Below are 42,271 nucleotides of genomic sequence, written 5' to 3'. Positions count from 1 at the left end.
CTGGGCCCCGCCCCCGCCCGAACCCGGGGGGGTGGGCGGGCCACAGCCGTCACCCCTTACCGGCGGGGGCGACTTACCCGAAGGAGGTCAACCCGTCGTGGAAAGCACGGAGGTGAAGCACGGCACCGCCGCCTGCCCCTCCCGCTGCGGCGTCCCCGACATCAGCCGCAGCTCCGCGACCGCCATGTCCTGCCCCTGGGTGTGCATCTGCGCGACAAGGCGGATCAGCTCGGGGATGCGGTAGACCGTCACGGCACCCGGCGCCGATTCGGCGATCTCCACCACATGGTGGTCCAGGAGCCGTCCCACCAGCAGTTCGGCGGCCCAGGTGTCCAACGCCAGGGTCCGCGCCGCGCGCGGGATGTCGAACGGTACGGCCCCGGCGCGGGCCAGACACGCCAGCGCCCGGCTGTCCGGCTCGGCGAGCCGCGCGCACGCGCCCGCCAGCCGGCCCAGGACATCGAGGGAGCCACTGCCCAGCTCGGCCAGCCGGCGGTGTTCCGGCGCCAGCCGGGCCGCCAGCTCGGTGACCGACCACATGCGGCGCGCCGCCAGCTTCTCGCCGGCCGCCCGTACGCCCAGCGCGCGGTTGCCGGTCAGGCGCACCGTCTGCCGGGCGGCGGCGATGTCCGCGCCGATCCGGTCGGCCCCGGCGAGCGAGGCGAGCAGTTCGACGGCGTCGTCCGTCTCCATCGGCGACAGCTCGACGTTGGCCGCGCCGGGCAGACCGGGCAGCCGTACGCGCGAGGTGACCAGGACCGCGCTCAGCGAACCGCCGGGCAGCAGCGGCAGCACCTGTTCGGGTCCGCAGGCATCGTCCAGGACCAGGAGCAGACTCCGGTCCGCGCTCCAGCTGCGGAAGATCCGGGCCAACTCGTCCACCTGGTCGGGCAGTTCGTCCACCCGCATACCGATGTCCCGCAGCAGGGAGCGCAGCGCCGCCGCCGGGTCGGTCGGCCGGTCGGTCTCGTCGTGGAGCCGTACGTAGAACTGTCCGTCCGCGAAGTGCTCACGCAGCAGATGCGCGGCGCGGACGGTGACGGTGCTCTTGCCCGAGCCGGCTCCGCCGAGGACGGTGACCACCTGAGGGGCCGTCAGAGAGGTGTCGCCGCCCGACTTGGCGTACGTGACGATACGGGCCAGCTCGGCGCGCCGCCCCACGAAGTCCGGTGCGTCCGAGGGGAGTTGGGCGATCACCGCGACAGGTGCGAGGGGTGCGACCGGAACGCCAGGTGCGGCGGCGGGCGAAACGGGTGGGCCCGTCAGGGGCGACGACCCGGCCGGCCCCGCGGATCCCGCCGGCCCCGTGGGCCGCCCCGGCGACAGATCCAGCGACGGCGCTTCGTTGAGTACGTCGTGCTGGAGCCGCTGCAGCCGGTGCGAGGGCTCGATACCCAGCTCGTCGACCAGGTCCCGGCGCAGCTGCCCGAAGGTCTCCAGCGCGGTGCCGCGCTGGCCCGACCGGTAGGCCGCGAGCATGAGCTGGGCGGCGAACTCCTCGTTCAGCGGGTGGTCGGCGGTGAGCTGCCGCAGCTCCCCCATCAGCCGATGGTGCCGGCCGAGCCGCAGATCGGCCTCGACCCGCAGCTCCAGGGCGCCCAGCCGGGCATCCGAGAGCTGCGCGACGCGGGCGGCCAGCGCCGGTCCCGTCTCGATGTCGGCGAACGCGTCGCCGCGCCAGAGCGCGAGCCCGACGCGCAGCGTGCGGGCGGCGCTCTCGGGGTCGCCGTCGCCCAGATCGGCGCGCGCCCGCGCGAGATGCCGCTCGAACTGCCAGAGGTCCAACTCGTCGGGCGCGAGCCTGATCCGGTACCCGTTGGGACAGGTCTCGACCCGCTCCCCGGGACCACCCGCGCCCGCCACGCCGGAGTGCGGGGGCTTGCGGAGCTGGTACACGTAGGTCTGGATCGTCTTACGGGCCAGCCGGGGCGGCTCCCCGTCCCAGAGTTCGTCGATGAGGGTGGACGTCCGTACCTGCTCGTTGGCGTGGAGCAACAGCGCGGCGAGCAGCCGCCGGGCCATCGGGGCGGACGGCGTACGGTCCTCCCCCTGCCCGCTGATCTCCATGGGCCCGAGGATCCGGACGCGCAACGGACGGGCGTCGCGCGGGTTCGCATTGTCCGGGTTCGCGCTGTCCCGGTGGGTGGCGGAATGGTGAGTGCTTTCGGTCGCCGAGTGCGTCAAGACCTGTCGTGTCCTTTCGGATCGTCTCTCCGGGACCGTGAAGCGCTCAGCCGGAAACGACCGCCCACCTGATGGTGGTGGCGGCTGCCACGCTCGTCTTGCTTCCCCGTGCCCCGTTGATCTCTGCCTCCGCTGAACCCTCCACGCCGACACCGAGTGGGGGCCACGCCCGATCGGGGGCGCGGCTCGCGTGCCAGGTGCGTGAAGGTGAAGTGCTTTCTGCTGTAAGGTTGTTGATGATCTCTGCTGCCAAACGGAGTGTCAATAACCTTGTGCGGCAGACGATTTGACTCCGGCGACGCCCTACGGGCCGAAGCTGTAGAGAGCGACCCCTACGCATAGGCCGAGCATGCCGGCCGCGTTGAGGAACAGGTTTCTGCCGAAGTCCTGTGCCCGTACGTGCATGAGGACGGCCACGAGAAAATAGGCCACGAGCGCCCACACGGTGACACCCCCCAGCACGGGCACCCACACCCCGAGGACCAGCCCCACGGCGGCGGCGAACTTCACGACGGGGGCGAGCCACCACCACTCACGCGGAAACCCCACGCCCTCGAAACACTCCCGCACGAACCGAACGGGCTTGAGGCAGAGCATCCCGTCGCCGACCTGAATCAACGCCAGGACAAGCACGGGCCACACGGGATCGGGCAGGGCTCTCATCGACCACCTTCCATCACCGACCCAAACGCCCTGGCCACCAGGCGAGTTGTGCCCGATCCCCCGACTCCCCCTGATCGAGCGAACGCCGGTCAGTGCACCCACTGTTCGATGGGACGGACAGACGGAGAAGAGACCATGCAGCTGCACCTGAACCGACACAACTCCACTACGCGTCGGCGTCGGCTCGCCGTCACCGTCGCGGCGTGCCTGGTGGTAGCCGGATGCGGGACGTCCGGCGACGACGACTCGAAGGACGCGAAGCCGCGTCCACCGTCCGCCACACCCGTTCATTCGTCGACGAAGAATCTGGGCACCTGCGAGGACGGGGAGTGCACGGTCGAGGTCCGGGAGGGCGACGCCATCCCGTTCGGTGAGAACGTCCGGGCACCGGACCTGAACATCGACAGGATCGGCCCGTCAGGCGTCGACCTCCGATTCTCCGAGCCCGGCACCATGACGTCGACGCTCGCGGGCCAGACCCCCGCCCAGGCCGGCGCCTCAACGTTCAACAAGACCGACTTCCGCGTCCTGAAGATCCACGGGAATACGGCAGTGCTCCGCATCCTGCCAACCCGCCGAGCCCGGTGACCAACGGCAGCCCGGCCGCCGCCGAGGCGTCCTCACTCACCACGCCCGCACGGCCCCGACGACGAGGAGAAGGCATCGTGCGCCTGCTCCCACTTCCCCTCCTGCATCCGCACGAGCCACCCCCCGCCCTCCACCCGCCTCCCCCGAAGCCCCGATCCGGTACCCTGTGGACCGAGCGCCCCGGCGGGCGCTGTGGCACCGGTCGCGACCAACCCGCCTCCCACCCACGGCAACCGCCCGAGGTCGCTCACGTCTCGCACAAGCCCCGCCTCCGTAGCTCAGGGGATAGAGCACCGCTCTCCTAAAGCGGGTGTCGCAGGTTCGAATCCTGCCGGGGGCACAGCAAAACAGCAGGTCAGGAGCCCTTCCGCCCGTGAGGGTGGAAGGGCTTCCGGCTTGCGGCACACGTACGCCGCACATCCAGGTGTGGCCTCGGTCTGGCCGGAGTCTTCATCTTGGGCTTGCCGTCAGTGGGCGTTTCACCCCGTCGTTACATCTCATCGTTTCATCCCGTATTACCGGGTTCCACATGGTGTGAACCCTGGCCCCTTCACCCGGGGGCGCTCCCTCAGTCCGTCTTGTCCAGCATCTCCATGATCTCGTCGCAGTAGAGCTGAAAGGTCCGCTGCTCAACCGGGGTCACCACCGACATCCGGTTGTGCACCATGGGATTGCGGACCTTCGCCAGGAGGGAGAACCGCTCGTTCCAGTAGCCCTTGTCCTTCTTCAAGAGCCGGCCGAACAGGTCCCAGTGCGACGCCATCAGGTCGTAGAGATCCCGCGGGTAGGTGAAGTCCAGGATGCGGGTGGAGCCCCGGGCGCCGAAGGACCGCAGTTCTCGGGCCCTCAGCTCCTCGCAGTGGTCAAGCATCGGGACCAGCTTGGGGCGAACCCTCCGCAACTCGGTCGGCCAGTCGGTGCCGTACTTGTCCTCGAAGACGGACTCCACCAGTTCGCGAATGCGCCGCTCCACAGTCATCCAGCTGTTCCAGTGGCCCAACTCCCGCCCGATCAGCATGAGGTAGTGCTGGAAGTCGTCGGAGAAGGCCCGATAGGCGCCCTCCTGCACCCTGACCAGCCCTTGCTGCAGCAGGACCTGGGCGTCGTCAGGGGTGACGACGAGTTGCGGGCCGAGGACCACCTCCAGCAGCGCGCGAAGTCGGCCGTCCGCCCGCAGCAGTGCTTCGAGATCGCGGTAGTAGTACTGGAACTCCGCCGGCAGGGCATGCGCCAGCACTTCGACCTCGTCCAGGAGGCGTACGGGGCCGCCTCGGGCGGCGCTGCAGACACGGTCCAGGAGCACACTCGCCAGATAGGGGTGGCCACCGGTCAGCTCGCCCAGTCTGGCCACCGCCGCGTCCGGGCCGTCGCCCGGTGGGAAGCCCGGTGAGAAGCCCGGCACCCGGGAGGCGAGCGCGCCGAGTTCGTCAGCGTCGAAGCAGGTCAGGAACAGGGAGCGGAAGATCCCGGCAAAGGTGGACTCGTCAGGATCGGCCATGTCGACGATTTCGCGGAGTTCCCGTCGGGACGTGGTGACCAGGCCGATGTTCCAGTCCAGGTTGTAGGCGATCTCCCGGAGGGCCTGGAAGGTGCCCGGCTCGGCCTTGAACACGTCACGGGCCGCGTCGAACTCGTCCAGGATCAGTACGACCCGCCATCCGCGCCGCCGTATCAGCCGGAGGAACTCCTGAGTCTCGCTCTGCGCCTGGGGCCAGGGAAGATCGGGCTCCACGGCCCGCCGGTACGCCTCCGCGGTTCGCCGGTCGATCTCGGCCGACCGATCGGTCAGCACGTCCCAGACGTCGTCGGACAGCCTGCGGAACACCTGCTGTATGCCGGCCTGAGTCCGTACGTTCATCCATACCGGCAGCAGCTGAGGATATGCCTCCCGGGCCTCGGGGCGCATGAAGACGTGGTAGGCCAGGCTGGACTTGCCGATCCGTGGCGGGCCGATGATGGCGGTGGCGCCGGCGGTCGACTGGGACAGAACCCGCTCCCGCAGGACGTCCATGGGGCTGGTCCGGCCCACGTGTGCGTCGCCGTGGACGGGGTGCCCGACAGTGGCGAAGGGGTTACCGGAAGTCCACGCTGTCATGTCCGCCATGGCCCCTACGCCCTCCTGTGCCAGAGCCACTCCGCGAACAGCCCCACCTTGATCCGGTAGCGGTCCTCGGACTCGCGGACGATCACGTCGCGGCGAAGCAGGTCTTCGATGACGCGGGGGCCCTCGGGCAGTTCGCGGGCCTTGCGGCCGTCGAGGTGGAGGTCGCGGCGGTGTCCCGACAGGCTGCCTTTGAGCACCGCCAGTATGGTTTCGTCCGACAGGTCGCTGACGTCCGCGTCACCAGGGGTGAGGAGATTGTCGAACTGCTCCTGGAGCAGCGCCCTGTCTCCGCTGACCAGCGCCGCCGCGACATTGTCCACGTCGGCGGGGCCGATCAGCGGCTGACGTTCGACGTTCATGTGGTGGACGAGGCGGTTGCAGAACAGTTGGATGTAGTAGGGGCTCCGGGCGGTCAGTTCGACGACCCGCTGGACGGAGTCGCCGCGATAGCGGCTTTCCCCGTTCTCCAGGGCGATCGGTTCGATGATCAATGCCTTGGCGGGCTCCCCGTCCAGGTATGACACCGGCTCCTGCCGGGCCACCTGGAACTCGTTGGGATACGCCTTGAGGAAGCGGGGCATCAGGTCGTTGCCGACCACCACGCTGCTGAACAGCTTGCTCTCCAGCATGGCCTTCCACGACTTCATGAACTCCCGTGGGAGATCGCCGCGTTCGATGGCACCGTAGAGAACGGTGAACTCGTCCAGCAGCAGAACCATCCGCCAGCCCCGGTACGCCTCGCTCCGATGCATCCGCCGCTGGATGTCCCGCATGTAGTCGTCGAAGTGGATCTCCGGCGAGCCGCTGTCGATGAACTCCCGCAGCACCGGCCTGGGGAGGTCCAGTCCCGGCAGCCCTTCGTCCTCCAAGTCGTCCAGACGACGGAAGAACGCGTTCGAGATCTTGTACAGAAGGCCGGCGTGGGTCAGATTGGTGGCGAGCTCGCCCATGCTGAACTTGGCCGCCAGCACAGGGGGGTTGAGAGCCTGCTGCAGATGGTGCAGGACCGACGACTTGCCGACGCGCTTCTGCCCGTAGATCACCACGCACTTGGCGTCGGCCCGCTCCAGGGAGTCCACAAGTATCTGGATCAGCGATCCGCGGCCGTAGAACATCTCCTCGTCCTCGACGGGAGCACCCTCGGCGTACGGGTTGCGGATCGGTTTCCAGTCCTGCGAGTCGTTCAGCCGTAGGGGCAGCGTGCGCGGCTCGGTGACGATGCGCAGGTCGGAGCGCACCATGAACTCCAGGCTGTAGTGCAGCGTCAGCACCTGTTCGGCCACGGCCCGCGGCGTCACCACCAGCGGGAGCGTGCATGTCTCGGTCTGCTCGTCGCGCAGGCTGTGGGCGACCGGTATGGGTTCGCCCACCGGCCGGTAGTCGTCCGTGTTGTCCAGCACACGCAGCATCACGTCGACGGCGGGGCTGCGACGGGGCAGGTTCTTGACGCTGAGCTGTACGTGGATGGTGGACGCCGCGCTGGGCGCGTAGCTGGACAGCACCTGCGTCACTTCGAGGTCCGTCGGTTCAGCGGCCCGCTGGACATCCCCGAAGTGTCCGGCGAGCGCCTGGTCCAGCTTGGTCAGCAGCGGTACCAGGTACTCCAGGCTCAGCCGTGTCGGATACGCCTCGATGGTGGCGACCAGTTCCCGTACGGCGGTACGGATCTTGGACTCCAGCCGCTCCTGTTCCAGATACGAAGGCTGTTCCAGATAGCCGTGGATGTCGGCCAGGGTGGTGGCCACCTTCTTGAGGCGGTCGATGTCGAGCGGTGTGCTGGGCGCCAGGCCCCTGGCGCGCTCCAGCAGTTGTTGGTCCTCGGCCAGGGCTCCCAGAGGCTCGCTGCGGTTCAGCGGCAACTGGAGCGACTGACGCTGCGCGTCCAGCTCCTGGCTCAGCTTGCGCAGAGCCTCCTGCCACAGCTCCGCGTAGACGTCGTGTGCGCTCGACGGCTTGGCCTCGCCCATGTAGTCGCAGAGCTGCCCGAAGAGGATGTCCCTGATGGGGGCCACTCGGAACGTACGCGAAACGATCTCACGCCGTACGCGGTCGGAGCCGTTGGCCATAAGGCTGAGCAGGCCGAACGTCAGGGGTCTGTAAAGACTTTCGTCCTCCAGAACCCACTGGAGTGACTTCTCGAACGTCGGGCGTGACTCCGGCTGCGGCCAGTCGGGGTCGAGGTACGACAGGACGAACTGCTTCACCTTCAACTCGCCCATGTCGTCCCACCCGCCCAACGCCACCGCTTCGGCGTAGTAGGTACGTGTGACGTCTCCGTGCCGGCGCTCGGCCGTGCAGAGGTCGCCCATGGCCGCCCCGAAGCTCCGCAGAGATTTGTGGAAACGACCGTCCTCGGACTGGTTGAGATCCCGCAGGGTACGCGCCACCGACAGGTTGTAGGCCGCGCGGTCCGCGGATCTCCGCGATCCGAGTGTGCGGATGAGATCGTCAAGCTCCTGGACGTCCCGCTCGTTCAGGGTTCCCTCCTGAACGCGTGCCGGGTTGACTCCGGCGTATTCACAACGGTCCAGGTGCAGAAGAAGGATGGGACTGATCGAACCGGGCTGCTCAGGCTTCCAGTCGCTCTTGGCGAGCAGTTGGTCGATCTTGTCCCAGATTCCTGACCGTTCGGCCTTCTCCACTTCTTCCCAGAGGCTGCGGAACTCAGGGTTCCGGGGACCGTGGTTGAGCAGGCGCTGTGCCGCTCCCTTCGCCCGCTCGGCGTCCCGGAGCCTTCGGTACTGCACGATCAGACGCTTCAGCAGGCCGGTCCGAGTCTGTTTGGAGTGCTCCCTCTTCAGGAGGTCCTCCAGCAGCCGAGCGGCTTCGTCCCAGTTCCCGTTGTCGCTCAGAATCGTGATGATCATGTTCTGGTGCGGCAGGATGTCCTGGACGACAACGCTCGGATCGCGCAGTAGCTCCAGCGCCTCACCGCTGCGCTTGTAGCGGTGCAGCCCCCAGGCGAGACTGCGCCGGGCCCGTTCGTTGCTCGGGTCCTCCGTCAGGGCCTGGCGGTAGAGCTGCTCCGCCTTGGGCCAGTCCTTCTCCTGAGTGTCGGCATGCTGCGCCCGTACGTATGCCGAGCGACGGACCCGGGATATCTGCGAATGGGCCGTGCGCTTCGACGCCGGGGTGGCCGGTGTCCGCGCTGCCTTCTCATGCTTGACGGTGTTGGCGATCTCCAGCAGTTCGGTGTGGCCGGGATGGCTCGCCAGGGCGTTCTGCGCGATCTTCAGCGCGGCATCGAGGTTTCCCTGATTGAGTTGGTTGCGTGCGGCCGCCACATGGAGTTGAGGCTCCTTCGGACCGAGGGCCTTCTCTGTTTCGCTTCCCGTCCTCCGGCCGGGCTTGGCCTGGGGCTCGGGAGTACGGTGCGAGGCCGCGATCGGAAGGGGCCCGGGCCCGCCGCTCCGGGGTAAGTGTGCCTGCGGGGCTATGACCGCGGCAGGTGGCCGGGAGTTCAGCGGTGAAGTGAGCGCCCCCTCCCCCGTGCCCTGCTCGAGAACCTCCAGGACCCGGCACAGGTCATCGGGCGACGCCGCTGACGAATCCAGTAACGGTTCCAGCGGTGCGGCCTGTTCCGGGAAGAGCCGGTACACGAGATAGAGACCGGCCCGAGTGGCAACCCACCGCTGCGCGGGGCTCTCCCGCACCGCGGCTCCGAGCGCCGAAGCCGCCTTGGGCGCGTCACCCTCCTGAAGCGCCAAGGCGAGAAACAGCCGTAGCAATACATCGTCGCTGTGGTCGACGGGGCTGAGTATCAGGGCTTCGCCGAGCGCCGCCATCGCCTCCCGGACACGGCCGTTCCGTATCCGCAGCACCGCCAGATCCCAGGCGTACCGGCTGCCGCAGGACACGGCCTCCGCCATCCATGTCTCGGCCTGGCGCCGGGCTGCTTCCGAGCCGACCCGTTCGAGAAGCAGCAGTGCGGCAAGGTGGAACGCCGGCGGGTAGTCGTACGCCTCCGCGGCCGCCGCCAGGTCGCGTATCGCCCCCGGCGCCCGCGACGGCTCGCCCAACTTCCGTGCGGAATCCAGCCGGTTCCTGGCCCGGTTGATGTGCCCCTCGATCTCCTTCGCCTCCGTGTACCCCAGTTCGAGCGAGGGGTCGAGACCGAACACCGGCGAGGTCAGCCGAGCCTGTCCGATGTCCGTCGCGAACTCGCCCTCAAGCACGTCCCAGGCGGCGGACAGCACCACGGGCTCCGGGGCGGGAGACGGAGCCGGAGGCGGAGGAGGCGGCGGATCCGGCGGAACGGGCCCCGCGACCGGAGCTGTTGGGCTCATGGCTTCAAGCTGCTCGATCGCAGTGGCGCGCAACAGGGTGGGCCCTTTGTCGGTGACAAGCACCAGACTGTCCGCCCCGACCGCCTCCAGGCGACCCTGAGCAGACCGCCCCCCGGCGAGATAGACGACGACATCCGTACCCACGGGGTACCACTGCTGGATCATCCCCAAGTCCACCTAAGTACCATAGCCGAGGTCACACCCGGAGGAACCAGAAAAATCACATCGGCTGTCCGGCTGGGAACACGCGCTCGCACACGCGGCGCCGCTCCTTCAGTTCAGGGCCGGAGTCGTCGTGCCCCAACTGGTCAGCAGGCGGAGGTTCTGCGCCGTGGGGGAGTCGGGTTCGGCGTGGTGGATGGTGAGGGTTTGGTCGGAGCCGTCCGGGAGTTGGAGCGTTTCGTACGAGAGCGTCAGGGCGCCGGCCAGGGGGTGGTGGAGGCGCGTTGTGCCGTGGTGCTGTTCCTTGACGTCGTGGTGGGACCAGAGACGGGCGAAGTCCGGGCTCCTGGTGGTGAGTTCGTCCACCAGTGACCGCAGCGCCGGGTCGTCGGGGCGGCAGCTCGCGTGCAGGCGTAGTGCTCCCACGGCGGCTGCCGCCTGTGGTTCCCAGTCCGTGAACAGCCTTCGGGAGTCGGGGCGCAGGAACACCAGCCGGGCCCAGTTCCGTTCCCGTGGCGGCAGTTGGTCCCAGTCGCCGAAGAGTGCCGTCGCCGTGCGGTTCCAGGCCAGGAGGTCGGAGCGCCAGCCCGTCACGTACGCCGGTACGCCGTCCAGGGACGTCAGCATCTGCCGCAGCGCGGGGCGTACCCGCTCCTGGGACGGCAGGGGTGCGGACTGTCTGTTCGTACGGTGGCATTTGGCCAGGCGGGTGAGGTGTTCGTGCTCGGTGGCCGTCAGGCGCAGGGCGCGGGAGAGCGCGTCCAGGACCTCCGCTGAGACGTTGTGACCCCTGCCCTGCTCAAGGCGGGTGAGATACGCGACCGACACCCCGGCGAGCTGCGCCAGTTCCTCGCGCCGCAGACCCGGCACCCGGCGGTGGCGCCCGTACGCCGGCAGGCCCACGTCCTGCGGAGTCAGCCGCGCGCGGCGGGTACGCAGGAACGCGCCTGTCTCGGCGTGGGGGTCGAACGGGTCCGGGGCCATGCGATCCACGGTACGTGCGCCGGCCGCGCCGTGGGTGTCCCTGTCAGTAGCAGGAACCGCCGTCACACGCTCGGCGGAGACCTGGCAGGCCACCGCCCCACCGGGGAGGCTCGCGGCATCCACCGCGAGTCATCCACTGTGAGGGGACACGTCTCATGTCAGGCACCTCGGCCACGAGTGAACAACGGGAGGACTCCCCGCGCTGGCCCGCGCGGCTGTGGGTCTCGCTGCTGATCTTCAGCGGGGTGATCCTGCTCGACGGTCTCGACATCTCGATGATCGTCGTCGCCATCCCCGAGATCCAGCACGAGCTGGGGATGAGCACGGCCACCGCCCAATGGCTGGTGGGCGCCTACATCCTGGCGTTCGGCAGCTTCCTGTTGCTGGGCGGGCGGGTCGCGGACCTGTTCGGCAGGCGGCGGGTGCTGGTGATCTCGATGGGCGCGTTCGCCGTCGTGTCGCTGTTCGGCGCGCTGGTCGACGACGGCGGCCTGCTGATCCTCTCGCGCTTCGTCAAGGGCATGGCGGCCGGCTTCGCCGCGCCGGCGGCCATGTCGCTGCTCACCACGACCTTCCCCGAGGGTCCGCAGCGCAACAAGGCGTTCGGGATCTTCAACGTCTTCGAGGCGTCCGGGTACTCCTCCGGTCTGCTCGTCGGCGGTCTGCTCGCCGGGCTGAACTGGCGGTCCATCTTCATCCTGCCGATTCCCCTCTCCGTACTGCTGCTGATCGGCGCGCTGCGCTTCCTGCCGCCCGACCCGCCCCGTACGAAGCGCCCACGGCTCGACCTCGGCGGCGCCGTCACCCTGCTCGCCGGGATGCTGCTCCTCGTCTTCACCGTGGTCTCCGCGGCCGACGTCGGCTGGTGGTCGTGGCGGACCGTCGGCGGGATCGCCCTGTCCGGGCTGCTGTTGGCCGCCTTCCTGGCGATCGAGCGCACCGTGAAGGAGCCGTTGATCCGGCTGGGCATCTTCCGTAACCGGGAACTGGTCACCGCCAACATCAGCATCGCGCTGCTGTACGGGGGCGCCATGGGTTTCCAGTTCGTGATGGCCCTGTACCTCCAGGACCTGGAGGGCTGGCGGCCGTGGCAGATGGCGCTCGTGCTGCTGCCCGCCGGGCTCATGGTGGTCGTCATCGGGCCAAAGCTCGGCGCCCTGATGAACAGGTTCGGTGTGAACAAGGTGCTGATGGTCGGGCTTGTCGCCTTCCTGCCCTGCTATCTGCTGATGCTGCGCATCGGTCCGGAGCCGGATCTGTGGACGGTCCTGCTGCCCGCGTCGCTGCTGTGGGGCGTGGGATTCGCGCTCAGCATCGCGACGCTGATGGTCGCCGGGACCAGCGGGGTGCCCGACGAGGAGCAGGGGCTCGCCGCGGGGATGCTGAACAGTTCGCTCCAGGTCGGCGGCGCCGTCGGGCTCGCCGTCGTCACGGCGGCGATCATGCCCGGCACGGAGCTGTCGATGCTGCGGCCGGGGCTGGTGGTCATCCTCCTCTTCGGGGTCCTGACGCTCCTGGCGCAGCTGACGCGCAAGCGCGCCTGACACGGGAGGCGAAGGGGGCTCGGACCGGGGCGGGCGGGGCGCGGGAAGGATCCGCGCCCCGCCCGTCGTCGCCGTCCCCACACCCCGCCGTCACCAACTGCCTTATTAGTGAAGGCTGTTGACTATCCGTCGATCCTCTGGCCAGGGTTCTGCTGGACAGCGGCGCGCACTCGGAGTGATCATGTGTCTGCTGAGACGCCATATTCGGCATTCGAGACCGTGCGTACGAGACCGTGAGGATGAGTCAGCTGGATGGCAGTTCCGCTTCGACTATCTGACCACGCCGCCCCGGATGCCCGAGGAAGGCTCGGCTCGTGACCCCTCCTGACGAGAACGAGTACCCCGTCGAGACAGCGGCTCAGGCCTCGACTCAGACCTCGGCTCAGTCGGCGGCTCAGACCGTCGGGAAGGCGGGCGGGCGGGTCGTCGAGCGGTCCCCCGGCCACCCCGAACAGCGCCCGCCGACCCTCCTGCGGGTGCTCCTCGAACGACTCAACTGGGCCAAGTTCGCCGTCTTCGACGTCCAGTTCAGCCTCGCCGCCCGCCGCGCGGCCAAGGAGTACGGCAACAGCCGCGTCGGCAACGTCTCCGTCTCCCGGATCACCTTCAAGCGGTGGCTGGCCGGGACGCAGTCTCCCCAGGGCGACGCCGCGACCGTCCTCGCGTACATGCTCGGCGTCGAGGTGGACCTGCTGCTCCAGCGCGTACCCAGCCGCGAGGTGGTCCCCGCCCGGCTGCCGCACGGTTCGTCGCTCGCCACCGCCCGCTCGATGGACGCCCTGTGGTCCAGTTCCTCGCTCTCCCCCTCGGAGGCGGCGGCCGGCACGGGCGGGCTCTGGTATCTGGACGGATTGCGGATCTTCGACGGTACGGCGGTGCCCGCCCAGATGTACGAGGCGGCGTCCCAGGACGACGTCGTGTCGATCGCTGTCGAGGAAAACCCGCATCTACGCGCGTTCGTGCAGCCCGCGCGTCGCGCCTTGCTGCTGGCCTCGCTCGGCGGGAGCGGCGGCGAGGGGCTTTTCGTGCTCGATTCCGCCCGCGCGCGCTACCAGTTGGACGCCGATCCGCGCGGGACGCTGCCGATACCGAAGCCGTACCGGCTGGACGATCTGACCTTCGGCATTCTGTGGGCGATGCTCAACCTGGAGGACAGCCTCCTCGCCGACGACCACATTCTCGACAGTGAACAGCGCGAGCTGGAAAGCCATTTAGCGATGCCCCGCTCGGCCGTGGCACGTTCGGCGGTACCCGAACTGTCCCGGGTGGGAGCGGCCTGGCTGGGCTCGTACTTCTGCGCGCTGCACATCGACCGCCATCTCGGCGAGGTGACCGAACCGCCTGTCTTCTGGACGCGTGAGCAGACGGGCGAGGAAGGCGCGGCCTGGCTGTTCTTCCGGCACAAGCACGAACACCTCACCCGTGCCGCGGCTCGGCGCACCGATCCGTCCGCCCGGCCGGGGCACGCGTTCTGCATACCGGAACAGTCCGTCAAGGAGAGCGAGCCCTACGAGCGGATCCTGCTGTTCCTCACCGTCGCGCTGATGGAGATGCACGGACTGACCGTGTGGGTCTGCGGCGAGGAGGAGTACTCACAGATCGACGAATTCGTCCTGGCACCCGACGACCGGGTAATCGTGGCCAACTGGCTTCGCTCGGACGGTATTTGGCGGGTCGGCATCACGGACCAGCGGTCCCAGGTCCGTACGTACACCCAGGCGATCGACCATGCCCGCGCACACAGCGTGATCGACGGACCCTCGTCGGCGCACCGACTGCGGGCCCTGGCAGACTATTTGTCGATCGACTGGCCCTGGCTGCTGCGCCGCTGCCAGGAGTTGGGGGCGTACGGCAGCTCCGGCATGCTCCGGCCGCGCAGCCGGCTGCTCAGCATGGATCAGCTGGACGAGGTCCTGCGCTTCGTCGGTGAACTCGATCCGAGTTGACGGCGGTACGAGTCCACGGCGGTTCGAAGTGCGGAGGCGACTGCCGTACGGAAGTGACCGCCGTACGGAAGTGACCGCCGTACGGCAGTAGCCGCCGTACGAGAGTGGCGGCGGTACGAAGTGAACCGCCGTGCCGCCGTGGCTCGCGATACGAAGTGACCCGCATCACGGACATCCGCCGCCAAATCAAGCGCCGCTGACGGATATTCACGGCGGCAATCACCAATTCTCCCCGTTGTGGAGGTCAAGCATGTTTGAAGTGCCTTGCCACTGGGGACAGTTGACTAGAAGATTCCAATGCGCGGTTTGAGAGGTTCTTCCTCATGCCCGCTTGAGATCTCGTCAAATGCGACCCTCATACCGATCGCCGCGACCCGCGATATCGATCGTTTGGCGGTCGTATCCCCGTCGCGCCCTGCCGACGGGCTCTTTGCGTTCGAGCCAATAGCCGCTTTTGCCTGGTTCACATTGTGAAGCCCCTGAGGTGAAGCGACCGCCGAACGATCCCCTCCGCCCGTGGCGGCGAACGCGGTTACACATCAAGCTTGTTATGGCTCTTAATGACGCTGGCATGTGCCTGTCCCGTCCAACTGCCCGTCTGTGAAGGCTCCTTATCCCCATGGTCCGCTTCCTCACGCTCGCCTCGCCGGCCCGGACGTATCGGTCGGCTGACGCGGCGGCTCCGGAGGGCGGCGGCCGGGACGGTGAGCCTGGAGCCCCAAGCCGGCGTCGGAGCGCGGCCCCTTCACCTTCATCCGCCGGTCCCCGTCGTACCGAGGACATTTATGCCTGAACTCTCCCCGCACGCCGCCCCAGCCGACCGTCGTAACGGTCGGCGGCGCGGACGTTCCGCTCGGAACAACCGGAACTCCGGCAACACGGCCCAGGCCCCCGGCCAGGTCCCCGCCAAGGCCAACCGGAATCTGGCCACCGAGAAGGGTCTGCGCTCGCGGATCCGTTTTCTCGTCGTGATGCCGGTGTCCACGGTCGTGGTGCTCGCCGCCGGCGCGTGGTCCACGTGGCAGTTCGTCGGGAACCCCGTGGCGACCTGGTCCGCCGTGGGCGCCGCCGCCGTCGTCGGCCTGGGCGCGATGACCGCCGCCACCCGTAAGGCCGCCGCCGTCTCCGCCGCCGTGCACGAGCAGCGGGTGACCAACGCGACCTCCGCCCGCCAGTGGGTCGAGCGCTTCGAGGCCGTGACCGCCGAGGGCCAGAAGAACATCGCCCAGCTGCTGGAGCAGATCAGCCGCGGCGAGCGCCCCCAGCTGCCGGAGGCGCTGCCCCACGCCGTCGGCCAGGGCAATCCGTTCGCGGATCTCGAACAGACTCTGCGCCACGCGCAGCACCAGGCGCTGGCCGCCGTCGCCGAGGCGGGCGCGCGGCAGCAGGTGGACGTGTTCGTCAACATCGCCCAGCGGCTGCACGCGCTGGTCAACCGCGCGCTCGCGCGACTCGACGACCTGGAGAGCGAGGTCGAGGACCCGGACCTGCTCGGCGGTCTCTTCGGCGTCGACCACCTGGTCACCCAGTTCCGCCGCCAGGTGGAGAGCCTGGCCGTGATGGGCGGTGCGGTCCCCCGCCGTATCAACAAGCCCGTCCCGCTGCCGACTGTGCTGCGCCAGGGCGTCGCCGAGATCGAGCAGTACGCGCGGGTACGAGTCATCCAGCCGCCCGAGGGCACGCTGCCCGGCTACGCCGCGGCCGAGGTCATCCATCTGCTGGCCGAACTCGTCGAGAACGCCGCCCGGTTCTCCGCCCCGGAGACCCAGGTGACGCTGCGCGCCGAACGCGTCCCGGCCGGTCTCGCGATCGAGATCGACGACCGCGGGCTGCCGATGGCGCCCGAGAAGCTGGAGCGGATGAACCGGCTGCTCACCAGGCCGGACCAGTTCGACATCCGCGAGCAGCTGGAGGACGGCCGGATCGGTCTGTTCGTGGTCGCGCAGATCGCGCGCAGGCACGACATCGACGTCGCGCTGCGCCGCAACATCTACGGCGGCACCCAGGCCATCGTCGTACTGCCGAGCGCGCTGCTCGACGCCGCCCCGCCGCCGCCCGTCCAGCGCCAGGCGCCGGAGCCGGAGCGGGAGCAGCACCGGCAGCCTGAGCCGTCTCCCGAGCCCTCGTCGGGCGCGGCCTGGTCGCACCCGCAGTCGGCCCCCCGGCAGACATCGCACCAGACCCCGCACCAGACGCCGCAGCACACCCCCGCCTCGCAGCCGACGCCGCACCAGGTGCCGCAGCAGTCGCCGTACCAGGTCCCCCAGCCCGCGTCCGGCGGCCCCGGCGCGTCCGACCACCGCAGCCCGCTGCCCGCCGAGGCCGGCGCCCACGCTTCGCACGGCGGTCGCGGGTCGCACGGTGAGACGACGGCGCCCGTACGCCGTATCGGCTCGCCCACGGCCCACGCGGCTGCCGCGGCGGCGGCCTCGGCCGGCGCCAACGGCAACGGAATGGGCATCGGCGGCATTGGCGGCGCGGGAGCCCATGGCGCCAGCGGCACCGGCGAAGCCCCGCTCCCCCAGCGGAAGCCCGCTCAGAACGGCTCCGGCCACACCGGCGGTCACCCGTCCGCGCACACCGGCGCCCACACCGGCCCCAACTCGGACTCGCCTTACGCCCCTTACGCCAACACCACCGCGAGTCACCAGGACTCCGGCTCCGGCTACCCCGGCGGCGGCCGGTCCCCCGCCCCCGCCCACCCCGACTCCGGCCAATCCAGCGCCGGCCGCCCCACCCCCGGCTCTGCCGACGTCACACCCCCCGAGGTCCCCCGATCCACCCAGGCCTCACCCCCCAGCGACGCCACCAACTCCCCCGGTCGTCGGCCCACCCTCCCCCGGCGGAGCGAGACGTACCGCGGACCCGAGTTCCCGCGGCTCGCCGACGCCGACCGGGAGGTCGTCGCCCCGAATCCGGATCTGATGGCTCGTTTCGCCTCAGGCATCAGGCTCGCCAGCTCGGAAGACGGCCCTCAGGGGCCCCCCGACCGGACGAGCTGACGCTGCCTTCGGCGGTCGCCCAACCACTTACGGAGTCACTCTCTTGCCAAACGAAGTTTTTTCGGCCCAGCAGCCCGATCTGGACTGGTTGATGGCTGATTTCATCAGGCGCGTCCCCGGTACGGAGGGCGCCGTCCTGGCTTCCAGTGACGGAGTGCGCAAGCACTCGTACGGTCTGAGCATCGACTCGGCGGACAAGTTGAGCGCGATCAGCACCGCGCTGTGCTCGCTGGCCGGCGGCGTCCGTGACATCAAGGGTCCCGCCGACGGCAGGGTCAGGCAGGTGGTGGTCGAGCACGACAACGGGCTGCTCTTCGTGTCCATGGCCGGCCCCGGGGCCGTACTGGGTGTTCTGGCCTCCGACAGCGCCGACCTCGGCGCCGTCGGTTTCGAGATGGGGCAGCTGGTCAAGAGCGTGCCCGAACACCTCAGTACGCCACCGCGGTTGAGGCAGTCCTCCGACGACCGGGTGCACTGACATGGCGGCTTTAGACGGCACCCCCTGGGTCGACGACGACGAGCACGAGGTCCGTCCGTACGCCCTGACGGGTGGGCGAACGCGGCCCACGAACGAGATGAGTCTGTCGTCTCTCCTCAAGGCACGCGCCACGGCGCCGGAGGGCTATCTCAGCCCGGAGGCGGCCCACTGTCTCGCGCTCTGCCGCGGCGAGGCACGGTCGGTGGCCGAGGTCGCCGCCACCCTGGGCCAGCCGGTCCAGGTGGCCAAGATCCTGCTCTCCGACCTGCTGGACGCGGGCGCGTTGATCATGGCGATGCCCACGAGAACGGCCGACCCGAAAGACCCGAATCTGCTGGAGGCAGTTCTTGAGGGGCTACGAACCTATGTCGTCTGACGATCCCATCGCCCTGAAGATCGTGGTCGGTGGCGGCTTCGGCGTGGGCAAGACCACCATGATCGGCGCGGTCAGCGAGATCAAACCGCTGTCGACGGAGGAGACGCTCACCTCGGCGAGCAGCGGGACGGGCACCGACCGGCTGGAGGGCATCGAGAACAAGGCCACCACCACGGTGGCCCTGGACTTCGGCCGTATCACCCTCCAGAAGCAGAACATGGTGCTGCTGCTGTTCGGCACCCCGGGCCAGCAGCGCTTCTGGTTCACCTGGGACGATCTGTCGCTGGGCGCCATCGGGGCGGTCGTCCTGGCCGACACCCGCCGGCTGCTGGACTGCTTCGCCGCCGTCGAGTACTTCGAGAGCCGCGACGTGCCGTTCGTCGTCGCGGTCAACGAGTTCGACGCGGACGACGCCTACCGCTACAGCTCGGAAGAGGTCCGCGACGCCCTCGAACTCAAGGCGGACGTACCGGTGTTGCTCTGCGACGCCCGCGATCCCGCGTCGGCGAAGCACGTACTGGTCTCACTCGTCAGTTACGCGCACTCGGTGTCGCTCCGCCGCGCGCGGGAGCGGGCCGTCCAGGCCCCGCCCGCCGCACCCCCCCTTCAGCACTCCAGCGAACTGGGAGCCACCTCATGACGTACGACACCGAAGCGGGCCTGCATCTCCCCGCTCCCGACATGGACTTGGCGCGGCGGGAGGCCCGGCTGCGTGAACTGGGTCTCGGTGACATGCCCGACGCCCAGTTCGACGCATTCGCGACGCAGCTCGCGCAGGCGGCGGGTGCGCCGTACGCGATGGTCAACTTCATCACCGGCCATCAGTTCTTCGCCGGTCTGCACACGCCGTCCGCCACCCAGTCGGGTGCGGGCGGCCCGGAGGCGGGCGGCGCACCCGAGGTGAGCCGGATCATGTCCCGCGACCACGGGTACTGCCCGGACGTGCTCAACCGCCGTAAGGCGCTGGTGCTGCCGGACGTGTACGCGTACCCGCGGTTCGCCTCGAACGAGGTGGTGGACCTGATCGGTATCCGTACGTACGCGGGCGCCCCGCTCATCGACGAGCGCACGGACACGGTGCTGGGCACGGTCTGCTTCGTGGGTACGGACCCGCGTGGCAAGGAGACGGGTCGCGACACGCTCCAGCTCATCAAGGAGAGCCGCGACGAGCTGATGCGTCTCATCTACCAGCGCACCGGCGGAGGCCCGCGCTGACCGGCGGGTCCCACCACCGCACGGCCGGGCCCTGTCCGGTGGACAGGGCCCGTTAGTCTCACCACGTCGCGGCTGAACGGCGGCGGAACTTCAGACGGCGACGGCCGCCCCCGCTCCGGCGTGGGCGGCCAGTCGTCGTGACCAGTCGCCCTTCGAGGTGCCCAGCGCCGTCTCCGCCAGCCGCTGGAGCTGGATGTCGGACGTGCCGGCCGGCGCGAAGATGTGGAACGCGTCGCGCGTGTAGCGCTCGATGGGGCGGTCCGCCGAGAGGCCGATGCCCGCGTGGATCTCCATGGCGGTACGCGCGGAGTCCATCGCCGACTCGACGTTCACAAGCTTGGCGTTCATCAACTCGGCGTCGCAGGGCAGCCCTTGGTCCAGCAGATGCACCGCGTGATATGCCGTCAGCCGGCCCGTCATGAGCTGCGACTGCATCTTCCCCAGCTTCTGCTTGACCGCGGGGAGTTCGGCGAGCGGAGCGCCGTACCGCTGGCGTGCGGTCGCGAACGCGATCGTCTCCTCCAGGATCGCCTGGTGGATGCCCAGCGCGACGGCGGTGAGATTGGCCCGGCCGTAGAGGATGCTGGAGGAGTACGCGACGGGCAGCCCGTCGCCCTCGTTGCCCAGCAGATTGGCCGCGGGCACACGGCAGTTGTCGAAGATCAGCTCGCCGAAGGAGAAGCCGTGGAGGCCCATCGCGGGCCGGTGCGGGGCGAGTGAGAAGCCGGGGCGGTCCGACTCCACCAGGAAGGCGGAGAGGCCCTTGCTGCCCGGTCCGGTGCGCACCACGACACCGTGCAGATCGCCGACGTGCGAGTTGCCGACGAACACCTTGGAGCCGTTGAGGATGTAGTCGTCGCCGTCGCGGTGGGCGGTCGCCTCCATGCCCAGTACGTGGCCTCCCGAGCCGGCCTCGGTCACGGCGATGGTCGGCAGACAGCCGCCGGCGGCGATCTCCGGGAGCCAGGTCTTCTTCTGGCTGTCGCTGCCGAAGTGAATGATCTTCGCGACGCCGAGCTGCGACGCCTGCACCATGGCGCCCATGGCCCCGCTGACCCGCGCCAGCTCCTCGATGATGATCGTCTTCGCGACGTGACCGGCGCCCATGCCGCCGTACGCGGGATCGATGGTGACGCCCAGCCAGCCCTGCCAGGCGATGAGCTGGGACAGCTCATGCTGGACGGCCTTGGACGCCTCCATCTCGGGTATTCGGGGACGGACTTCGGCCTCCGCGAACGCCCGGACCTGCGCCCTGAGACGTTCATGGAATTCCGTGGTGAAATAGCCACTCATGCGCCTGTACAGCCCTCTCGAATGAGACATCTGTCAACTGTCAACATGGTTAGAACTGATCGGTGCTCTCAGATCGGTCAGCGGAACCGGAACTCGCCATACCGGCGGCAGGCGCTCCTACACAGTGACGAGTTCGCGCTCTCGTTGCAGCACCGCACAGGGGTCGTTTGTGGGTCGTTTGCTGTGATGACTACACCCCGTGTCGGCCTGACTCAGTGCCAATCCGGCCTTTCTCACGTTTTGGCCGACCCGGGGCATGGTTCCATCCGAACCGCAAACGACCCCCGCGAGGCCCGTGAACGATCACGTTCGACGGTATGAAACGCGCCAAGAGACGTTTGCGGGCTATTCGGGCACGGTTCGGGCACTCTGTGGTCCCGGGCGGGCACCGTAAGACACCGCCGCGACCAGATCGTCCTCGGTGAACCGCACGGCCACGGTGCTTCCGTCGCGCTCGCCGTACACGTGCCGTCCGTCGGACGGCTCATGGGTCGCGAACCCGTGGCGACGGAGATATCCCGCCACCGTGAGCCGCGGATCGTACGGGAACAGGCTCAGCGCCCGGTCGAGGAGACCCGACAGCGCGAGCCCGCCGTCGAAAGTGGCCTCCGGGACGTCGGCGTCGTCGACGAGCACGAAGGCGCGGGCACCGGACCCCAGCGGCAGACTCGCGAAGCCGCGGGTACCCAGCGCGCCGAGGCTCACCAACGCGAGCCGCCGGGCGGCGAGTCCGGGATCGGGGAAGCCGGCCAACTCCAGCCGGGGTGTCACGAACTCGTAGATCTGGTTGCGCTCCCCGAACTCCCGCAGCCAGTTGGCGAGAGTCAGCCGCGGCGAACCGGGCGGGTGCGTCGGCTCGTTGGCCCAGGCCCACAGCCAACTGCCGTCGAACCCGAGCGAGCCCAGCGGCGACTGATGCACCGTCACCTCGCCGATACGCAGCGTGCTCGCCTCGTCACTGAGCAACCAGTCGCCGCCGAGCGGCTGATGACGCTCGTAGACGGCCAACTGCTCCACGGCGCCGGCGGCGTAGTGCGCACCCGCCTCCTCGAACATCCGGCTGAAGCGGTCGTCGGGCTGCACGGGTGCCGGCATCGGGGCGGGGCCTCTCCACTCGTCGTACGGGACGGCAAGCGTAGGACCTCCGGGGATCGCGGCGCGGATCGGCGGGACAGGGCCCGCGCGCCGCCGGACGGCTGCCCGGCAGGACGGTCGTGCTCGCTCCTTGAGCGCGCCCCGGTCGCGCCCCCTGCGGCTCAGTCGTCGAGCGCGTCCAGTACGGGCTTCAGGGGGACGAACTTGAAGTTCGTGGCGTCCCGGTCCGGCTCGCCCGGCTTGTCGGCGCCGTCCTGGACGACGAGCAGGCCGTGCGGGTACTTCCGGCCGAGCGGCCTGTTGAGGACGGCGGCTCCGTCGCTCTCCTCGGTGCCGTCCAGGGTTTCGGAGGCCGCGGTCACCTTGAAGCCGCCTGCGTACGCGTTCCGGTCGCCGATCTCGCGGTCGTAGGCCGCGAAGCTGTTGTCGCCCTGGCTGGAGGCGAGCAGGTAGCCGTCGCCGTCCTTCCGGTGGAGCACGGTCAGGCCCTCGACGTCGGCCGACAGGTGCGTGCCGCCGTAGCCCGGGTCCGTGCCGGGGGCGCACTCCTCGGTCTCCTCGTCGTAGGTGCCCGGCACCCCGTACTCACGGACCTTGTCGATCAGCTTCGGGGTGCCCCGCAGGCCGGCGTCCAGCCGCCAGATGCCGACGGTCTCCTGGCCCGCGTAGAGCGTGCCGGTTTCCGGGTCGACGACCATGCCCTCGACCTGGGGCTGTTCGCCCGGCTCGCCGCAGGGGGCCCAGGTCCTGCCGTTCGGCAGCCTGAACTCGGAAGGCAGCTCAAGCGTCCGCACCGTGCGGTAGGAGACCGTGCCGTCGGCGCGCGGGGTCAGCTCCAGCAGGCGCAGCGCGGTGCGCTCGCGCCGGCTGACCACCGCGTACGCGCGGTTGCTGGCCGGGTCGGTCCAGGTGGCGAGGCCGTACGCGGTGCGCTGCTCGTTGATCTCCTCCTGCGAGGAGGAGAAGATCGTCGGCGCCGACGGGTCGGTGATGTCCGTGAGGGGGGCCTTGGAGCTGCTTCCGTCGATGCGGTAGATCCGGAGCCGGTCACTGCCCCGATCGCTGGTGACGGCCAGGTCGCTCCGCCCGGAGCCGACCTTCATGCCGTGCACGAGGTCGACGTTGTTGAACCGGCCGGGGGCGTCGTCCGGGCCGGGGGCCTCCGGCGCCGGCACCGACTGCACTTCGCGCGCGTCGAGGTCGTAGACGCGCAGGCCGCCCTCCTTGAGCGTGGCGACGACGAGGCTGCGGGCCGGGTCGGCGGGGTTGCGCCAGATCGCCGGGTCGTCGGCGTCCGCGTTGCCGCCCGCCTCGTCGTCGTACACGGCGGGCGTCTCGGCGGCCGGCCGCACGCCGGGCAGTTCGCCGACCGGGCCGACCGGGCGGGCAGCGCCGACCGGGCCGGCCGCCACGGCCGAGTGGGGCACGGCGGTGGCCAGCACGGCGAGCGCGGTGAACAGCGTGAGACGGCCGACGGTGGTGCGCGGTCGGCGCGGTCGGTGCGGCTGAGTCATAAAAGTGGTCCCTTTCATGTCGCGAGCACGGCCAACCAACCATGGAGTCGCCCGGTGAAGGGTCTCCCCGGGCCGGCGGAACGGCCAGTTGTCCCGGACATGAACAGCACGGGCCGGAAAGGGACTTGACGGCCTAAGCCGCAGAGGCTGCGGAGGCCGCCCGTTCGCCCTTGCCGCGCTCCACGCAGAACTCGTTGCCCTCGATGTCCGCCAGGGTCGCCCAGCCCCGGCCGTCGGGAACCCGGTGGTCCTCCACCAGGGTGGCGCCCAGGGCCAGGAGACGTTCGATCTCCTCCTCGCGGGTGCGGTCCTGGGGTTCGAGGTCGACATGGACGCGGTTCTTCACCGACTTGGGCTCCGGGACCTCCACGAACAGCAGCGTGATGCCGTCCGCGGCCACCAGTACCTCGTCGTCACCGGGCTTGTCGTCGGCGTCCACCGCGGTGCCGAGCACCTCCGCCCAGAAGGTGCCGAGGCGGTAGGCGTCGGCGCTGTCGATGGTCACGTGTCGTACGCGAGAAGTCATGGCCGTCACTGTGTACCGGCGGGCGGGCGGCCCGCAGGTCAATTTCCGGCTTCCCACTCCCGTACCGCCGTCGCCATCGCCGCGACCGCCCGCGCCGTGCGCGCCGCGTCGCCGCGCACCGCCCGGCTCACCTCGACGTGCAGGAACGGCACGCCTTCGTCGGCGGCGAGCCTCCCCTGCTTGTTGTTCCGCCCTTCGAGCGGGCACGTGTCCTCCCAGGCCCGGCACACCCGGAACCCGTCGTCGGTCAACGCGTCCGCGAGCGTGCGCCCTTGGGGGCGGGCCCGGTCGCCCGCGCCGGTGGAGACGACGAGATCGCGGCCGGGGACGCTGCTGTCGGCGTAGCCGTGGACCTGGATGGCGGGGAGCCCCCGGGCGACGAGTTCGGCGGAGACCGCGTGGAAGACGGTGTCGCGGCGGTGGGCGACATCGGCCGCGTTCCCCTCGCCGGCCCGGCGGTGGGCGCCCGCGATGACCAGGACCCCGCCCGGCGCGCCGCGCAGGAGACCCGCGCCGAGCCGGTCGGTGTACGCGTCGGCCACCGGGTGCGGGACCTGGACGCTGTAGCGCGGGGCGGTGTCCAGGTCGACGTACACCCGGCCCCAGCCGCGCCGGGTCTCGTCCGTACGGTCGGCTATCTCCGCGTACCGGCGGCCCTGCCCGCCCCCGTCGCGCGGCGCGTCCCGCACGATCCGTACGCCGAAGTCCACCTCGGCCAGCCTGCGCTCGCCCTTCGCGTGCTCACCGTCCAGATACAGCGCGACGCCCTCGGCCAGGGCCTCGCGCTCGGCGCGGTCCGGGGGGCGGTAGCGGGAGTCGGCGACGACCCCGGTGGCGTACGAGGAGAGCCGGCGCTCCAGACCGGGCGGGGGCCCGTCGGTCGGGGCGGGGCCGGGGTTCGGGGCGTCGTTACGGGCCCTGTCGAGCGCCGGGACGACCACGGCGACCGCTGCCACCAGGAGCGCCAGAAGTACGGCGGTGCGCGACAGATTGACCGGTGCCGTTATCTTTTTGGTCGGATCAGGGCTCATGTTCGAGTGAAAGTATCAGGGTGAGAACACACCGAAACACGTCCATCGCAGGCATACGCCTGCCCCGGAACACCGTCGCACTCACGCTCGCGCTCCTCGCCACGACCGCGGCCGGCTGTTCCCTCGTCGGCGGAGACAGCGACGCGGCGGCGCCCAAGGGCGAGCCGTCCTTCACCGTCGCCGCCGCGGGCGACATCCTGATCCACCCCCAGCTGACGGAGCAGGCGTACCGGGACGCCGGGGTCAGCCAGGTCCCCGAGGCGGTCGGCAAGAAGGTCGGCGACGACGTCCCGGACCCGGACTTCGACAAGATCATGGCCGGGGTGAAGCCCGTCATCAGCAAGGCCGATCTGGCCATCTGCCACTTCGAGCCGGTGGTGGCCGGGCCGAAGGGCCCCTTCCGGAGCTTCCCCGACTTCCTGGTGCCGCCGCAGATCACCAAGGCGATCAAGACGACCGGGTACGACACCTGCTCGACCGCGTCCAACCACACACTGGACGACGGCCCCGGCGGCGTGACCCGCACCCTGGACGCCCTGGACGCGGCCGGGCTGAAGCACACCGGGTCCGCGCGCAGCGCCGCCGAGGAGGCGAAGCCGCTGATCGTGGACGTGAAGGGCGTGAAGGTCGCGCAACTGTCGTACGCCTTCGGGTTCAACGGCCGCGAGATACCCGCCGACAAGCCCTGGATCGCCAACACGAACTCGTTCGACGCGATCGCCGCCGCCGAGAAGGCGGCCCGCAAGGCGGGCGCGGAGGCGGTGATCCTGAGCATCCACTGGGGGCGGGAGCACCATCCCGACCCCAGCGGCTCGCAGCTCAAGCTGGGCCGGCGGCTGGCGAAGGAGACCGGGATCGACCTGATCATCGGCCACCACGCGCATGTGGTGCAGCCGATGGAGAAGGTGGACGGCACCTGGATCGCGTACGGCCTCGGGAACCAGCTCGCCCGGCACGACGTGCCGTCGGGGCTGACCGAGGAAGGCGTCATCGGCTGGTTCGAGTTCCACAAGAAGTCCGGCGGCGGGTGGGACGTGCAGGCGCGGTACGCGCCGACGTTCGTCACGATCCCGCCGGAGGAGGACGGGGAGGCGACCGCGGACGGCGAGGCCGTCGAGCAGTCCACCGCCGGTGCGAAGGGCGCGGCGAAGGACCACCGCCTGCTGGACATCGCGGGCGCGCTGCGCACGGACAAGGACCTGTCGGCCGAGGAACGCGCCCAGTACCGGCTCGCCTTCGAACGCACCCGGGGCACGATGCTCAACCGGGGCGCCTCGAAGGACGGCCTGCGGCCGCTGAACGAACTGCCGGACTGAGCCGCCGGACTGACCTGCCGGGTGGCCGGGCCGCCCGCCCGCCCGAGCAGGTGATGCCGACGGGCCGGCCGGCGACCGGGGGGCCGGCCGGCTCGCCGCGTCCGGCCCGGCGGGACGCCGCCGGAAGCGGCGGACGGAACCGGAGCCCGGCCGACGGCGCGGGCGTCCCGCCCGGCCCGGCCGAGCGGGTGGTGCCGACAGGACGGGCGGAGCCCGGCCGACGGCACGGGCGCCGCACCCGGCCCGGCCTTCGGCCCGGACAGGGCCGCGCTGCCCGTGCCCGGGGCAACTCGATCACCCCGCGTCCCACCCGGACCGGGCGGACCGGGCTGCGGCCCGGCCGGCCGCACGGGCAGCGGCACGGGCGGCCCGACCAGCCAGGACAGGCCCCAACCGCCCCCATTCGCGCGCGTTGACGGAATCACCCACTCCAAACGTCGCGTAGATCACACCGGTCACTCTTCGTGCAACCTTCCCCAAGGCCCGTGAGTCGGACACTTCCGGCTGGGGCTGTTCTCCGCGCGCCCGCACGCACGCACAGAACCCGCCGATCACGAACACCCGAAGGGGAACGCTCATGGCCGCTTCGTCCGCGAAGCGACGGCACAAGGTCCGCAGGCGGGCCGACATGTCCCTCTTGGGCGGCATCCGCCCGCCCATCGCGGTTCTGTCCGCGCTGCTGCTCTCCCTCGCCGGAATCACGGCCCTCGGCTTCGGCCGGGCCGGCGAGGAATCCGTACCCAAGGCCGTCATGACCTCGCAGCAGCACTTCGCGGAGGACGGCGCCGTCGCGATGCGTGCCTCCATCGACGAGAGCGCCGCCGACCTCGCGAGAACCGCCGGACTGTTCAACGCGGGAGACCCGGCGCAGCCGGACGCCGTGGTCGACAAGATCGGCAGCGTCTACCAGAAGTGGGTCGGCACCGCCGTCGTCGAGATCTCCTCGGGCCGGATGCTCGCCGCCCGCGGCGAGAACGTACCCGTCGCCGCGATCGACACCGCCAAGCTCTCCGAGAAGGACGGGCTCAGCCCCCGCATGGTGCGCCTGGCCAACGGCGAGACCCGGCTGCTCTCCCTGGAGCTGCTGTCCTGGAAGGGACAGCCCCAGCAACTGCTCATCGCCTCCAGCAGCCTGCGCTTTCCCGGCATCAGCCTCGGCAAGTTCCGCTCCATCGCCGTCATCGACAGCACGGGCCGCATCCTCAGCAGCGACGGCATCCCGGAGACCGAGCAGGTCCTCACCGAGGACCAGCGCACCGGCGTCGACCGCTCGAAGAAGCAGCTCAAGGCGTTCGCCAAGGTCGCCGCCAAGCGGGCCGACGAGCACCCCCTCAAGGCCAACGACCCGGGCGAGGGCGGCTACCTGGGCGTCAGCGGCAGCCTGCGCGGCGGCCTCTCCCAGGGTGACCGCGCCATCGCCGGTTACGCGGCCCTCTCCGGGCCCGAGGCGGGCAAGGGCACCGTCGCCACCTCCCTCGGACTGACCGTCGTCGCCATGGTGGACGTCGCCGAGGACCCGACCCGGGTCACCGACCCGCTGTTCGGGCTGCTCGCCGCCGGCGCGCTGCTGCTGATCGGCGCGCTCGCCGTCGGCGTGCTGCTCGGTACGGTCCAACGGCCGCTGCTGCGCCTCTTCCTGGAGAGCCGGCGGCTCACCCGCGACGATCTGACCCGCCCGGTCCGCGTGCCCCGCCACGGCGAGGCCGCCCGGATCGGGGAGGCGCTGGAGCGGCTGCGCCGCCAGCTCCTCGGGGAGCGTTCCGGCGCGGACGAGGCCGGGACGGGCACGTCCGGCGGCAGAGGCAGCGCACGGCCCGCCCGCCGAGGCCGGATCGGGGCCCGCGCCCTGCTCGCCGTCAGCGGCATCCTGCTGCTCGTCTGGTCCGCCCCGATGCTGCTCCTGCTCAACCGGGCCGACGCCACCGCCGTCGTACCGGAACAGATCACCAACGACCAGCGCGAGCGCACCGACACCCTCTCCGACCGGGTGCGCCGCTCGCTCAACGAGGGCCACGCCGACCTGGTGTCCGTCGCCGGTCTGCTCGGCGAGCGCACCTCGCCCGAGGACATGACGAAGGTCCTGGACCGCACCCGTACCGACCACACGCGCTACCGCTCCCTGTACGTACGCGCCGCCGACGGCAAGATCCTGGCGCGGTCCGGCGAGTCCCCCCGGCTGCCCGAGGACACGAAGGGCGACAGCAAGGACGGCCGTCCGTTCGCCGACTCCATCGCCGTCCTCAACGACTCCGGTACGGAACCAGTCATCGCGAGCTACGCCGAACTGCCGGGACGCGACGGCAGCACGGTCATCGGCGAGTTCCGTATCGACTTCATCAACTCCCTCCTCAAGCGGCCGGGTCTCGGCGAGATCCGGGTCGTCGACGCCGAACGGCGCGTCCTCGGCGGCAATTCGGGCTATCTGGCCTTCGAGGACCTGCCCTCCGCGCGGCTGGAGGAACTGGCCGCCGGCACCAGCCAGAAGACCGGCATCAGCGCCCGCGCGGGCGGTGTCGTCTACCGCGACGGCAGCGGCGTGCAGGTCGCGGGCGCGGCCCCGTTCGTCGGCGGCGGCGCCGCCAAGTCACTCAACTGGATGGTGGTGAGCTGGCAGCCGGCCGCCGGACTCGCGATCCCGGAGTACAACCTCCAGAACCGCACCGTCCTGGCCGGCCTCCTCGGCATCACCGCGGCCGCCGCGTGTCTGGGCTGGCTGCACATCGTCGTCGTACGGCCGCTGCGCGAAGTGGCGAAACAGGCCGAGGCGCTGGCGGACGGCGACCGCCGCACCGTGCTCTACCCGCGCCACCACGACGAGGTCGGTGCCATCGCCCGCTCCCTGGAACTGCTGCGCCAGCAGGTGCTCGAACAACGCAAACGGGACAGCTCGGGAGCGACGGCTCCCGCCGCGACCCCCGTGCGCGCACCCGCCGGAAGGAACTGACCGACCGTGCTCTTCCTCTACACCGTCCTGCTGGTGTGCTCCGCCTTCCTGCTGGTCGCCGGCGTCGTCGAGCAGCGCCGCCACTTCACCAACCTCGACCGCATCCCCACCCGCGTGCTGGTCAACGGCATCCGCGGCAAGTCCTCCATCACCCGCCTCTGCGCGGGCGCACTGCGCGGCGGCGACCTGGTCACCGTCGCCAAGACCACCGGTACGGCCGCCCGCTTCATCCATCCGGACGCGACCGAGGAGCCGGTCTACCGGAAGTTCGGCATCGCCAACGTGGTGGAGCAGATCGGGATCGTACGGCGCGCCGCGTCGTACAACCCCGACGCGCTGGTCATCGAGTGCATGGCCGTCATGCCGGCCCTCCAGGAGATCAACCAGTCCAAGCTGATCCGCTCCACGATCGGCGTGCTGTGCAACGTCCGTGAGGACCATCTCGCCGAGATGGGGCCGACGCTGGACGATGTCGCGCGCTCGCTGTCGCGCTCGATGCCGGAGGACGGCATCTGTGTCACGGCGGAGAAGGAACGATTCGACATCCTCCAGGAGGAGGCGGACGCGCGGAACTGCCAGTTGATCTACGCGGACCCGGAGACGGTCAGCGACGAGGAGCTGCGCGGTTTCAGCTGGTTCACGTTCAAGGAGAACGTGTCGATCGCGCTGAAGGTCGCCGAACTGATGGGCGTGGAGCGCGAGACGGCCCTCCAGGGCATGTACGACGCGCCGCCGGACCCGGGCGTCCTGTCGGTCGAGCGGTATCTCACGCCGGACGGCGACCGGCTGCGGTTCGCGAACGTCTTCGCCGCGAACGACCCCGAGTCGACGCTGATGAACATCAACCAACTGCTCGACCTGGGCGCGATCTCGCGCCCGCTGAACGTCGTCATCAACTGCCGTCCCGACCGGGTCGAGCGCAACGGGCAGATGGGCGAGATCGTCCCCGACCTCCAGCCGGACAAGGTGTTCGTCATCGGGCACCCGGCGAAGAGCGCGATCGACGCGATTCCGGCGGAGTGGCGTTCGCGCGCGGTGGACCTGGGCGGTGACAAGCGCGATCCCGAGGAGTTCATGCGGGAGCTGCTGGCGCAGCTCGGGCCGGACTCGTCGCTGGTCGCGATCGGCAACATCCACGGTCAGGGCGAGCTGCTGCTGGAACACCTGGCGGAGCTGCCGGCGGACGAGACGCCGGACCCGGACACGGAAGCGGACCCGGTGCGTACGTCCACCGCGGCCCCGGCGCTGACTCCGGTTCCGCCTGCGGCTTCGGCTTCGGCTTCGGGCGACCCGGCCGCGGACCCGGCAGCCACCGCGGCGCTCCCGGTCGTCGTCGTACCGCAGCAGACCCCCCGGCGCGCGATCGAGCCGGCCACCGAACTGGTCGCCCGCCTCACCGCACAGCCGCCCGCGCCCGTCACACCCACCGCTCCGACCGCTCCCACCGCCCCGGCGTCGTCGGGCGGCACCGCCGAACACCCGCGCCACGACGAGACGATGAAGCTCCAGCGCTACTCGCCCCACATCGACCCGTTCCAGCCCTATCCCCAGGCGTACGAGGAGCGCTACCAGCGGCCGGCCGCCGCCAAACCGCGCGGCCCCTTCGAGCCCGTGCGGATGCCGGCCCCCGCGCCGGACAACGACGAGCCACAGCCCCCGCGGTCCACCCGCACTCCCCGCACTCCGCGCACCCCGCAGAATCCTGGAGAACACCGTTGATCCCCGCAGTCCTCACGCCCGAGATCGCCGCGATAGGCATCGGCCTGGGCCTGATGTTCTCCCTGATCTGCTACCTGACGACCAACCTCTCCCCCGGCGGCATGATCACCCCGGGCTGGCTGGCGCTGACCCTCGTCGAGGACCTCCAGCGCGCCGCCATGGTCGTCGGAGTGACCGTGCTGACGTATGTGAGCACGCTCCTCGTCCAGCGCTTCGTGATCCTCTACGGAAAACGCCTCTTCTCCGCCGTCGTCCTCATCGGCGTGCTTCTCCAGGCCACGGTGATGTTCGTGCTGTCGCTGGAGTTCCCCCTGCTGTACGCGAACCAGACGCTCGGCTTCATCGTGCCGGGCCTCATCGCGTACCAGCTCGTCCGCCAGCCGAAGGGGGCGACCATCCTCGCCACCGGCACGGTCACGCTCATGGCGTACGTCGTCCTCACCGCCGGCATCCTGCTCGGCGCCCTGCCCACCACGTGACCGGCCGACCGACCGCCCACGTGACCACTGAAGCCTCCGGAGCTGACCTCTCATGAGTGCCAAGGCCAAGAAACGCGGTGGCCGCCGCGTCCTGCACGCGACCACCGTCATCGCGCTGCTCGCGGGCAGCGCGTACCTCACCGTCGAACTCCGCAAGGACGAGCAGGCGAAGGCGCCCGCCGTCCAGGCCATCACGGACACCCCGGACCTGACGTCGGCCGGGGACGCGCGCTCCGGCGAGCAGAAGTGGGAGCGGCTGAAGAACCCCGAGCGCTCCGTGCTGCGCTCCGGGAGCGGGGCCGTGCTCGCCACCTTCACCGACGGCGCGCGCACCGCGACGCTGACCGGCCCGAGCCGTACCTTCTCCGAGCCGACGAGCACCAAGTCCCGGGTGGTGACGGAGAACTGGGTGCGGCTGATGCCCGAGCCGTGGAAGAAGGACGCCGAGAAGGAGAAGTGGTTCAAGGACTGGTTCGAGGAGTTCTACGGCAGCGAGGAGGACGACCTGTTCGCCTTCGCCTTCCAGTACCTCGAGGGCGCCCCGGTCAAGGAGGACGACGAGGGCACCCCGTACGCCGGTGACGCGGACTTCGGCCCGATCAACCCCGAGGGCAGCGAGGGCGCGGACTACCGGCTCGAACAGTCGGACTTCTACGACTACCTGGGCATCCCGTACACCTTCCGCGACGGCACGACCATCCAGCCGGAGCAGAAGCGCTACCGCTCCATCGACTGCTCGGGCTTCATCCGGACGGTCTTCGGCTACCGGGGCCGGTTCCCGCTGATGTCGGACGACAAGAGCGGTGACGGACTGCCGCGTACCGCCAACGGCATGGCCCGCTCCGACACCGGCACGGACATCATCAAGCTGAAGGGGAGCACGCCGTTCGAGCGGCCGAAGTCGATCAGCGTGCTGCAACCGGGCGACCTGGTCTTCTTCAAGCTGGACGCGCGGACCAAGGAGCGGCTGGACCACGTCGGGATCTACATGGGCGTCGACACCGACGGCCACCAGATGTTCGTCTCCAGCCGTGAAGAGGTCAACGGCCCGACGATCGGCGACAAGGGCGGCACGTCACGTCTGGACGGCAACGGCTACTACGCGAAGACGATGCGCAGCGCGAAGCGCCTCTGAGCCACTGGGCCAGCGATGCGGCCCGGCGCGCGGCGGGGGCGGTGCGGCGGGGGCGGTGCGGCGGGGGCGGTCAGCCCTCGTCGCGCAGTTCCTCGGGGCAGGGTGTGCCCGGACGGAGTTGGTAGGGGGCGGAGATGCGGTACGTCCCCGGGCGCGGGGCCAGCAGCTCCGTCCACTCGTCGCCCTCCGTGTTCTTCTCGGCCCGGAACACACAGCCGTTGGGGTTGGTGAACTTCTTGGGGCCGTCCTCGTCCGCCTTGGACGCGGCTGTCTCCTCCGGGCGGTCCAGGCTCTCGCCCTTCTCGTCCACGACGGCGAGCCAGCGCGAGTACGGGATGCGGATCAGCACCCGTCCGGCGGTCTTCACCTCTATGGTCAGCTCGTTGGCCGACGCCTCCCGCACGACGGCCGGCGGGTCGGCCAGCGGCATCGGGTCCTGGACCTCGTAGAGCTGCCAGTTGGCGTCGCCCCACAGGTGGTTCAGATAGGGCAGGCCGCGCTGTACCAGCTCCGCCTCCAGGCCCGCGCCGTTGTCCGGGCGGCCCTTGGGCAGCACGACGTAGCGGACGGCCCAGCGGTCGAGCCAGGCGCGGTAGCTGTCGTCGGTGAGGCTGTCGTCGTAGAAGAGCGGGTTGCGCTCCATGTCGGCCTGCCGGTTCCAGCCGCGGGCCAGGTTGACGTACGGCGCGAGCGCCGACGCCTCGCGGTGGCTGCTGGCGGGGACGACCTCCACCCGGCCGCGCTCGGCGCCGACCTCCTGCAACTCGTTGACCAGCGGCGCCAGTTCACGGGTCCAGGAGGCGGTGGGCGCGGTGCGGATGATGTCGTCGACGCCCTTGTAGCCGATCCAGAAGTTGAACGCGGCGAAGGCCAGCACCAGCGCGTACCACTTACGGGAGCGCGGCACGGCGTACGGCAGCGCGGCGAGCAGCACCACACCGCCGACGATCATGGCGAGCCGCGACACGTTGGAGCCGATCTGGGAGTCGATCACCCAGGTCAGCAGGGTCCCGATGCCGTACACGGCGGCGGCGGTACGGACCGTGCGCCAGTCGCGCGGCACGAGGAAGAAGGCGACGACGGCGAAGAGGAAGGGCAGCGCCGCGGTCCCGAGCGACATCGGCTGTGTGCCGGAGAACGGGAACAGCCAGGCGGAGAGCGCGACGACGGCGACCGGGGCGAGCCCGACCGCGTACGCGCCGGGACGCCGCTTGTTGAGGAAGAGCGCGGCGGCGACGACACCGAGGAACAGTCCCGCCACGGGGCTGGCGGCCGTCGCGAGCCCGGCGAGGGGCGCGGCGACGACGCCCTTGGCCCAGCGCTTGTAGCGCCAGCGGTGCGGCCAGCAGAAGACGGCGGCGACGGCGCCGAGCGCGAACATCGTGCCGAGACCGAACGTCACACGGCCGGAGAGCGCGTTGCAGAAGAAGGCGAAGACCCCGGCGAACGAGCACGCCAGGGGATTCCGGACCGCCTTGACGCGGTAGAGGATCAGCGAGGTCAGGGCGGCCGAGACGGTCCCGACGATCATCATTGTCGTACGGACGCCGAGCAGCGACATGAGGTACGGCGAGACGACGCTGTACGAGACGGGGTGCATCCCGCCGTACCAGGCGAGGTTGTACGCGGAGTCCGGGTGGCGGCCGACGAACTCGGCCCACGCGTCCTGTGCGGCGATGTCGCCGCCGCTGTTCGCGAGGAAGAAGAACCAGAGGACGTGCACGATCCCGGCGACCGTGCCGGTGAGCAGGACGGGGTGCCGCAGGACGCGGCTGCGCAGGTCCTTGGCGAGCTGTCCGGTGGCCTCGTCGGCCCCCGTCGGTTCTCCCGCCGCCCCCGCGGGCTCGGTGGTGCTCGTGCTCGTGCTGGTACTCGTGCTGGTGCTGCCGTCGGCGCGCGTCGGCTCAGCGGTGGTCACTGCGACTCTCCCCGTCTCACCGTCAGCCCGGTGTGCCGGCCCCCCTGCGGTCCGTCCGGCCCTGGAGGAAGTAAGGACGCCGTCCCCGCGTCCCGAGTTGCCTGGCTGCCCTGCATCGGACGCTAGCACGCGGCCAGGGACGGGGAGGGCGCCATTTCCGGCGCCCTCCCGTGCCGGGTCAGCCGACCCGTGTCAGCTTCTCGCCGAACGTGGGCTCGGACAGGTCGCCCTGGAGCGCGACGGCCACCTCGACCTGGCTCTTGCCCTCGCCCACGGTGAGCGTGCCGACGTGCGTCCCGGCGGCAGCGGTCTCCGGTACGGCCTTGGCACCGCTGGTCAGTTCGAGCTTGACGGTGAGACCCGACCAGCCGACGGCCTTCACGTCCGCGACGGCGACGACCGGCACGGTCGTCCCCATGCCGTTGTCGACCTCGCCGACGACCTGGCCCTTCTTCACTATCGTCGCGCCTTCGAGTTCGTCCTGCGTCGCGCGCATGACGTCCTTGCTCACCGCGTTGACGGTGTCGATGATCGGCGACTTGTGCTGGCCGAGGACCGCGCCGACGATCAGCTGGTCGGTGTCGCCGACCATCTTGTGCGCGGCGAAGAGGAGATTGCCGCCCGCTTTGGTGGTGGAGCCGGTCTTGATACCGAGCGCGCCGTCGTACGGGACGAGGGTGTTGTAGTTCCGCCAGGTCTTGCCCGACGGGTCCGTCCACTCGGGGAGCTTGGTGATGTCCATCAGCGCCTCGATCTCCACCAGTTTCTGGCCGAGCTTCACCTGGTCCTCGGCGGAGCTGACCGTCGTCGCGTCGAGGCCGGACGGGTCGGTGTACGTGGTGTTCTTCATGCCCAGCTCTTCGGCGGTGTCGTTCATCTTCTTGACGAACTCCTCCTCGGAGCCGTTCGTGTCCCAACGGGCCAGCAGGCGGGCGATGTTGTTCGCGGACGGGATCATGAGGGCGGCCAGCGCGTCGTGCTGGGTGAGTTTGTCGCCCTCCTTCACGGTGTTGAGCGTCGACTCGCCCTGCGCGTCGAGCCCGCCGTCCTCCTCGGCCTTGGCGTCGACCGTGATGGACGGACCCTTCGCGCCCTTCTTCAGGGGCTTGTCCTTCAGGACGACGTACGCCGTCATGGCCTTGGCCACACTGCCGATCGGCACGGCCTTCTGCTCACCGAACGAGTCGACGGTGCCGAGCCCGGTCGCCGCCATGAAGCCCTGGCCCTCACCGGGCCACGGCAGCGCGGGCTTGTCCCCCTCGAAGGTGTACGTCGACTTCGCCGTGAGGTTCAGCGAGGGCGTCGGGAGGGGGCGCACGAACTGTACGACCGCAAAGATGATCAGTACGAGTACGAGCAGCGGCGTCCAGATCTTGACCCGCCTGACGACGGTACGGGTCGGAGTCTCCGGCGGCGCCGGCTTGTTGGTCAGCTCGGCGAGCAGATCGAGCGGCGGCAACGGCGGCATGGGCTGCTGCCGCGTCCGCTCGGCCTCGACGACGGGCCCACCCGCGGGCTTCGCGGGCACCCGCACCTCGTCGGCCCGCAGCGGCACGAACTTGCTGGTGCGCTCGGCGGGCAACTCGCTCGGGGCGGGTGCGGGCGGCTGCGGCGGGAGCTTGAGCATGGCGGTGGGCTGATCGACCCCGGGCCGCTTGAGCGCCTTGAAGACGGCGGTCTTCCGATCGACGTCGGGCTCGTCGGCCACGTCGTCCGGCTTGGCCGGGGCCACGTCACCCGCAGGTCCGGACTTGCCGTCCGCCCCGGTGTCCGGCTCGGCCGGGGTGCGTCGGGACGACGGCGCGCTGTCCGACTTCGCCGGGGTGGGTCGGGACGAGGGTGCGTCGTCCGTCTTCACCGACGCGCTGTCAGCCTGCGACCGCGCCCCGGCGTCGGCCGTCGTACGAGAGCCGGATCCGCTCTCCGCCTTCGCCGGTGCGAACGCGGTCTCACCCGCCGCCCGCTGCGACGCCGACTGCTCGGACCGCTCGGACTGCAACGTCCGGAAGACCGCGGTCTTCCGATCGACATCAGGCGAGTCGGACCCGGACCCGGCACCCGGTTCTGCGGAGACGGACCCAGACTTGGTCGTGCCGTCCGGCTTCGCCGACGCGACGTCGGCCGACGACTGCGGCCCGGCGTCTGTCGCCGTACGAGAGTCGGATCGGCCCTCGGACCTCGACGCGACAGCGTCGGCGCTCTGATCGGCTCCGGGCTCGTCGGCGGTGGGCCGCGACGCGGGCGCGGCGTCCGGCTTCGCCGGCGCGAACGAGGGCTCGCCCGCCGCCCGCCCCGGCGTCGACCGCTCGGACTGCGACGTCTTGAAGACCGCCGTCTTCCGATCGGCGTCGGACGAGTCCGTCGCGGACTCGGACTCGGACGTGCCGTCAGCCTGCGACCGCGACCCGGCGTCCGCCGCCGTACCGGAGTCGGATCGGCCCTCGGACCCCGACGCGGCAGCGGGCGCGGGCTCCGGCGTGGGCTTCAACGCCTTGAAGACGGCCGTCCGCCGGTCGACCTCGGGCTCGTCGGGGGTGGGCCGCGACGGAGGTGTCGCCTCCGAGTTCGCCGGTGCGAACGTGGGCTCGGCGGCCCGCTCCGTCGTCGGCTCGGACCTCGGCTCGGACTTCGGTTCGGTCGTGGATTCCAGTTCGGGCTCCGGTTCGCGGTCCGTCTTCGGATCGGCCGTGTCCGCCGGCCGCACGGCCTTCGCTTCCGGTTCGGCTTTCCGCTGAGCCGCAGGCGCCCCCGTCGAAGACCCCTCAGAAGCCGTCACACGCGCCTCAGCGGCCTCAGGAGCCCCGGACCCGTCCGTCGCCCCCCGAGTCGCGGAATCGGCCGTCGACCGGTCGGCAGGGGCTTCCGAGGAACCGTCCGTCGCCGACGTCGCGTCCTTGCCGTTGGCAGCCGGCCGATCCGCCTCCCCGGCAGTGGCAGCCGACTCACGGAAGACCGCGAACCTCGGGTCCTGTTCCTGAGCGTCCTGAGGCGCCGTCGAGGTCGACGTCGCCTCCCCCGACGATTTCCGCTGCTCCGACTTGTCGGGGGACTCGCCCGCCACCGTGCCTCCTCATGCGATGTGCGGCCCTCGCGGCGCTCGCGCGCTCCGCCGCCGCACTCTCCGAACCGATTATCAGTGTCCTGTGTGAAACCACAGCCCAAGTGCCAGACGAGAACGACATACATAACGGTTCCCGTACAAAGCGGCCAGGCACTCTCGACAGACCAATGTGAGAGGGGTCACCCTGTCATTCATCCACGCGGGGAGGCATGGATGGGCAAGAGCCGCAGAAGTATTCCGGAGGAGCTCCTGTTGCTCGCTCTGGACCCGGCCACGGGTACCACAGCGCAGCCGCAGTCGCTCGACCTCGGCCTGGCCGGAGCCCAGCTTGTAGAGCTGGCTCTGGCAGGACGGATAGCCCCTGACGGGGATCGTATCGCCGTGGTGATGCCGCGGCCGACCGGAGATCCGACTCTGGACTCCGCGCTGGAACTGCTGCGCCGACGCGGCAGCCCGGTTCGCGCAGTTCACTGGATCGGCGGGCCCCGACTGGGGCTCCGCCAGATTTACCTCTCGCATCTGGAGCGGTGCGGCATGGTTCATGCCGTGGCGGGCCAGATGTGCGGAGTGCTGCCGACGACTCGCTACCAGGCGACGGAGACAGCGATCAGCCGCGACATCAGGTCACGGCTGGACAGTGCGATCCGCACCGGCGTACCGCCGGACCCGCGGACCGCGGCGCTCGCCGCACTGGCCCACGCGGTCGGACTGGGCAAGCACCTGTACCCCGGGAACGAGGGGCGCTCGTCGCGCTCCCGGCTCCGGGACCTGATCAGACACGACCCCATGGGCGGTCTCGTGGCGCATGCCGTGATGGACGTCCAGAACGGTGTGGCCGCTCAGCCGCGCCGCAATCCCGCACCGGGAGGCCGACCGCCGGCCGTACCGATGCAGCCGCAGCGCGCGGGCGGCATGGCCCGCGTCGCGGCGCACTGAGAAAGCACGGACCGCACGGACGGAACACGGACAGAGAACACGGACACGACCGCACGCGGGTATCGCAATCCGCCGCGCCCACGTCCCCAGAGACCCGGTTCGGGAGCCGCAAAGGACGCGCGGGGTCAGCCGTACAACCGGCTGCCCCGCGCGTCGCGCGCCCGAATACAGGCTCCGGCGGCGCCGTGTCCACTTACCGCCCGTGCTTTCCCCTCTGTGGCCGTTTTCCAGCGCAGTTGGGGCCATCGGTGGCAGTCTGCTGAGACGTAGACACACAGAGCTACGCAGTTACTCAGCAGGAGGTGCCGTTTCCGTGGCGTCCAGTGTCAATCCCACCGTCAGGCGACGCCGATTGGGCCAGGAGCTGCGCCGGCTCCGCGAGGTCAAAGGCATGACGGCCGAGGAGGTGGCGGAGCGCCTGCTGGTCTCCCAGTCGAAGATCAGCCGTCTTGAGAACGGTCGCCGTTCCATCAGCCAGCGCGATGTCCGCGACCTCTGCGGTGTGTACGAGGTCGAGGACAACCGCATCGTCGAGTCGCTGATGCAAATGGCCAAGGATTCGCGTCAGCAAGGCTGGTGGCACGCCTTCGGCGATATCCCGTACAGCGTCTACATCGGTCTGGAGACGGACGCCGCCTCGCTGCGTGTGTACGAGCCGCAGGTCGTGCCCGGTCTGCTCCAGACCCGGGGCTACGCGGAGGCGCTGATCACCGGCGCGCTCCCGGAGACCTCGCCCACGGACGTCGAGAAGCGCGTCAGCGTACGGGTACGCCGCCAGGAGCGGGTCAACGCGCCCGAACTGCCGCTGCGGCTCTGGGCCGTGATCGACGAGTCGGCGCTGCGGCGCGTGGTCGGCAGCAGGCATCTGATGCGCGAGCAGCTGGAGTTCCTGGTCGAGCTGTCACAACTCCCCCATGTCACGGTGCAGGTGCTGCCGTTCGACATGGGCGCCCATCCGGGCATCAGCGGGCATTACGCGATCCTCGAATTCCCGGACGCCACGGATTCGAGCGTGGTCTACATCGAGGGCGTCACCAGTGATCTTTATCTGGAGAAGGCGAACGACGTCCAGAAGTACAGCGTGATGTACGAACACCTTCGCGCGCAGGCGCTGAATGCGGACCAGACCCGCGAGTTCATCTCGGACATCGCCAAGGGATACGCCCGCTAAGGGAGTTCGAGAGAAGCAGGGGCGGCAGAATACACCCGGTGGACTCGTACCGAAAGAGTCCACCGGGATATCTCATCCGGTCGAGTGAACGGCCGCCCCACGCGTCGATCGTGGCTAGTAGCGTCGATCTTGCCAGCAAGAAGTTGGCGTATTGACACCACTTGCTGAAATCGGAGCGAACCGAACATGGCAATTCTTCAGGGCGCTACGGACACCTGGACCAAGTCCTCGTACTCCGGCGGAAACGGCGCATGCGTCGAGGTCAAGTCTCCCGTCGTACAGGCAATTGCCGTACGCGACTCAAAGGCCCCCGAGGGTCCGTCGATCACCTTTGTCCCCGGATCGTGGACCACGTTCGTGCAGGAGATGAACCAGGGCGCCTTCGATCTCGGCTGAGCCCGTCACCCCCCACCAGCCCTTCCGACCCCACCACCCCATCTGAGCCGCACAGCGCCACCGCACCACGCGGCAACAGAGCCCCACAGCACGGAATGAGCCCTCTCGACCTGTCCGCCGTCCTGGCCGAGGGGGCTCGGCCATGCCCTCACGTCACACGAACTCCCTCTCGGCCGCACGGGACCCGCATCCCGTGCGGTCGTTTCTGTTGCGTTGCCGTCCTGCTACCTACCACCGCGTTCTGACGAAGCGCCCACCCATCGTGTGGTTCCCGTCACGTTCACGACAACGCCCCACCAGGTCAAGAACTAGTAAAATCGTTCGGCTTTCTGACCCACGTTCACATTTATGACCGCCGGAACCCTTGACCCGCTGCCGTGAGTAGCGATTCAATCCCCGAAGTCCCCGCTCCCGCACGGGGGCGCCGCTGACCGGACGCACTGACGAAGAGCACCAACGTTCACAAGGCGGACCCCTGGAGGGGGCACATGAACAGTCTCGACTGGACCGTGCTCATCGGATACTTCGGTGTGATGGTCGCGATCGGCGTCTGGTCCCACAAGCGCGTGGGCGACGTCCATGACTACTTCACGGCCGGCGGCAAGATGCCGTGGTGGCTTTCCGGCATCTCGCACCACATGTCCGGCTACAGCGCGGTGATGTTCACCGGGTACGCGGCCATCGCGTACACCTACGGCATCACCTCGTACGTCACCTGGTCGTTCCCCATCGCCATCGGCATCGCGATCGGGGCCAAGCTCTTCGCTCCCCGGCTCAACCGGGTGCGCTCGCGGCTGCATGTCTCGTCGCCGCTCGAATATCTCAAGAACCGCTACAACCTGCCCACCCAGCAGGCGCTCGCCTGGTCGGGCGTGCTGCTGAAGATCGTGGACGTCGGCGCCAAGTGGGCCGCCATCGCGACCCTGTTGTCCGTCTTCACCGGTGTCTCGCTCAACATGGGCATCCTGATCACGGGCGCGGTGACCGCGATCTACTGCACGGTGGGCGGGCTGTGGGCCGACGCGCTGACCGAACTGGGCCAGTTCATCATCCAGTTCATCGCCGGTATCGCGATGCTCGTCGCCGTCCTGGCGGAGCTGGGCGGGTTCAGCAGCCTGTGGAACGTCTGGGACGAGCCCGAACTCCAGGGCCACACGGAGCCGTTGGCCGGGCCGTACATGATGGTCTTCCTGATCGCGTATCTGTTCATCAAGACCTTCGAGTACAACGGCGGCATGTGGAACCAGGCGCAGCGCTACATGGCGACCGACTCCGCGAAATCCGCCACGCGCTCCGCGACCCTGTCGGCCGTGCTGTGGCTGGTCTGGCCGCTGGTGCTGTTCTTCCCGATGTGGGTCGCGCCGGTCCTCATCGACACGGACGTGCCGGCCGACAGCTACGCGCTGATGGCCGAACAGCTCCTGCCGCACGGCCTGCTGGGTCTGGTCATCGTCGGATTCTTCTCGCACACGATGGCCATGTGCTCGTCGGACGCGAACGCCATCGCGGCGGTCGTGACCCGCGACATCATGCCCGCCGTGTCCCGTAAGGCACGGGAGTGGGACACCCGGGTCGGGCTGCTGGCCGCCCGCTGGACGACGCTGCTCTTCCTCGGTCTGTCGATGGCCATCGCGACACAGGTGAACTCGGCGTTCTTCGGCGACATCATCACCGTCGTCATCAAGTGGGTCGCCGGGCTCATGGGGCCGATCGCGATCCCGCTGATGCTGGGTCTGCTGCCCTGGTTCCGCAAGAGCGGTCCCACGGCCGCGCTGGTCAGCTGGGGTGTCGGTCTGGTCACCTTCTGGCTGGTCAACTACCCGATCAGCTGGAACGTGGACGGTGGGGTGCCGCTCCAGTACCAGGTGTCCATCCCGCTCGCCGTCTCGCTCGTCCTCTACATCGTGGTCGGCTTCGTCAAGCCGGAGGACACACCGGAGCGCGACGCGGTGCTGGAGAAGATCAACAACGACGACGACGGCTCGGACGCGCGCGGCGCGGTGCCGGTGCCGTCGGAGCCGGGCGACGCGAAGCAGCTCGGCCGCGAGGGCGCCTCCGGCTGACGGGGCCTCTCTCCCGCCTGGTGCCGGGCCCGGGTGTGCTTCACCGGGCCCGGCCGGTTGCCGGTTCGTCCTCAAGCGCCGGACGGGCTTGGAATGCATCCGGCCGGTGGGTGGTGTCCTCAAACGCCGGACGGGCTTGAAA

Annotated in this window: 29 protein-coding genes and 1 tRNA gene; 18 read left to right on the top strand and 12 right to left on the bottom strand. The window is 69.8% G+C overall.

Annotation, left to right across the window (positions count from 1 at the left end; all coding sequences use genetic code 11):
* Positions 1 to 87 precede the first annotated feature (87 nt).
* Together ACFUN8_RS21510 and ACFUN8_RS21505 are read right to left on the bottom strand one after the other, a co-directional pair.
* Positions 88 to 2,067 carry a BTAD domain-containing putative transcriptional regulator gene (locus ACFUN8_RS21510; RefSeq protein ID WP_383639912.1) on the bottom strand — a complete coding sequence of 660 codons (1,980 nt, stop codon included), beginning with the start codon at positions 2,065 to 2,067 and terminating at the stop codon, positions 88 to 90.
* A gap of 420 nt (positions 2,068 to 2,487) precedes the next feature.
* A complete protein-coding gene (locus ACFUN8_RS21505; RefSeq protein WP_383639909.1) occupies positions 2,488 to 2,847 on the bottom strand; it encodes a DoxX family protein in 360 nt (119 codons plus the stop codon).
* A gap of 135 nt (positions 2,848 to 2,982) precedes the next feature.
* On the opposite strand from ACFUN8_RS21505, the gene ACFUN8_RS21500 reads away from it, so the two are divergent.
* Together ACFUN8_RS21500 and ACFUN8_RS21495 are read left to right on the top strand one after the other, a co-directional pair.
* Positions 2,983 to 3,435, top strand: a complete 453-nt coding sequence (locus ACFUN8_RS21500) for a hypothetical protein (protein ID WP_383639906.1) — start codon at positions 2,983 to 2,985, stop codon at positions 3,433 to 3,435.
* A 267-nt stretch (positions 3,436 to 3,702) separates the two neighbouring features.
* A tRNA-Arg gene (locus ACFUN8_RS21495) sits at positions 3,703 to 3,775 on the top strand.
* 228 nt (positions 3,776 to 4,003) lie between these two features.
* Here the strand turns inward: ACFUN8_RS21495 and ACFUN8_RS21490 are convergent.
* The 3 genes from ACFUN8_RS21490 to ACFUN8_RS21480 form a co-directional block, all read right to left on the bottom strand.
* A complete protein-coding gene (locus tag ACFUN8_RS21490) occupies positions 4,004 to 5,539 on the bottom strand; it encodes an ATP-binding protein (protein ID WP_383639903.1) in 1,536 nt (511 codons plus the stop codon).
* 5 nt (positions 5,540 to 5,544) lie between these two features.
* Positions 5,545 to 9,738, bottom strand: a complete 4,194-nt coding sequence (locus ACFUN8_RS21485) for a cold-shock protein (protein ID WP_383639900.1) — start codon at positions 9,736 to 9,738, stop codon at positions 5,545 to 5,547.
* A 360-nt stretch (positions 9,739 to 10,098) separates the two neighbouring features.
* Complete coding sequence (locus ACFUN8_RS21480; RefSeq protein ID WP_383639897.1) at positions 10,099 to 10,971, bottom strand: helix-turn-helix domain-containing protein; 873 nt, start codon at positions 10,969 to 10,971, stop codon at positions 10,099 to 10,101.
* 155 nt (positions 10,972 to 11,126) lie between these two features.
* Here ACFUN8_RS21480 and ACFUN8_RS21475 point away from each other — a divergent pair, with 155 nt between their 5' ends.
* The 7 genes from ACFUN8_RS21475 to ACFUN8_RS21445 all read left to right on the top strand — a co-directional run bounded on the left by ACFUN8_RS21475 (position 11,127) and on the right by ACFUN8_RS21445 (position 19,532).
* Positions 11,127 to 12,515 (top strand): MFS transporter, encoded by a 1,389-nt coding sequence (locus tag ACFUN8_RS21475; protein WP_383639894.1) that lies wholly within the window; start codon positions 11,127 to 11,129, stop codon positions 12,513 to 12,515.
* A 314-nt stretch (positions 12,516 to 12,829) separates the two neighbouring features.
* Positions 12,830 to 14,461 (top strand): hypothetical protein, encoded by a 1,632-nt coding sequence (locus ACFUN8_RS21470; RefSeq protein WP_383639891.1) that lies wholly within the window; start codon positions 12,830 to 12,832, stop codon positions 14,459 to 14,461.
* A 785-nt stretch (positions 14,462 to 15,246) separates the two neighbouring features.
* Entirely contained in the window at positions 15,247 to 17,463 is a 2,217-nt protein-coding gene (locus ACFUN8_RS21465; RefSeq protein ID WP_383639888.1) for an ATP-binding protein, read from the top strand.
* Positions 17,464 to 17,554: 91 nt separating this feature from the next.
* A complete protein-coding gene (locus ACFUN8_RS21460) occupies positions 17,555 to 17,941 on the top strand; it encodes a roadblock/LC7 domain-containing protein (RefSeq protein WP_383639885.1) in 387 nt (128 codons plus the stop codon).
* Between the two features lies 1 nt (position 17,942).
* On the top strand, positions 17,943 to 18,317 hold the full coding sequence (locus ACFUN8_RS21455; protein ID WP_189109796.1) for a DUF742 domain-containing protein: 375 nt from the start codon (positions 17,943 to 17,945) through the stop codon (positions 18,315 to 18,317).
* Positions 18,307 to 18,957 carry an ATP/GTP-binding protein gene (locus ACFUN8_RS21450; RefSeq protein ID WP_383639882.1) on the top strand — a complete coding sequence of 217 codons (651 nt, stop codon included), beginning with the start codon at positions 18,307 to 18,309 and terminating at the stop codon, positions 18,955 to 18,957. The genes ACFUN8_RS21455 and ACFUN8_RS21450 overlap by 11 nt, the downstream gene beginning before the upstream one ends.
* Positions 18,954 to 19,532 (top strand): GAF domain-containing protein, encoded by a 579-nt coding sequence (locus ACFUN8_RS21445; protein ID WP_383639880.1) that lies wholly within the window; start codon positions 18,954 to 18,956, stop codon positions 19,530 to 19,532. Before ACFUN8_RS21450 ends, ACFUN8_RS21445 begins: the two co-directional genes overlap by 4 nt.
* A gap of 90 nt (positions 19,533 to 19,622) precedes the next feature.
* On the opposite strand, the gene ACFUN8_RS21440 is transcribed toward ACFUN8_RS21445, so the two are convergent.
* The 5 genes from ACFUN8_RS21440 to ACFUN8_RS21420 all read right to left on the bottom strand — a co-directional run bounded on the left by ACFUN8_RS21440 (position 19,623) and on the right by ACFUN8_RS21420 (position 24,991).
* A complete protein-coding gene (locus ACFUN8_RS21440) occupies positions 19,623 to 20,825 on the bottom strand; it encodes an acyl-CoA dehydrogenase family protein (RefSeq protein WP_383639878.1) in 1,203 nt (400 codons plus the stop codon).
* A 345-nt stretch (positions 20,826 to 21,170) separates the two neighbouring features.
* Entirely contained in the window at positions 21,171 to 21,920 is a 750-nt protein-coding gene (locus tag ACFUN8_RS21435; protein WP_383639875.1) for a DUF6882 domain-containing protein, read from the bottom strand.
* Positions 21,921 to 22,081: 161 nt separating this feature from the next.
* Positions 22,082 to 23,434 carry a phytase gene (locus ACFUN8_RS21430; protein WP_383639872.1) on the bottom strand — a complete coding sequence of 451 codons (1,353 nt, stop codon included), beginning with the start codon at positions 23,432 to 23,434 and terminating at the stop codon, positions 22,082 to 22,084.
* Positions 23,435 to 23,567: 133 nt separating this feature from the next.
* On the bottom strand, positions 23,568 to 23,960 hold the full coding sequence (locus ACFUN8_RS21425; protein WP_383639869.1) for a VOC family protein: 393 nt from the start codon (positions 23,958 to 23,960) through the stop codon (positions 23,568 to 23,570).
* Positions 23,961 to 23,998: 38 nt separating this feature from the next.
* A complete protein-coding gene (locus ACFUN8_RS21420; RefSeq protein WP_383639866.1) occupies positions 23,999 to 24,991 on the bottom strand; it encodes a hypothetical protein in 993 nt (330 codons plus the stop codon).
* 20 nt (positions 24,992 to 25,011) lie between these two features.
* Here ACFUN8_RS21420 and ACFUN8_RS21415 point away from each other — a divergent pair, with 20 nt between their 5' ends.
* The 5 genes from ACFUN8_RS21415 to ACFUN8_RS21395 all read left to right on the top strand — a co-directional run bounded on the left by ACFUN8_RS21415 (position 25,012) and on the right by ACFUN8_RS21395 (position 32,584).
* A complete protein-coding gene (locus ACFUN8_RS21415; RefSeq protein ID WP_383639863.1) occupies positions 25,012 to 26,307 on the top strand; it encodes a CapA family protein in 1,296 nt (431 codons plus the stop codon).
* Between the two features lie 577 nt (positions 26,308 to 26,884).
* On the top strand, positions 26,885 to 29,251 hold the full coding sequence (locus ACFUN8_RS21410) for a HAMP domain-containing protein (RefSeq protein WP_383639861.1): 2,367 nt from the start codon (positions 26,885 to 26,887) through the stop codon (positions 29,249 to 29,251).
* A gap of 6 nt (positions 29,252 to 29,257) precedes the next feature.
* Entirely contained in the window at positions 29,258 to 30,970 is a 1,713-nt protein-coding gene (gene pgsB / locus ACFUN8_RS21405; RefSeq protein ID WP_383639858.1) for a poly-gamma-glutamate synthase PgsB, read from the top strand.
* Positions 30,967 to 31,449 (top strand): poly-gamma-glutamate biosynthesis protein PgsC/CapC, encoded by a 483-nt coding sequence (locus tag ACFUN8_RS21400; protein WP_354607488.1) that lies wholly within the window; start codon positions 30,967 to 30,969, stop codon positions 31,447 to 31,449. The genes pgsB and ACFUN8_RS21400 overlap by 4 nt, the downstream gene beginning before the upstream one ends.
* 52 nt (positions 31,450 to 31,501) lie before the next feature.
* Positions 31,502 to 32,584: a C40 family peptidase gene (locus tag ACFUN8_RS21395; protein WP_383639855.1), complete on the top strand. Its 1,083-nt coding sequence runs from the start codon at positions 31,502 to 31,504 to the stop codon at positions 32,582 to 32,584.
* Between the two features lie 70 nt (positions 32,585 to 32,654).
* Here ACFUN8_RS21395 and ACFUN8_RS21390 read toward each other — a convergent pair whose 3' ends face one another.
* Positions 32,655 to 34,502, bottom strand: a complete 1,848-nt coding sequence (locus tag ACFUN8_RS21390) for an MFS transporter (RefSeq protein WP_383639852.1) — start codon at positions 34,500 to 34,502, stop codon at positions 32,655 to 32,657.
* 178 nt (positions 34,503 to 34,680) lie between these two features.
* Positions 34,681 to 37,206: a hypothetical protein gene (locus tag ACFUN8_RS21385; RefSeq protein WP_383639849.1), complete on the bottom strand. Its 2,526-nt coding sequence runs from the start codon at positions 37,204 to 37,206 to the stop codon at positions 34,681 to 34,683.
* 570 nt (positions 37,207 to 37,776) lie between these two features.
* On the opposite strand from ACFUN8_RS21385, the gene ACFUN8_RS21380 reads away from it, so the two are divergent.
* The 4 genes from ACFUN8_RS21380 (at position 37,777) to ACFUN8_RS21365 (ending at position 42,129) form a co-directional block, all read left to right on the top strand.
* On the top strand, positions 37,777 to 38,499 hold the full coding sequence (locus ACFUN8_RS21380; RefSeq protein WP_381930669.1) for a GPP34 family phosphoprotein: 723 nt from the start codon (positions 37,777 to 37,779) through the stop codon (positions 38,497 to 38,499).
* Between the two features lie 313 nt (positions 38,500 to 38,812).
* Positions 38,813 to 39,670: a helix-turn-helix domain-containing protein gene (locus tag ACFUN8_RS21375; protein WP_383639846.1), complete on the top strand. Its 858-nt coding sequence runs from the start codon at positions 38,813 to 38,815 to the stop codon at positions 39,668 to 39,670.
* A gap of 186 nt (positions 39,671 to 39,856) precedes the next feature.
* The gene (locus ACFUN8_RS21370; RefSeq protein ID WP_078494319.1) at positions 39,857 to 40,066 is read left to right on the top strand and encodes a DUF397 domain-containing protein; all 210 of its coding nucleotides are present in this window, start codon (positions 39,857 to 39,859) and stop codon (positions 40,064 to 40,066) included.
* Between the two features lie 488 nt (positions 40,067 to 40,554).
* A complete protein-coding gene (locus tag ACFUN8_RS21365; protein ID WP_383639843.1) occupies positions 40,555 to 42,129 on the top strand; it encodes a sodium:solute symporter family protein in 1,575 nt (524 codons plus the stop codon).
* Positions 42,130 to 42,271 lie beyond the last annotated feature (142 nt).

It is taken from the genome of Streptomyces sp. NPDC057307 (assembly GCF_042667665.1).
In the GTDB taxonomy this organism is placed as follows: Bacteria; Actinomycetota; Actinomycetes; order Streptomycetales; family Streptomycetaceae; genus Streptomyces.
Note: the sequence above shows the minus strand (reverse complement) of the source record. Positions and strands in the feature narration are given on the sequence as shown.

Bases quoted from the DNA above. Each gene is read 5' to 3' on its own strand.
- ACFUN8_RS21410 (WP_383639861.1), top strand. From the start codon at position 26,885: ATGGCCGCTTCGTCCGCGAAGCGACGGCACAAGGTCCGCAGGCGGGCC.
- ACFUN8_RS21480 (WP_383639897.1), bottom strand. From the start codon at position 10,971: ATGGCCCCGGACCCGTTCGACCCCCACGCCGAGACAGGCGCGTTCCTG.
- ACFUN8_RS21475 (WP_383639894.1), top strand. From the start codon at position 11,127: ATGTCAGGCACCTCGGCCACGAGTGAACAACGGGAGGACTCCCCGCGC.
- ACFUN8_RS21430 (WP_383639872.1), bottom strand. From the start codon at position 23,434: ATGACTCAGCCGCACCGACCGCGCCGACCGCGCACCACCGTCGGCCGT.
- ACFUN8_RS21505 (WP_383639909.1), bottom strand. From the start codon at position 2,847: ATGAGAGCCCTGCCCGATCCCGTGTGGCCCGTGCTTGTCCTGGCGTTG.
- ACFUN8_RS21460 (WP_383639885.1), top strand. From the start codon at position 17,555: ATGGCTGATTTCATCAGGCGCGTCCCCGGTACGGAGGGCGCCGTCCTG.
- ACFUN8_RS21450 (WP_383639882.1), top strand. From the start codon at position 18,307: ATGTCGTCTGACGATCCCATCGCCCTGAAGATCGTGGTCGGTGGCGGC.
- ACFUN8_RS21435 (WP_383639875.1), bottom strand. From the start codon at position 21,920: ATGCCGGCACCCGTGCAGCCCGACGACCGCTTCAGCCGGATGTTCGAG.
- ACFUN8_RS21370 (WP_078494319.1), top strand. From the start codon at position 39,857: ATGGCAATTCTTCAGGGCGCTACGGACACCTGGACCAAGTCCTCGTAC.
- ACFUN8_RS21440 (WP_383639878.1), bottom strand. From the start codon at position 20,825: ATGAGTGGCTATTTCACCACGGAATTCCATGAACGTCTCAGGGCGCAG.
- ACFUN8_RS21490 (WP_383639903.1), bottom strand. From the start codon at position 5,539: ATGGCGGACATGACAGCGTGGACTTCCGGTAACCCCTTCGCCACTGTC.
- ACFUN8_RS21510 (WP_383639912.1), bottom strand. From the start codon at position 2,067: ATGGAGATCAGCGGGCAGGGGGAGGACCGTACGCCGTCCGCCCCGATG.
- ACFUN8_RS21445 (WP_383639880.1), top strand. From the start codon at position 18,954: ATGACGTACGACACCGAAGCGGGCCTGCATCTCCCCGCTCCCGACATG.
- ACFUN8_RS21425 (WP_383639869.1), bottom strand. From the start codon at position 23,960: ATGACTTCTCGCGTACGACACGTGACCATCGACAGCGCCGACGCCTAC.
- ACFUN8_RS21500 (WP_383639906.1), top strand. From the start codon at position 2,983: ATGCAGCTGCACCTGAACCGACACAACTCCACTACGCGTCGGCGTCGG.
- ACFUN8_RS21465 (WP_383639888.1), top strand. From the start codon at position 15,247: ATGCCTGAACTCTCCCCGCACGCCGCCCCAGCCGACCGTCGTAACGGT.
- ACFUN8_RS21420 (WP_383639866.1), bottom strand. From the start codon at position 24,991: ATGAGCCCTGATCCGACCAAAAAGATAACGGCACCGGTCAATCTGTCG.
- ACFUN8_RS21380 (WP_381930669.1), top strand. From the start codon at position 37,777: ATGGGCAAGAGCCGCAGAAGTATTCCGGAGGAGCTCCTGTTGCTCGCT.
- ACFUN8_RS21395 (WP_383639855.1), top strand. From the start codon at position 31,502: ATGAGTGCCAAGGCCAAGAAACGCGGTGGCCGCCGCGTCCTGCACGCG.
- ACFUN8_RS21455 (WP_189109796.1), top strand. From the start codon at position 17,943: ATGGCGGCTTTAGACGGCACCCCCTGGGTCGACGACGACGAGCACGAG.
- ACFUN8_RS21365 (WP_383639843.1), top strand. From the start codon at position 40,555: ATGAACAGTCTCGACTGGACCGTGCTCATCGGATACTTCGGTGTGATG.